Origin of the sequence: Shewanella sp. SP1S1-7, assembly GCF_031932105.1 — a bacterium.
Taxonomy (GTDB): domain Bacteria; phylum Pseudomonadota; class Gammaproteobacteria; order Enterobacterales; family Shewanellaceae; genus Shewanella; species Shewanella baltica.
The window spans coordinates 1-57,671 of sequence record NZ_JAUOEU010000010.1 but is presented as its reverse complement, the minus strand read 5'-3'; the positions used below and the strand labels follow the sequence as shown (position 1 = coordinate 57,671).

General features: G+C 46.1%; 48 protein-coding genes and 1 tRNA gene (1 of these 49 running past the window's edge). 27 read left to right on the top strand and 22 right to left on the bottom strand.

Features of this window, described 5'->3' with window-relative positions:
- The 4 genes in view from Q4Q49_RS10115 to Q4Q49_RS10100 are tightly spaced (at most 11 nt apart) and all read left to right on the top strand, a layout consistent with a single transcriptional unit that may run on beyond the window.
- Nucleotides 1-464, top strand: the final stretch of a protein-coding gene (locus Q4Q49_RS10115; protein ID WP_311999262.1) for a hypothetical protein. 2,011 nt of this gene lie to the left of the window's left edge; only the last 464 of its 2,475 coding nucleotides appear in the window; the start codon falls outside the window, past its left edge; its stop codon occupies nt 462-464.
- Nucleotides 465-475: 11 nt separating this feature from the next.
- A complete protein-coding gene (locus Q4Q49_RS10110; RefSeq protein WP_311999261.1) occupies nt 476-1,423 on the top strand; it encodes a hypothetical protein in 948 nt (315 codons plus the stop codon).
- A complete protein-coding gene (locus Q4Q49_RS10105) occupies nt 1,416-1,715 on the top strand; it encodes a hypothetical protein (protein ID WP_311999260.1) in 300 nt (99 codons plus the stop codon). Before Q4Q49_RS10110 ends, Q4Q49_RS10105 begins: the two co-directional genes overlap by 8 nt.
- Entirely contained in the window at nt 1,715-3,499 is a 1,785-nt protein-coding gene (locus tag Q4Q49_RS10100) for a hypothetical protein (protein WP_311999259.1), read from the top strand. Before Q4Q49_RS10105 ends, Q4Q49_RS10100 begins: the two co-directional genes overlap by 1 nt.
- A 242-nt stretch (nt 3,500-3,741) precedes the next feature.
- Here the strand turns inward: Q4Q49_RS10100 and Q4Q49_RS10095 are convergent, their stop codons facing one another.
- Nucleotides 3,742-4,902 (bottom strand): hypothetical protein, encoded by a 1,161-nt coding sequence (locus tag Q4Q49_RS10095; RefSeq protein WP_311999258.1) that lies wholly within the window; start codon nt 4,900-4,902, stop codon nt 3,742-3,744.
- A complete protein-coding gene (locus Q4Q49_RS10090) occupies nt 4,899-5,966 on the bottom strand; it encodes a site-specific integrase (RefSeq protein ID WP_311999257.1) in 1,068 nt (355 codons plus the stop codon). The genes Q4Q49_RS10095 and Q4Q49_RS10090 overlap by 4 nt, the downstream gene beginning before the upstream one ends.
- Before the next feature lie 121 nt (nt 5,967-6,087).
- Between Q4Q49_RS10090 and dusA the strand changes: the two genes are divergently transcribed.
- The 3 genes from dusA (at nt 6,088) to Q4Q49_RS10075 (ending at nt 7,952) form a co-directional block, all read left to right on the top strand.
- Nucleotides 6,088-7,107, top strand: a complete 1,020-nt coding sequence (gene dusA, locus Q4Q49_RS10085; RefSeq protein WP_311999256.1) for a tRNA dihydrouridine(20/20a) synthase DusA — start codon at nt 6,088-6,090, stop codon at nt 7,105-7,107.
- A 209-nt stretch (nt 7,108-7,316) separates the two neighbouring features.
- A complete protein-coding gene (locus Q4Q49_RS10080; protein ID WP_006086053.1) occupies nt 7,317-7,607 on the top strand; it encodes a hypothetical protein in 291 nt (96 codons plus the stop codon).
- A gap of 144 nt (nt 7,608-7,751) precedes the next feature.
- The gene (locus Q4Q49_RS10075) at nt 7,752-7,952 is read left to right on the top strand and encodes a PspC domain-containing protein (protein WP_261272405.1); all 201 of its coding nucleotides are present in this window, start codon (nt 7,752-7,754) and stop codon (nt 7,950-7,952) included.
- 137 nt (nt 7,953-8,089) lie between these two features.
- Here Q4Q49_RS10075 and Q4Q49_RS10070 read toward each other — a convergent pair whose 3' ends face one another.
- Nucleotides 8,090-8,827 carry an enoyl-CoA hydratase gene (locus Q4Q49_RS10070; RefSeq protein ID WP_006083031.1) on the bottom strand — a complete coding sequence of 246 codons (738 nt, stop codon included), beginning with the start codon at nt 8,825-8,827 and terminating at the stop codon, nt 8,090-8,092.
- Nucleotides 8,828-8,860: 33 nt separating this feature from the next.
- Between Q4Q49_RS10070 and Q4Q49_RS10065 the strand changes: the two genes are divergently transcribed.
- Genes Q4Q49_RS10065 through Q4Q49_RS10055 form a run of 3 tightly spaced genes read left to right on the top strand, consistent with a single transcriptional unit; the run spans nt 8,861 to nt 11,063 of the window.
- Entirely contained in the window at nt 8,861-9,343 is a 483-nt protein-coding gene (locus Q4Q49_RS10065; RefSeq protein ID WP_261272406.1) for a copper chaperone PCu(A)C, read from the top strand.
- Between the two features lie 11 nt (nt 9,344-9,354).
- A complete protein-coding gene (locus Q4Q49_RS10060) occupies nt 9,355-10,323 on the top strand; it encodes a DUF2333 family protein (protein ID WP_006083029.1) in 969 nt (322 codons plus the stop codon).
- Nucleotides 10,324-10,325: 2 nt separating this feature from the next.
- On the top strand, nt 10,326-11,063 hold the full coding sequence (locus tag Q4Q49_RS10055; protein ID WP_311999255.1) for a TIGR04219 family outer membrane beta-barrel protein: 738 nt from the start codon (nt 10,326-10,328) through the stop codon (nt 11,061-11,063).
- 89 nt (nt 11,064-11,152) lie between these two features.
- Here the strand turns inward: Q4Q49_RS10055 and tolC are convergent, their stop codons facing one another.
- Nucleotides 11,153-12,460 (bottom strand): outer membrane channel protein TolC, encoded by a 1,308-nt coding sequence (gene tolC / locus Q4Q49_RS10050; protein WP_006083027.1) that lies wholly within the window; start codon nt 12,458-12,460, stop codon nt 11,153-11,155.
- A gap of 244 nt (nt 12,461-12,704) precedes the next feature.
- Between tolC and nudF the strand changes: the two genes are divergently transcribed.
- The 7 genes from nudF to parC are packed head-to-tail and all read left to right on the top strand — an operon-like array spanning nt 12,705 to nt 20,648.
- Nucleotides 12,705-13,307 (top strand): ADP-ribose diphosphatase, encoded by a 603-nt coding sequence (gene nudF / locus Q4Q49_RS10045; RefSeq protein ID WP_311999254.1) that lies wholly within the window; start codon nt 12,705-12,707, stop codon nt 13,305-13,307.
- A 6-nt stretch (nt 13,308-13,313) separates the two neighbouring features.
- Entirely contained in the window at nt 13,314-13,754 is a 441-nt protein-coding gene (locus tag Q4Q49_RS10040) for a DUF1249 domain-containing protein (protein ID WP_268650223.1), read from the top strand.
- Nucleotides 13,755-13,769: 15 nt separating this feature from the next.
- Entirely contained in the window at nt 13,770-14,609 is an 840-nt protein-coding gene (cpdA, locus tag Q4Q49_RS10035) for a 3',5'-cyclic-AMP phosphodiesterase (protein WP_106649492.1), read from the top strand.
- Between the two features lie 26 nt (nt 14,610-14,635).
- Nucleotides 14,636-15,211: a YqiA/YcfP family alpha/beta fold hydrolase gene (locus Q4Q49_RS10030; RefSeq protein WP_311999253.1), complete on the top strand. Its 576-nt coding sequence runs from the start codon at nt 14,636-14,638 to the stop codon at nt 15,209-15,211.
- 56 nt (nt 15,212-15,267) lie between these two features.
- Nucleotides 15,268-17,154, top strand: a complete 1,887-nt coding sequence (parE, locus tag Q4Q49_RS10025) for a DNA topoisomerase IV subunit B (RefSeq protein WP_106649494.1) — start codon at nt 15,268-15,270, stop codon at nt 17,152-17,154.
- A gap of 52 nt (nt 17,155-17,206) precedes the next feature.
- A complete protein-coding gene (locus Q4Q49_RS10020; protein ID WP_311999252.1) occupies nt 17,207-18,379 on the top strand; it encodes a PQQ-dependent sugar dehydrogenase in 1,173 nt (390 codons plus the stop codon).
- The gene (gene parC / locus Q4Q49_RS10015) at nt 18,372-20,648 is read left to right on the top strand and encodes a DNA topoisomerase IV subunit A (protein ID WP_311999251.1); all 2,277 of its coding nucleotides are present in this window, start codon (nt 18,372-18,374) and stop codon (nt 20,646-20,648) included. Before Q4Q49_RS10020 ends, parC begins: the two co-directional genes overlap by 8 nt.
- Nucleotides 20,649-20,823: 175 nt before the next feature.
- On the opposite strand, the gene Q4Q49_RS10010 is transcribed toward parC, so the two are convergent.
- The gene (locus Q4Q49_RS10010) at nt 20,824-21,888 is read right to left on the bottom strand and encodes a porin (protein ID WP_220592039.1); all 1,065 of its coding nucleotides are present in this window, start codon (nt 21,886-21,888) and stop codon (nt 20,824-20,826) included.
- Nucleotides 21,889-22,323: 435 nt separating this feature from the next.
- On the bottom strand, nt 22,324-23,388 hold the full coding sequence (locus Q4Q49_RS10005; RefSeq protein WP_311999250.1) for a porin: 1,065 nt from the start codon (nt 23,386-23,388) through the stop codon (nt 22,324-22,326).
- A gap of 426 nt (nt 23,389-23,814) precedes the next feature.
- Here Q4Q49_RS10005 and tcdA point away from each other — a divergent pair, with 426 nt between their 5' ends.
- On the top strand, nt 23,815-24,624 hold the full coding sequence (gene tcdA, locus Q4Q49_RS10000; RefSeq protein WP_311999249.1) for a tRNA cyclic N6-threonylcarbamoyladenosine(37) synthase TcdA: 810 nt from the start codon (nt 23,815-23,817) through the stop codon (nt 24,622-24,624).
- A gap of 86 nt (nt 24,625-24,710) precedes the next feature.
- On the opposite strand, the gene Q4Q49_RS09995 is transcribed toward tcdA, so the two are convergent.
- On the bottom strand, nt 24,711-26,342 hold the full coding sequence (locus Q4Q49_RS09995; protein ID WP_106649499.1) for an ATP-binding protein: 1,632 nt from the start codon (nt 26,340-26,342) through the stop codon (nt 24,711-24,713).
- 168 nt (nt 26,343-26,510) lie between these two features.
- Here Q4Q49_RS09995 and Q4Q49_RS09990 point away from each other — a divergent pair, with 168 nt between their 5' ends.
- Nucleotides 26,511-27,122 carry a superinfection exclusion B family protein gene (locus Q4Q49_RS09990; RefSeq protein WP_063882249.1) on the top strand — a complete coding sequence of 204 codons (612 nt, stop codon included), beginning with the start codon at nt 26,511-26,513 and terminating at the stop codon, nt 27,120-27,122.
- 141 nt (nt 27,123-27,263) lie between these two features.
- Here Q4Q49_RS09990 and Q4Q49_RS09985 read toward each other — a convergent pair whose 3' ends face one another.
- On the bottom strand, nt 27,264-27,395 hold the full coding sequence (locus tag Q4Q49_RS09985) for a DUF3149 domain-containing protein (RefSeq protein WP_006083014.1): 132 nt from the start codon (nt 27,393-27,395) through the stop codon (nt 27,264-27,266).
- A gap of 309 nt (nt 27,396-27,704) precedes the next feature.
- On the opposite strand from Q4Q49_RS09985, the gene Q4Q49_RS09980 reads away from it, so the two are divergent.
- Both Q4Q49_RS09980 and Q4Q49_RS09975 read left to right on the top strand, forming a co-directional pair.
- A complete protein-coding gene (locus Q4Q49_RS09980) occupies nt 27,705-29,294 on the top strand; it encodes a bacteriohemerythrin (RefSeq protein ID WP_311999248.1) in 1,590 nt (529 codons plus the stop codon).
- 145 nt (nt 29,295-29,439) lie between these two features.
- Nucleotides 29,440-29,526, top strand: a tRNA-Leu gene (locus tag Q4Q49_RS09975).
- 87 nt (nt 29,527-29,613) lie between these two features.
- Here Q4Q49_RS09975 and modC read toward each other — a convergent pair.
- Genes modC through modA form a run of 3 tightly spaced genes read right to left on the bottom strand, consistent with a single transcriptional unit; the run spans nt 29,614 to nt 32,223 of the window.
- Nucleotides 29,614-30,699: a molybdenum ABC transporter ATP-binding protein ModC gene (modC, locus tag Q4Q49_RS09970; protein ID WP_311900884.1), complete on the bottom strand. Its 1,086-nt coding sequence runs from the start codon at nt 30,697-30,699 to the stop codon at nt 29,614-29,616.
- Nucleotides 30,693-31,415 carry a molybdate ABC transporter permease subunit gene (gene modB, locus Q4Q49_RS09965; protein ID WP_371830306.1) on the bottom strand — a complete coding sequence of 241 codons (723 nt, stop codon included), beginning with the start codon at nt 31,413-31,415 and terminating at the stop codon, nt 30,693-30,695. The genes modC and modB overlap by 7 nt, the downstream gene beginning before the upstream one ends.
- A gap of 16 nt (nt 31,416-31,431) precedes the next feature.
- Entirely contained in the window at nt 31,432-32,223 is a 792-nt protein-coding gene (modA, locus tag Q4Q49_RS09960) for a molybdate ABC transporter substrate-binding protein (RefSeq protein WP_311900886.1), read from the bottom strand.
- 205 nt (nt 32,224-32,428) lie between these two features.
- Here modA and Q4Q49_RS09955 point away from each other — a divergent pair, with 205 nt between their 5' ends.
- From Q4Q49_RS09955 to Q4Q49_RS09940, 4 genes are all read left to right on the top strand, one after another.
- Nucleotides 32,429-33,208: a TOBE domain-containing protein gene (locus tag Q4Q49_RS09955; protein WP_311999247.1), complete on the top strand. Its 780-nt coding sequence runs from the start codon at nt 32,429-32,431 to the stop codon at nt 33,206-33,208.
- Nucleotides 33,209-33,677: 469 nt separating this feature from the next.
- The gene (locus Q4Q49_RS09950) at nt 33,678-34,910 is read left to right on the top strand and encodes an efflux RND transporter periplasmic adaptor subunit (RefSeq protein ID WP_311999246.1); all 1,233 of its coding nucleotides are present in this window, start codon (nt 33,678-33,680) and stop codon (nt 34,908-34,910) included.
- Between the two features lie 2 nt (nt 34,911-34,912).
- Complete coding sequence (locus Q4Q49_RS09945; protein ID WP_311900890.1) at nt 34,913-36,961, top strand: MacB family efflux pump subunit; 2,049 nt, start codon at nt 34,913-34,915, stop codon at nt 36,959-36,961.
- Between the two features lie 7 nt (nt 36,962-36,968).
- Entirely contained in the window at nt 36,969-38,420 is a 1,452-nt protein-coding gene (locus tag Q4Q49_RS09940; RefSeq protein ID WP_311999245.1) for an efflux transporter outer membrane subunit, read from the top strand.
- A 141-nt stretch (nt 38,421-38,561) separates the two neighbouring features.
- Here Q4Q49_RS09940 and Q4Q49_RS09935 read toward each other — a convergent pair whose 3' ends face one another.
- From Q4Q49_RS09935 to Q4Q49_RS09890, 10 genes are all read right to left on the bottom strand, one after another.
- A complete protein-coding gene (locus Q4Q49_RS09935) occupies nt 38,562-39,704 on the bottom strand; it encodes a site-2 protease family protein (RefSeq protein WP_012586842.1) in 1,143 nt (380 codons plus the stop codon).
- Between the two features lie 224 nt (nt 39,705-39,928).
- Nucleotides 39,929-40,306 carry a DUF4144 family protein gene (locus Q4Q49_RS09930; protein WP_006083004.1) on the bottom strand — a complete coding sequence of 126 codons (378 nt, stop codon included), beginning with the start codon at nt 40,304-40,306 and terminating at the stop codon, nt 39,929-39,931.
- Nucleotides 40,307-40,535: 229 nt separating this feature from the next.
- The gene (locus Q4Q49_RS09925) at nt 40,536-42,224 is read right to left on the bottom strand and encodes a FapA family protein (RefSeq protein ID WP_311988482.1); all 1,689 of its coding nucleotides are present in this window, start codon (nt 42,222-42,224) and stop codon (nt 40,536-40,538) included.
- 479 nt (nt 42,225-42,703) lie between these two features.
- The gene (locus tag Q4Q49_RS09920; protein WP_311891541.1) at nt 42,704-43,747 is read right to left on the bottom strand and encodes a methyltransferase; all 1,044 of its coding nucleotides are present in this window, start codon (nt 43,745-43,747) and stop codon (nt 42,704-42,706) included.
- 172 nt (nt 43,748-43,919) lie between these two features.
- The gene (locus Q4Q49_RS09915) at nt 43,920-45,239 is read right to left on the bottom strand and encodes an alkaline phosphatase (protein ID WP_311999244.1); all 1,320 of its coding nucleotides are present in this window, start codon (nt 45,237-45,239) and stop codon (nt 43,920-43,922) included.
- Nucleotides 45,240-45,313: 74 nt separating this feature from the next.
- Nucleotides 45,314-46,267: a glutathione synthase gene (gshB, locus tag Q4Q49_RS09910; RefSeq protein ID WP_063884004.1), complete on the bottom strand. Its 954-nt coding sequence runs from the start codon at nt 46,265-46,267 to the stop codon at nt 45,314-45,316.
- A gap of 91 nt (nt 46,268-46,358) precedes the next feature.
- A complete protein-coding gene (gene rsmE / locus Q4Q49_RS09905) occupies nt 46,359-47,090 on the bottom strand; it encodes a 16S rRNA (uracil(1498)-N(3))-methyltransferase (protein ID WP_006082999.1) in 732 nt (243 codons plus the stop codon).
- Between the two features lie 8 nt (nt 47,091-47,098).
- Complete coding sequence (endA, locus tag Q4Q49_RS09900) at nt 47,099-47,875, bottom strand: endonuclease EndA (protein WP_006082998.1); 777 nt, start codon at nt 47,873-47,875, stop codon at nt 47,099-47,101.
- Nucleotides 47,876-48,048: 173 nt separating this feature from the next.
- A complete protein-coding gene (locus Q4Q49_RS09895) occupies nt 48,049-48,708 on the bottom strand; it encodes a SprT family zinc-dependent metalloprotease (RefSeq protein WP_311988484.1) in 660 nt (219 codons plus the stop codon).
- A 247-nt stretch (nt 48,709-48,955) separates the two neighbouring features.
- Entirely contained in the window at nt 48,956-50,125 is a 1,170-nt protein-coding gene (locus Q4Q49_RS09890) for a hypothetical protein (RefSeq protein ID WP_311988485.1), read from the bottom strand.
- Between the two features lie 333 nt (nt 50,126-50,458).
- On the opposite strand from Q4Q49_RS09890, the gene blaOXA reads away from it, so the two are divergent.
- Complete coding sequence (blaOXA, locus tag Q4Q49_RS09885; protein ID WP_311900893.1) at nt 50,459-51,346, top strand: OXA-548 family class D beta-lactamase; 888 nt, start codon at nt 50,459-50,461, stop codon at nt 51,344-51,346.
- Here blaOXA and Q4Q49_RS09880 read toward each other — a convergent pair.
- Nucleotides 51,343-52,254, bottom strand: coding sequence for a LysR family transcriptional regulator (locus Q4Q49_RS09880; RefSeq protein ID WP_006082994.1), 912 nt, complete (start codon nt 52,252-52,254; stop codon nt 51,343-51,345). The genes blaOXA and Q4Q49_RS09880 overlap by 4 nt on opposite strands.
- A 121-nt stretch (nt 52,255-52,375) precedes the next feature.
- Here Q4Q49_RS09880 and Q4Q49_RS09875 point away from each other — a divergent pair, with 121 nt between their 5' ends.
- Nucleotides 52,376-56,929: a biotin carboxylase N-terminal domain-containing protein gene (locus Q4Q49_RS09875; protein WP_012088323.1), complete on the top strand. Its 4,554-nt coding sequence runs from the start codon at nt 52,376-52,378 to the stop codon at nt 56,927-56,929.
- The last annotated feature ends 742 nt before the right edge of the window (nt 56,930-57,671 follow it).

The following is a 57,671-nucleotide window of genomic DNA, read 5'->3' as shown; positions in this document are numbered from 1 at the left end:
CATTAGCCAGTGTGCAAATCCTTGGCGACCTGCAGGCGCGTGTTGGCAGAGTGCGCGATATGACCGCTTGGGCTAACAATTGGGATCTTGATGGCGACCCAGCAACGGGCAACGTGAATGCGGTTGACTATCCGTTTGAGGTTAAAAATACCACTGCAGTGAATGAAGATTGGGTATTGATTATGACCTCAGCCACCGCCTTTCGCTGTGTTGGCCGCCGTCTTGGCCAAATTGCCGCAGGCGATACGCTGAATGATTTTGCACCGATTAACCCACTGACAAATGCCCCGTATTTCATTATTCGCTCAGGCGCATTTGGCGGCGGTTGGCAACAAGGTGAAGCGATTCGTTTTCGCACGTTCGCGGCCTCAAACCCAATAATGTTGCTGCGCAATGTGCAGGTTGGCCACAGTCAAATCACCACAGATAAAGCCGTGTTGTCATTTTTCGGCAACGAGTCATAGGAGCAATTGCAATGGGCTTACCAGTTACTGTTTATCGTTATACCGATGCGGGTGCCCCGCAGTTGGTTAATGCTAATACGTCAGAGTGGATTAACATTCTAAAAAAAGTGTTGGTTGAGGGTTATGGTACTAAGGCACCACTTGGGTGGACATTAGAATTTGAAAATGCAGCCGCTTTTAAAGTTGCGTTTCGCAACACCACAACTGACGGTGGTAGTGGCGGTTATTTTCAATTTAGTGGTCCCAACTCGAATAATGCTACTTGCCTCATGTGGGCCAGTGCAGGTATGAGTGATCTCGATGCATTCATCAAAGAAGTGCCATACCGAGCTTTGATGAATCAATCGACTCATAGAGGTTGGGAGATCATCGGTACATCAAGAGGGTTTTATTTAATTTTACATCAAACCAATAAGATGAAAATGTCAGACGGGAACAGCATTAGCAGCTATTCATATTTTCAAATGTATTTCATTGGTGACGCTGAGTCGTTTTATGCAAATGATCAAAGTACCTTCACCTTAATCAGCGGTACTGGTGGTGGCAATGCATCAAATAATTTTGGCGTAAACAATAACGTTAAATTTGCACGATTTTATGATGTCGATGGTGGAAACGGTGGAGTAAAAGAATACACCGCTAACGATCCATTTACAGGCAATAACAATACAGCAAGTTATAACCAAAATGCAGAAACCTTAGGTATTCAGCACATATTATCACCACTACTACTGACCATTACTTATAACTCAACAGATCGTAACGGGGATGTTGCGGCAAGTAGCATGATCAGCCCAATGGTAAGAGCCAAAATACCCGGCATGTATTCCTCATGCTTTATGGGGTACAGGGATGAAGATTGGCCGATTGATCTGCCGATGAATGGTGTCATGCATACGCTGTTAAGATCGAACTTTGCCCCGCATCTTTGGATTAATACGGAGCAATGGTATGACTAAAATTATCAATGTTTCTGCAGCAAAAGATAGGGTATTCGCTCAGGCAGTGGTTGAAGTTGATGCCGATGATAACGCTGAGCGAGTGTTGATAATCAATCGTTTTAGTGGTGAAACATATCAAAATTTCAAACTGCAAAATAATAAAGTGATGAAATTTATTGTTCCAATCCAACATAGTAATACTCACTCCTTACTGGTTGGGATATTGGATGATGATAACGTTTATAACGCTGAAATAGTTGATGGAGTTAAAGCAAATTTAATTAATGGCAACATTGTGAATGTACGCTAATGACAGCCATCATTTTAAGATTTACTAAGCCTTGGTCTAATAAAACTTCACCGATAAAAATCCGGTTTGGTGATGACCCTATTCCTGAGTTACCAGACCCGCCTATTCGTGTTGGCAGCATAGGTATGCTTTGCGGTTTGGTAATGGATACAGGTCCAAGTATTGAGCAGCAACTGCTAATCAGTTACAAGGCTAAGCAGCATTCCAATCTGATCAATATGATTTGGAACGTTTATTTAATAAAGCAGACTATAACAGCAGTATGGAATGCTGACCCGATATTATGCAGCCAAACACTCGTCACCAAATGGATATCACCTGCTTTATTCAATATCAACATTGGTATGAATTGGTTGGTACCTCAGTCCCATGGCCATCACGCTGAGAGTCATTGGATAGTGCCAGAGCTGCAGCAGACAATGCTTGAAATGCAGTGGTCACAAGCAGCCGCCAAGAGCCAGCAAATTACCGTTAAACTGCATGTCGGCGAGCAACTAGCGACTGAGATAGCGCTTAGCTATACCGACATTCAAAGCCAAGGTGATAACAAGGTTGTGGCATGGGCTCCCCATGCGGCGAGATGGGTATGTTCCAGTAAATACGTACCGCCAGTGGGTAAGGTCACGCTGCGCTTTAGCGAACCTTGGATCAACTCAACTAGCCCAACACGGCTTAGATTTACGGCCTCACCGAACGTGTGCTACTGGGACGATGGCGGCGGCCTTATTGATGCCAATCCACCATTACCCAATATCGATTTTAAAATCCCGATTGAACCACAAATCCGCAGGTACTACTTAATGCAGCCAACGATCACATGCGTGCGAGTATCAGACAGTTTACCGATTGTGATCACCAGTGTGAGCATTAACCAAAGCCGTGGACAGTGGGCGAGGTCGGTTACCCTTGAGTTCTCAAGCCGTATCGATGCGCAGCGCGCCCACAATGAGCTGTTGTTGATCACCATCAACGGTTATGAGTTTTATGCCATTGCCGAGCAGCCAAGCGCCAGTAAAGCCTTTGGGATTGAAACCCACAGTAGCACTGGCCGTTCGCGTACCGCAGAGCTGTCATCGCCTTATCGTTTGCCTATCAGCTACACCAACACTGTCTTGCGCAGCCTTGGCGGTATTATCGGTGATCTGTTGCAAAACACAGGCTGGACTGCAGAGCTAAGCGGGATATCAGATTTTAGCGTCCCTGCAGGCGCGTTCAGCGTGGGTAACAAGTCACCGATCGACGCGATTAATGAAGCAGCAAGCCAATTGGGCTGCATGATCTTAGCGGATGATGCCACCCGTAAATTGACGATCATTCCGCGCTGGCCAACCGTGCCGTGGGAAATGGCAACAGCGGTACCGGACCTAACAGTGCATGATGCCGTGATCACCAATTACAGCGAATCAGTCTCCCGCAATCCTTTGTGTGATGTAGTGTGGCTGCGTGGTGAACAACAGGGGATTAGCGCCAAGGTGAAACGCACCGGCAGCGCTGGCAATATTCCTGCTGCTGATATTAGCGCCCAGTTGATCGTAGATAACCAAGCTGCGCGTATCGCTGGTACCAATGCATTGGCAGATACAGGCGACAAGCTCAACGTCACGCTATCCTTGCCCGTTATGGTTAATTTGCCACCCGCAACGCCTGGCATGTTGATTGGTATTCGTGAAGGTACCGAAGTCTTTAAAGGAACGTGTGACAGTTGGAGCATCCGCGCCAGCGTCAGTGATCGCGGTGATATCGATATCGAACAATCCATTACAGTGATCCGCTCAATCGCGTAACCCTGCTAACAGCCAGCGAGGCACCATGCTTAAACAACTTCAAACAGCGTTAGTACTGCCACGGATGATCATGACTGTAGCTGCAGTAAACGCCGATGGAACGGTCACCGCCAGCAGTGCCAGCGGCCACACTATCCGCGCCATTGGCTCGGGAACGGTTGGTGATCACATCTACGTACAAGACGGCAGGGTGCTAGGAACAGCACCCGACTTGCCATTTGTGCAGATAGAGGTTTAGCGGGTTATAATCTGTTAGATCTTTTTCTATACATCTCTCTTGCAACAGAGTTATGAAAACGTGCAGAATTAAATTCTGACAATTTATATTGCAGTTCATTAGGTATTTGTTCATCTTCATTTATAAATGAAATTATACGCTCCCAATGACTTGCCATTTTTTTCATGTACTCATGATTAGAAAATTCAATTGGTTCAAATGGTAAGCCTATATTTGAAAATTTCTTTACTTCCATTTGGAGTGCAATTAACTCTTTTACTCCGTTACAGGTTGTAAATATTTTTGCTTCAAACCCTAAGTCAGTTAGGTTTTCAATTGCAAATCTCTCTAAGTTATATAAACATTTTTTCTCAGGTAGCTTATATCTTATTTTTAAGTTTGAATTGCTAAACATAGCCATGCTTTCAAATATTTTCTTTAAGTCTTCGAAAAAACAATCAAGTCTAAAAATATTTATACCACTGTTCTCATATTTTATGTTAAATATGTCGCCACTTATTGGTGGGGCAGGGTATTTTAAGTTGAATATTTCTAGAGATTTAATTAATAAACCGAATAGTACATGAGTATCGATTTCATAAGAGTGTGCGTAGAAATATAATTCTTCAATTTCATTCTTTGCGGTCTCTAATAGGTGTGAACCATTTTCATTAAATGATGAAATAAGGTAAATGTTTTCATGATTATTATGTGGAAAAAGCTTTTTATAGAGTCCAAGTTTGTTGTTAACTTTGAATTTACTATATGATTCGAAATTATTTATGTATGTAATGAATTGATTTTGATGCTCTATAAATCTCTGCTGTTTAATCATTTCATCTTCTGTTTCCCATTTTTCTTGTTGTAGTTTTTCGAATTTATTTTGACGTTCATTTTGTGCTTCTATCTGCTTTTGTTGAATTTTGAATTGCTTAATGGCAAGCACCATTACTCCTACAGTACCAACTGCACCCATAAATGAAGATGCACCTGATAAAAGTGAACCAAATGCTGACCAATCATCTGGAAGGTTTGAGAATCGATCCCAAAAATCAGTGAAACTACCAAATTTTACTGCATAGGCAATAAGAATACCTGAAAAGATAATAAAACTAATATAAGCTGCTAACTTTAGTCTATTTAATAATTTGTTAAATTCTAATGCTGAATTGTCTGTAACTTTCATAAAACATCCTTATCATGCAACCGCTTCGGGAATAGCTCTGTATACACTTGCCACAGAGTATTGATATTTCTATGGCCTGTCACCTGCGCCACCTCATCAATGCTATAGCCCTTCTCAAATAGCCGGCTGGCACCTTCACGCCTTAGGTCGTGATAGCGTAAATCTTCAATTCCCAATTCGTTGCGCACCCGCTGAAACCCTGCAGTAACGCTGCGCTCGTTGTAGGGGAAAACCCGCGCATCATTCCTCGGCTGCTTTTGCAGTATCTCCCATGCCCCACCCAACATAGGCACCAACATGTGGTTGCCTGCTTTTTTACGTGGGTCTTTGCGGTCGCGAACGATTACGGCCTTTTGTGCCTCATCTACATCGTCCCATGTTATCCGGCATACTTCACCAATACGCATGCAACTCAGTATCGAGAAATCGAGCAAATCAATATAAGGAATATGCGCAGCTCGTTGATCTGCTCTTGCAGCTAATCCAACTTTTAACCTCTCAATCTCATCCGTAGTCGGTCTGCGCGAACGCTTCCCCGATTTAGCGATCAAGTCTTGGCTATAAAGTGCATCGTAAGCTTCGATAACCGAAATTTGTGAAACCTCATGCCCAAAGTTTGATTTAGCGATTCGTAGCAGCCATCGGATTACACTAACATCAACTGCAATGGTAGATGGCCCTGTGCCTGTACTGCGCCGTAATTTACAGTGATCGATGATGTGGTGCGGCTTAATATCTGTCAGATTCAATTTAGCAATATCGCAATCCGATAAAAGCCTCAAACAAAAACGCTTCGAACGACCAATGCTGCTGTCGATGTTTTCATCTGTCAGGGCTTTGCTGATGATGCTGCCCAATGTAATAGGAGCCGTATCCTCAGTAGCAAACCCGTTTGACTCAATATCAATCACCCGATCTTTACCCCATGCCTCGGCAGCGGCATATTTGGTAAAGGTACGTTGCTCCGTGTATAATATTTTGCCGTTTTTCTTTACACGAACTAGGCAGCGATGCCGCACAGTACCGTCGGCTTTTTCACGTTTTTGAATGCTATAAGATGCCATGTTTTTTGGTTCCCCGAACCCCTCAGTCCAATCCATTGTGGATCACTATAGGTTCCCCGAGCAATGCAAAACATGCAAAAACGTACAAAAATTAGCAAAAATATTAACTTTTCGGATTGTAATGAATTTAGATAAAACCCAGCAACACCAAGGTTTAGCGCCTAAAACCCTCGATAGAACCTTTTCCATTGCGCCCATGCTGGATTGGACTGATCGCCATTACCGTTATTTTGCGCGTTTGATGTCGGCTAATGCATTGTTGTATACGGAAATGGTGACGACTGGGGCGATATTGCATGGTCGTGGTGACTACTTGGCATATAACCAAGAAGAACATCCTTTGGCGTTGCAGTTAGGTGGCTCTAATCCTGTCGATTTAGCGCGTTGCGCTAAACTCGCGGCTGAGCGTGGCTACGATGAAGTGAACCTCAATGTGGGTTGTCCTTCCGATCGAGTGCAGAATGGTCGCTTTGGCGCGTGTTTGATGGCTGAACCTGAATTAGTGGCTGAGTGCGTTGATGCCATGAAGCAAGTGGTTGATATTCCTGTGACTGTTAAGACACGTATCGGGATTGATGAACAAGACAGTTATGCGTTTTTAACCCAGTTTATCGATGTGGTCAGTGCAAAAGGGTGTACGGATTTTACTATTCATGCCCGTAAGGCTTGGCTTCAAGGCTTGAGTCCGAAAGAGAATCGCGAGATCCCGCCGCTCGATTATGAGCGTGTATATCAACTCAAGCGTGATTATCCCGCGCTCAATATTGGTATTAATGGCGGGATCACCACACTTGAGCAAGCGCAACTCCATTTAGCGCAGCTCGATGGCGTGATGATGGGGCGTGAGGCCTATCAGAATCCTTATATTCTGGCGCAGGTAGATCAAATTCTATGTGGCAGCCAAAAGGCGGTGATCAGCCGTGAGGATGTGATTGAGGCTATGTTGCCTTATATCGAAGCACATTTGCTGTCGGGTGGGCGACTCAATCATATTACTCGCCATATGATAGGGTTATTCCAAGGCTTACCGGGTGCCCGTGCGTGGCGTCGTTATTTGAGCGAAAATGCCCATAAAAACGGCTCTGGGATAGAAGTGGTAAAGCAGGCCTTTCAGAATATTCAGGCTGAAGTTACAGAGTAATTCCACTCGACTTAAAAGATGGTGAAATTTACTAATTTGAGTAGTATTTTTCACCACTTGTTATTTTCCAATCCATCCCTATATCTCATCTTGTCCACATAAAATTTTTTAAAATGATTAAAATCATAATCTTAAAAATATTTTTATAAGTTGGCACGCAGTTTGTAATACTCCTTTCGTCAAGTTAATTAATCGAAAGGGATGCCATCATGTTTACGTTAACCATTAAAAAATCAGTACAAATGAGTGTGTTATTAGGTGCGTTAGTCGGTAGCGTTGCAGTACACGCAGAAGCCGCGCCAATATCGGATGTTGTCGGAACCATTGAGCAAACGCTAACTACCCAAACACAAGAAATGTTAGTCAGTGCTAAGCGTGAGTTTGTGATGTCATTGCAAACACAGCTCGCTGAAAGTATTTATGACTTCAACAGTCAACTTGGCTTAAGCGCTGAGAATGAAGGTGAGTCGGCAAGTGCCGATGAATATAGCGCTAAGTAGGGGATCTGCTTATGTGGTTTGTAGCACCTTTAATGACTTTGCTACTGTTACCTGTAATTAGTCTTGCGTTGTTTTCAGGCATTATTTGCTGGTTTCAGTGGCATAGTGATAAATAAATTACAATCAATTGAGTCGAGGTTTGAGATGAAACGAGTAAAAGCACGTATGGAGAGCCCAGAGCGATTAGTGTGTGGTGTTGCCGCTGGTATGGCATGGAAATTTGGTTGGACTTGCTTTTGGACTCGATTGGTGTGGGCTGGCGCGACGGTATTTATGCCTGGCGTGAGTTTGTTGATTTACTTTGTTTTAGCACTGTTAGTTGATCAATGGAAAAGACCCGTTTAAGCCTGCAGTGATGCTTATATTTGAGGCTTGTCTTGATTGAGAAATTGAAAGAATATTTTAAAAAATAGGGTGTTAAACCTATCAACAAGAGGGCACTTTGACCCTCATGCGACATGTATGTGCATACTGCTTGCAGACTACTTCTTCAAAAAAGCCTGAAATCTGCTCTTGGCTTCATCACTTTTTAGCCTAGCGCTAAATTGTTCTAATTCTTGATGCATTTGGTGTTGTACACGATTTTTATGCGGACGCATTAATTGACGTGTGATTTGTAGTGCTTGTGGCGGTTGATTTGCCAACTTTTTAGCCTGAGACAATGCATAACTGAGTAGATCTTCATGGGCCACAATTTCGTTGATCATATTGAGTCTGTGGGCCGTCTCGGCATTAAAACTTTCGCCGAGTAGCAATAGCTCTGCCGCTTTTTGATAACCCACTAGTTCTGGTAACAGTAGGCTAGCGCCCGCTTCTGGCACCAGTGCCAAGTTGACGAAGGGCAGTTGAAACTTCGCCGTGTTATCGGCGTATACCAGATCGCAGTGCAGTAGTACGGTAGTGCCAATGCCGACGGCGGCGCCAGAAACGGCGGCAACCAGCGGTTTTTTGAGTTCCAGCAGGCAAAATAAGAAACGAACAGCGGGGTGATTTGGCCCTAAGTCACTATTTTTCAAAAAGTCTGCAACATCATTGCCTGAGGTGAAGCAATTATCTTGGCCATGGAGCATAAAGGCACGAATGTCGTTGTCTGCTTCACCTTCGATCAGGTATTCTGTCAGTTGTTTATACATATTAAGATCAAGTGCATTGCGTTTATCGGGGCGATTAAAGCTGATAATACGTACGCCCTGATCATCCTGAACCTGTATATGACTCATGGGTTGTTTCCTTTACGACGACATTGGGTAGACATGGAGTTTAAGACATTGAAACCAATATTCAAACAGCTGTTTAATTGTCTAGTTTTATCTTGTGCATCATTTTCAGCGTTGGCGAGCGTGATAGTGACCGAAGGTCATGTACGCGCCATGCCTGAGACAGTACCAAATACTGCCGCCTACTTTACGCTTGAAAACCACACAGATAAAGCGGTTCGTCTTATCGGCGTCAGTACTACTGTGGCAAAGGATGCCCAATTACACACGATTATCGAAGATCAAGGCATGGTGAAGATGCGCCATGTTGAAGGTTTTGATATCCCATCCCATGGCACATTAACGTTAACGCCGTCAGGGGATCACGTCATGTTGCTAGGCTTAAAAGCGCCATTGATGTTAGAGCAGCAAGTTGAACTGCAATTAGAGTTTGACGATGGCGAGAAAATGGCGATTACACTGCCTGTTAGTAAAGAAGCAGAAAACGCCGCAGAGCAAGAGCATCATCACCATCATTAAGGAGTCGCTTGATGCAAATTACATGGAAAAAAGTTACCGGTGTCGGTTTATTTTTAGTATTAATCGGTTATGGCCTGAGTGTGTGGTGGAGTATCGAGCCCGATCCTATCAATCCTCAACAATTGACGGCTACCGATAAAAATGTGGTCGGATACGCAACCACCACTTCGCTGATCCTCACGGTCGAAACATTACTGGATAAACAAGGCGGTTGGTTATCAAACGATGTGATGCCACCTTCTATCTTTATGGATAACATGCCCGCATTTGAATACGGCGCATTAGAACAAGCCCGCGATTTAGCCTTGATTATGCGTAAAGAGTTTAGTCGCTCGCAGTCACAATCGGCAGCGGATAAAGATTTAGGCGAAGCCCAATCTAAGCTCAATATCGATCACACTAGCTGGTTAGTGCCAAGTGCCGAAAGCGAATACCGCGATGCCATTAAATTGCTGAAGCTGTACCGTGCTCGCATGATGGACCCTAATAATCAAGATGCACAGTTTTATGCCCGCGCCGACAACCTCAATGAATGGTTGAAAGAAGTGCAAAAGCGCCTGGGCAGCATGTCACAACGTTTATCGGCCAGTGTTGGCCAAGAGCGTTTAAATACCGATTTAGCCGGCGATAATGCGGCGCGTCAATCCACACCTAACTTGGCAAGCCATCAGGTGAAAACCAGCTGGTGGAAAATTGATGATGTTTTCTATGAGAGTCGTGGTGCTTCATGGGCCTTGCTGAACTTTATGCGCGCCGTTGAAGTTGATTTTGCCGACGTCTTAAAGAAGAAAAATGCTGAAGTGAGTCTAAGACAGATCATTCGTGAACTGGAGGCGACTCAGCAAACTGTCTGGAGCCCTGTTGTGCTTAATGGCAGCGGTTTTGGCTTAGTCGCTAATCATTCATTGGTTATGGCTAACTATGTATCCCGTGCGAATGCCGCGGTGATTGATTTAACGAACTTGCTATCTCAAGGTTAATTATGAAAAAAACTCTCCTCGCCAGTGCGGTATTAGGATTATGCATGGCCACATCAGCCCAAGCGGCAACTGTGGTCGGTTTCACAATTGGCGGTGACTACTGGCGCGCCGATACTAGCGGTACTTTTGCCGATAAAGGTCAACCACAGCAAACATTTGATTACAGTTCATCGGCTCAAGGTAGCTACTGGATTGCGGTTGAGCATCCATTGCCATTTGTCCCAAATATTAAAATCCGTGAAAATAGCTTAGATCAAAAAGGCAGCATGTCTGATGCTGATTTCAACTTCAATGGTCATGATTTTAAAGGTAATGTGACTACTTATACTGATTTGAGCAACACAGATTTCGTGCTTTATTACGAAATATTGGATAATGACATAGTGTCATTGGATCTTGGTGCTGCTTACAAGTTAATGAATGGCTCACTGCGCGTGCAAGATCCTGGTCACCCTGAAGAGAAAGATGTCGATAGCGGCATTGTAATGGGTTATGCCAGTACGCATGTGGGCATGCCTGGCTTAGGTTTATACGGTTTTGCTGATTTGATGCAGGGCGTAAATGAATCAAGCGTTCACGACTATGCGATTGGTTTAGGCTGGCAGTTCGATGGTTTGGCCGTCGATACCCGTGTACGTGTAGGCTACCGTGAGTTTTTATTCGACGTGAGTAACTTCTCGGGTGTGAGTGCCGATACTAAATTTAAAGGTTACTTCGCAGGTGTTGAAATCAACTTCTAATCTGTTGATTTAGCGTTTGAGTATAAAAAAACCGCCTATCGGCGGTTTTTTTATCTGACAACTTTTATAGCTGAGAACCGAGAGTGAGATTACTCTGCAATTAAGCCATTGTTGATGGCAATTACGTCATCTTCATTCAATGTACCCGCTGCTTGCTTCAAGGCAATGACCGAGTTGATGTAGCTATAACGTGCATCGGATAATTTACGTTTTGAATCGTACAAGTCACGAGTACGGTTCAGTACGTCAACGATAGTACGAGTTCCCACTTCGAAACCCGCTTGAGTGGCTTTCAATGCACTTTCTGATGAAATAACTGACTGTTCATAGGCCTTGATTGAGCTGATAGAAGCGCCTACGTTGTTGTAGTTATTACGGACGTTTTTCACAACACCACGGTAAGTTTGCTCAAGTTTTTCACTTGCTTCAACATATTGAAATTGTGCTTCATTAACTTGTGAGCTCACTTTAAAGCCTTCGAAAATCGGAATGCTTAAGTTGACACCCACACTGACGTTATCGAAGTCAGGCTCATTGATATTACCGGTTTTTTGCTCAAGACCTTTGTTGTAACCTGCATTCAAGCTTAAAGAAGGCATGTGGCCTGCTTGATATAGCTTAATGGTTTCTTGAGCGATATCTTTACCGATACGTTGAGTCATCAAATCGACACTATTGGTTTCAGCAATCTTTAACCATTCGTTTGACGACGTTGGCGCTGGCGTTACGGCCGAGAAACGGTTGGTATCTAACACGTTAATTGTCTTGTGATCGATACCAGTGATTTCACGTAAAGCTTCATAGCTATTAGCGAGTGTGTTTTCAGCTAAAATTTCAGTGGCTGAGGCTAAGTCATATTGAGCTTGGGCTTCATGCACATCGGTAATGGCGGTTAAACCCACAGCGAAACGTTGTTTAGTTTGTTCAAGTTGGCGTTCGATCGCACGTTTTTCTGCACCTTGGAACTCGTAGTTATCTTTCGCCGTTAATACGTTGAAATAGGCTGTAGTGATACGAGTAATCAGGTTTTGTAATGCTGAAGCATAGGCAGAATCAGCTTGAGAAGCGGCTTTCTCAGCAAGGCTTAAACCGACCCAAGCACTGTGATCATAGATAACTTGATTTAATTTCAGGCTACCTACTAGACCGCTTGAATCATCCTTCGGATCATTCCAAGCTTTGTCGTAACCGACGTTTGCACTAATGGTTGGCAACAGCGGAGCACGGTTTTGTTCGATTTTCTCAAATAAACCATTACGCTGGGCTTGGGCTTGTAATACGAGCGGGTCGCTGGTCAGTGCTTGTTGATAAATTTGCAACAAATCATCTGCTTGTACCGCTGAAGCGGAAGCCGCAAGTGTTAATGCTGCGCATAAATTATGGATCTTAAATTTCATTTGCTGTCCTTATTAGACAAAATCCCCCCACGGAGGAATATTTTAACTTCGTTTAGACTAAGTAATGCCTTTACCAAGGCGGTTTGCGCTTCCCGACGCTTCCCGATACAGCTAAAACTTAATGACCTAGAGTCTAAGAACTCTGACACTTTCAAGTCAAATTCGAAGTGTAACAGATTTTATTTTAAAAATGTGCTCAAATTACCTTGATTATAGGCGCAAATTCAACTTTTAAGGATTGAGTATGAAACCCCCTGTTTTTTCGCAAACGGATATTGAGATCTTAGAAAAAAAATCCCTGTATCAAGGGTTTTTCTCAATGGACGAATACACTTTTAAACATAAATTGTTTGCAGGCGGCTGGAGCAAACCTGTCACCCGCGAAGTGTTTGAGCGGGGTCATGCCGTCGTCGTTCTGCCCTATGATGCCAGACAAGATAAAGTGGTGCTTATCGAACAGGTACGTTTTCCTGCATTAGCAACCACTAAATCTCCTTGGCTTCTCGAGTTGGTCGCGGGTATGATTGCGCCCGAAGAAACGCCTCTGGACGTTGCGCACCGCGAATTAATGGAAGAAACAGGCTTAGTTGCTAAGCAAATGCACAGCGTGAATAGTTATCTTGCCAGCCCTGGTGGCAGCACAGAACGTTTCTATTTCTATTGGGCCGATGTTGATTCGAACGACGCCCGTGGATTGCATGGATTAGCTGAAGAGCACGAAGATATTCGATTGCATGTCATGAGCCGCGAGCAAGCTTATAATAATGTGGTTGCGGGCGAGATCGATAATGCGTCGACCGTCATTGGATTACAATGGTTACAATTAAACTATCAACAACTGGTTTAAGTTGGGATGAATTTGGCTACTTCGAGTCTAAAACAGCGCTATAAACCTAACGTCAGTGATTTTCTAGCACTGTGCGGGCGAAATTATGGTTACATGTTGAAATGGTTACCGTTAGAGATAGCTATCGGTGAGTCATGGCGACTCGAAGGTGAGTTTGGTATATTAGTAGTGCGAATTTTAGAAAATACCAAATATACTCAATTAGTTGAGATATCTCGTCCCATCGCAATCAAGGAGTTTGTCAATACTCCCAAGGTGTTAGTGAGAATTTATCACGATGCTAAATTAGCAGAAGTGTTAACTGGTCAACAGATTTACCAATTACGCCCAGTGTATGATTATCCCAATGTACGTATGTATCAAAGTGATGAAAAGCACCAGGTGAATGCATTCCTGGAAGAGTTATTAAAGATTGGTTACCACCATAGTGTCGTGTGCCAGTCTTAGAATTGGGTATTCAATGTGCTGAAAGAGGCTGTCTCTTACTCCATAGCTGAAGGGGAAAGCGTGCGTATCGTGCAAGTCACTGATCCGCATCTTTTTGCCGATCCTGAAGCTCAGCTATTAGGGGTCAATACTAGCAAGAGTTTTGCTGCCGTATTAAATACAATTAGAGCTGTGGACTATCCCGCTCATTTGATGCTTGCCACGGGTGACTTAAGTCAAGATTACTCGGCTGAGTCCTATCAGCAATTTGTGAAAGCCGTCACTCCTATTGGTTTACCTTGCCATTATCTTCCCGGAAACCATGATGATCCGCGGATTATGTATCTGCACATGCAGGGTGAACAGATTTTTGGACAGCAGCGTATTCTGGCCGGAAACTGGCAAATTCTCATGTTGGATTCAACCGTGCGGGGAAAGCCCGGTGGCAATATGGCCGAGACTCAGTTCGAATTAATTGATAAAGCCATTGCCGCACATCCCGAATGTCACACTTTATTGGTGATGCACCACAATCCCATTGTCGTGAATTGCACTTGGCTAGATCAGCACTGCATGGACAATGGCGCCGAATTTATTGCGCGAGTAGCAAAGTATCCGCAGGTCAAAGGATTACTCTGGGGTCATGTACACCAATGTATCGATACCCATCATAATGGCCCTCATGGCAGCATGCAGCTAATGGCGACACCTTCCACTTGTATTCAATTTAAGCCGTTATCGCCTTATTTTGCTTTGGATAGCGTCCAACCGGGTTATCGTTTGCTGGAGTTGAGAGCCGATGGTAGCATCAACACTAAAGTGTATCGCGTACCGGGTAACCATTTTTCCCCCGACAACAACTCTAGCGGTTATTAACGCGAATAACCGCAGCCTGAGGAAATATGCTGCTTTATATTCACGGATTTAATAGCTCACCCTTTTCAGATAAAGCTGTGATGACGGCTGAGTACATGGCGCAGTATCACCCGAGTGTGACCTTTTATCAGCCGCAATTACCCAATACGCCCAAGGCTGCCATGGCACTGTTAACCACTTATGTTGAGGCGGCTGTCGATGCCAATGAGCCATTAACTTACATAGGCTCATCCTTAGGCGGATATTTTGCCAGCTATTTAGCCGAAACCTATGGCGGCAAGGCTGTGTTAGTCAATCCAGCGGTAAAACCCTTTGAATTGTTTGATGAGTTTATGGGGCCGCAATTTAATCCCTATACCGAACAGCATTATCTTGTCGTGCCCAAGCATAAGCGGGAAGTTGCTGAATTTAATACGGCTGTTATCCGCAATCCGGATCGTTTTTTGGTATTATTGCAGACGGGTGATGAAGTGCTGGATTATCGCGAAGCGCTCAATAAGTACCATCACTGCCAATTGCGAATTGAAGCGGGAGGCGATCACAGTTTTGTTGGCTACGAATCGCATCTGCAAACTGTAAGCCAATTTTTACACTTACCTTGACAAACTGACATGCCGAGCCGCAACATGGCCGGATACAATAACTTATAGCGTGCCCTATGACGAATCAATACACCTCTGACGCCATTGAAGTTCTCAACGGACTCGATCCTGTTAAACGCCGTCCAGGTATGTATACCGACACCTCCAGACCAAATCATTTGGGCCAAGAGGTCATAGATAACAGTGTCGATGAAGCATTGGCGGGTCACGCGACTAAAATTGAAGTTGTTCTACATACAGATAACTCCCTCGAAGTCACCGATGATGGCCGTGGTATGCCGGTGGATATCCACCCAGAAGAAGGCATTCCTGGGGTCGAGTTAATCCTAACCAAATTGCATGCTGGCGGTAAATTTTCGAATAAAAACTACCAGTTCTCTGGCGGTTTGCATGGTGTGGGGATTTCGGTCGTTAACGCGCTGTCACGCCGTGTCGAAGTGACAGTTCGCCGTGATGGTCAAGTGTATGATATCGCATTTGAAAATGGCTTTAAGGTTGAAGAGTTACGCCCAACGGGGACCTGTGGTCGTCGCAATACTGGGACTCGAGTGCATTTTTGGCCCGACGCCAGCTATTTTGATTCGGCTAACTTTTCTAATTCAAAACTGATTTATCTGCTGCGGGCTAAAGCGGTATTGTGCCCAGGTTTACGGATCAAATTCACCAACAAACAAACAAATGAAGTCCATGAATGGTTCTATGAAAGCGGCCTAACTGATTATTTGAAGGCGGCGATTGGCGACAATTTAAGGTTGCCAGATGAGCCGTTTGTCGGTTGTTTTAAGGGCCAGCTAGAAGCCGCTGATTGGGCCATTACTTGGCTGCCAGAAGGCGGTGAATCCATTGGCGAGAGTTATGTTAACTTAATTCCGACTCCGCTCGGTGGTACTCATGTAAATGGTTTCCGCCAAGGCTTATTGGAGTCAATGCGCGAATTTTGTGAGTTCAGAAACTTAATTCCCCGCGGTATTAAACTTTCACCCGAAGACATTTGGGATCGCGCCGCATTTATTTTGTCGGTAAAGATGCAAGAACCGCAATTTGCTGGCCAAACCAAAGAAAAGCTTTCGAGCCGCCAATGCGCTGCATTTGTGTCTGGCGTAGTGCGTGATGCCTTTTCACTTTGGTTGAACTCCAATACTGAACTCGCTGAATCGTTAGCCGAAATGTGCATTAATAACGCCCAGAGTCGGTTAAAGGCCGCTAAAAAAGTCGCCCGTAAAAAGGTGACTTCAGGGCCTGCATTACCGGGTAAGCTAACGGACTGTAGTGGCCAAGATCCGATGCGCGGAGAGTTATTCCTCGTGGAAGGGGATTCTGCGGGTGGCAGTGCGAAACAGGCCCGCGATCGCGAGTTTCAAGCCATTATGCCGCTGCGTGGCAAGATCTTAAACACCTGGGAAGTCGATGCTTCACAAGTGTTAGCCTCACAGGAAGTCCATGATATTTCGGTCGCAATTGGTTGCGATCCCGATAGCAGTGATATCTCTGAACTGCGTTATGGCAAGATTTGTATCCTTGCGGATGCTGACTCAGACGGATTGCACATTGCTACCTTGTTATGCGCGCTATTTTTGAAGCATTACCGTATCTTGGTTGAACAGGGGCATGTGTATATTGCCATGCCGCCACTGTTCCGTATCGATATCGGCAAAGAGGTGTATTACGCCTTAGATGAAGCCGAAAGAGTGGGAATTTTAGATCGCATTGCCGCTGAGAATAAAAAGGGCAAGGTACAAGTCACCCGCTTTAAAGGCTTGGGTGAGATGAATCCTTTACAACTTCGTGAAACAACGATGGATCCTAACACCCGTCGTTTAGTACAGTTGACCATAGATGATATCGAAGAGACAGATGCTTTGATGGATATGTTGCTCGCTAAGAAGCGTTCGCCGGACCGTAAAAACTGGCTTGAAGATAAGGGTGACATGGCTTTACTTTAATGTTGTGCACTATTGCCGATAACAATAAAACATAGGCATAAAGAAAATTACAATGTTGTGTATTAAAACTAATAATTATAATTGCTTAAAGGTGTTGTCTGCCGGTTTTACACTCCTAGCGAGTGTAACGTTATTGCTCTGCAATAGCGCCTTTGCGGGTTCCCAATCGATCATGATTACCGTTGCTAAGGGGTTTGGTTTATCGCTTTATGCCTCGGATATTGGTGATGCAAAGCAAATGGCGATGGGGGCGAATGGCACTTTATTTGTCGGTTCCAATAAGAGCGGCACTATTCATGCGTTAGTCGATAGCAATCAAGATGGTCGTGTCGATAAGCGCTACGTGATTGCTAAAGGGCTTGAATCACCCGATGCGATTGCATTCCACAATGGCGACTTGTTTGTTGCCACTGAAAATCAAATCGTACGCTTTGTTGATATCGAGCAAAGATTACGCCGCCCGAGTCGACCCAAAGAAGTTTACAGTGATTTGCCTTACTCAGAGAAGAAAAGTTCTCGGGCAATTAATTTTGGCCCAGATGGCCGTTTATATGTGTCTATTGGTGCGCCCTGTAACGTTTGTGAAGCGCCAGTACCTTACAGCAGTATCATAGCGATCAATGTTGATACAGGTGCGAGTGAACAGATTGCGACCGGTGTGCGTGATGCTAGTGGATTTGATTGGTCACCAATAGACGGAAAATTATGGTTTGCCGATCAAGGCCGAGATTGGATGGGGGATAACCTGCCACCCGATGAGATTAACCGCGTCGATGTGATAGGGAGTCATTATGGCTTCCCTTACTTACATGCCAGTACTGTGGTTGAGCCTGCCTATGAAAAGCCAAAAAATCTAAAAATTTCGCTACCAGTATATGAACTGCCTGCCCATGTTGCACCCACAGGGCTTGCGTTTTATCGCGGCAGTCAATTTCCAAATATGTACCATAATCAGTTGTTTGTAGCCGAAAATGGCTCGTGGAATCGTTCGAGCAAAGTCGGTTACCAAGTGGTTATGCTCAAGATTGAAAACCAAAAAGTGGTGAGTCGTGAAACGGTTGTTAGTTTCCTTGACGGTGAATTTCCCGTCGCTCGTCCCTTTGCGCTGTTATCGGCAGCCGACGGTGCTATGTACATCTCAGATGATTTAAAAGGTAACGTGTATCGCTTGTTCTACAAGGGCGATAGTACTGAAGAACCACAGGAACTAGAAGAAAATGAGTGACGCTATCAAGTTAAGTCTCGATGGGGTAGAGCAAATGCCATTACGGCGCTTTACCGAAGAGGCTTATCTGAACTATTCCATGTACGTCATTATGGACCGAGCCCTGCCACACATTGGTGATGGGCTTAAACCGGTACAGCGTCGAATTATCTATGCGATGAGTGAGTTAGGTTTATCGGCTCAATCTAAGCATAAAAAGTCGGCACGTACGGTTGGTGACGTATTAGGTAAATACCATCCCCACGGCGATAGCGCCTGTTATGAGGCTATGGTATTGATGGCGCAGCCATTCTCCTATCGTTATCCGTTAGTCGATGGTCAAGGTAACTGGGGGGCACCCGATGATCCTAAGTCATTTGCGGCTATGCGTTACACCGAAGCGCGTTTATCTAAATTCTCCGAAGTGCTGCTCAGCGAGCTGGGGCAAGGCACGGTTGAGTGGGGCGCTAACTTTGATGGCACGTTAAAAGAGCCAAAAGTACTGCCGGCACGTTTACCGCATATTTTACTTAATGGTATTACCGGTATTGCCGTGGGCATGGCGACGGATATTCCGCCGCATAACGTCAGGGAATTAGTCTCAGCCTGCGTAGCATTGCTTGATGATCCTAAGCTTGAGCTCGAGCAATTGATGGCCTTTGTACCTGGGCCTGATTATCCGACCGAAGCCGAGATCATTACCCCGTCTGCCGATATTGCAAAGATTTATGAGTCGGGCCGTGGGTCATTAAGAGCGCGCGCGGTTTACACAGTCGATGGCGGTGAAATCATCATTACTGCGCTGCCGCACCAAGCCAGTAGTGGTAAAATTTTAGAGCAAATCGCCAGTCAAATGCAGGCGAAGAAATTACCTATGGTGGCCGATTTGCGCGATGAGTCGGATCATGAGAGCCCTGTGCGGCTGGTGGTGGTTCCGCGCTCAAACCGTGTCGATTGCGATCAGTTAATGGCACATTTATTTGCCACCACGGATTTAGAAAAGAGCTTTAGAGTTAACTTAAACGTGTTGGGTCTTGATGGTCGTCCACGGGTTAAAGGGCTAAAAACCTTATTAACTGAGTGGTTAGAGTTCCGAGTCGACACGGTTAAACGTCGTTTGGAATACCGTTTAGATAAAGTCGTGTCGCGGTTACACATACTCGAAGCGTTAATGATCGCTTTTCTCAACATTGATGAAGTGATTGAGATTATTCGTTTTCACGATGAGCCTAAAGCCGAGTTAATGGCCCGTTTCTCACTCAGTGATAAACAAGCTGAATCGATCCTAGAGTTAAAGTTACGTCATTTAGCGAAGTTAGAAGAATTTAAGATCACGGCCGAGCAGAATGAGCTTGAAGCCGAGCGCGAGAAACTCGAGCAGTTATTGGGCTCAGAGCGTCGCTTGAAGACCTTGATCAAGAAAGAATTAATTCAAGATGCCGAAACCTACGGTGATGATCGCCGCTCTCCAATAGTGCTGCGCAACGAGTCTCGCGCCTTAACTGAACAAGAGTTAACGCCGACTGAGGCTGTGACAGTGGTCTTGTCTGAGAAAGGTTGGGTGCGTTGTGCTAAGGGCCACGATATCGATCCGTTATCGCTCTCCTATAAGTCTGGCGACCAATATCTGTGTAGCGCCATCGGGCGTAGTAATCAGGCGGCGGTGTTTATTGATTCGTCTGGGCGGGCATTTGCGACCGACAGTCATACTTTACCATCGGCACGCAGCCAAGGTGAGCCTATTACGACTCGCTTCAATATGGCGCCTGGCGAAACCATGCAGCATGTATTGATGGGTGAGGAAGACCAGTGTTACCTGCTGGCAACTGACGCGGGTTACGGTTTTATTTGCTCGTACAATGATATGGTGTCGCGTAATAAGGCGGGTAAGGCCTTGCTGAGTTTGCCGACAAACGCTAAGTCATTAACGCCTAAGTTGATTGATCGCACGAAAGAAATGTCGCTCTTGGCGATCACGAACGAAGGTCGAATGTTGTTGTTTTCCCTTGAAGCCTTACCGCAATTATCTAAGGGGAAAGGTAACAAGATTATCGGCATTCCTACGGAAAGAGCCAAGAATCGTGAAGAGCTGATGACGCACTTACAATTAGTGCCGAGTGACACGCCAGTCACCTTGTGGGCGGGTAAACGCAAACTCACACTTAAGCCTAGCGATCTTGAGCATTATCGTGGTGAACGTGGTCGTCGTGGGGCTAAATTGCCAAGGGGCTTACAACGTGTCGATAGCGTTGAATTAGGTGACGGCGGCGAGCCATTACCGAGCATTTAATCCTTGATGGACTAAAGGTTTTGAAGCATTAAAGACATAAATGAAAGCCATCTAAGTTGACTTGGGTGGCTTTTTTGTTTTTATCGCCTGAGTCTTGACCGTTTGTTCTATTCGAGACATAAAAAAACCTACTGTATCGCTACAGTAGGTTTTTAATTATCTCTGGGTTAAGAGATTAGAAGTCGTAACGTACGCCTACAGAGAATACGTTGTCATCTTGTAGATCAACTTTGTTACCGGCAACAACATGGTCACCGCGGTACATAGCGTATTGGCCGTATACCATAGTTGATTTAGCTAGACGGTAGTCAGCACCTACGTTGAAGTTTTGTACGTTGATATCAGTGCCAGTTGCGCCACCTTTATTAACGTTTTTGTAGAAGTTACCGAAGCCAGCATCATCAGCACCGTATTCAGCTTTCAGGTTTACGCCATTCAGATCGTAAGAAACGTTCACGAAGTAAGTATTGCCATCGATATCGCTATTCACAACGTTTTCTGATTGTTGGAATAAACCACCGACTTTGAATTGCCCTAATTTAACTTGAGCCACACCACGGTACGCATCAATACCTGAAATACCTTTGTTATAGGCTACAGCAACATAGTAGTTCTGTTCTTTAAACTTGCTATCGCCTAAAGTCGCGCTTAATGCATATAAGCTTTCAGAAGTTTTTGCAGTCGTGTCGTTATCATCAAATAAATAAGTTGCGTTCAGTGTTACTAAGCCAGCGATTTTTGGCGAGTAGTACCACATACCATCAGCGCTACGAGTTTGGCCACTGATTAAACGGTCGATATCGGCGTTAGTGTTACCGAAAATATCCACACCGCCTTCGGCTTGTTTGAATACTGTGTCGTTACGACCGACTAACACAGTACCTGCGTTAGTTTTTAAACCTAAATAAGTATTACGCGCTTTAAATACATCACCCGTTGTTGATGTATTTTCAACTTGGAATTCCATTTGATAGATAGCTTCAAAGCCATCAGCAATCTTTTCTGAACCCTTTACACCTAACAGAGAAAAGTTGTTTTCTAAATATGTGCCAGCGTTATTTTCATCGGCATAGTTAGTGGTATCGATACCGTTAGTGCCGCCTTGTAGGGTAGCAGCAGTGTCAGTATGGGTTAAAGCAAGCTCTAAACGACCATAGAAGCTTGGGCCTTCGGCTAGCGCACCGAATGAAGCCAATGCCAATACTGATGCAACTGATGCAGAGATGAATGTCTTTTTCATGTTTTGTGCTCCCTCGAACCTAAGTTCTTTTCCATTTTTCATGGTTTTTGTGTGGTTTAACGCATTTGTCACCTGAGTCGGTAACAAAGTTGCCGCCGATTTTTACAGTTTTACGACTCGCAGGCTGTGGTGCAGATCATGTTTTTGGCTCTCCTTGTCCATATTCGGGCTATTTCTAGGATATTTCCTTATACCTTGACTGCAAATTTGCCTGAAAGCTGCAAAACTGTATTTTTCACTTACTACTTAAGTGGTAGATAAGGCGGATTGCCTTAGACAGTGGGTCGGCGAGGGTAACTGTAGCATATACTAATACTGTAGCAAGTCTGTCATATCGGCTGTGGATATGTGTTTGGGGACGATATCTAAGCAGAAAAAGCGGCCGAAGCCGCTTTTTTATCAAGAAATAACCTTGTGGTTAGTTGATTAATCTATTTAAAAATCAACGCGTAAACCAACAGTAAAGATGTTGTCATTCAGGTCTTGCTTCACATCAGCCAACATAAGATCGCCATCGAAGCGCGTGTAGTGACCATAGACCATAGTCTTAGTGCTCAGACGGTAATCGGCACCCACACTGAACTGTTGCAGGTCAACATCACGGACTTGTTCTAAGCCGCTGTTGTCTTGGTCACCGACATAACGGCTCACGTATTTACCTAAACCTGAGTCATCTTTGCCGTACATCATCTTCAATTTCAAGTCGCCAATTAAGTAAGCCGCGTTGACGAAGTAAGTATCACCTGAGAGATTGGCAAACTTATCATCCACATGTTCACTGTGTTGATATAAGGCACCTAAGATTACGTCACCGAATTTAGCTTGGGCCACACCACGGTAGGCTTCAACGTTATCAATACCATCACTATAGGCGGCAGCGACATAGTAGTTCTGTGCTTTAAAGGCTTTATCCCCTAAGGTGGCGCTCAGAGCATACATGTGATCTTTGCTATACACCTCGTTGCCATTGCTATCCACTTGGTCATAGTTATCACTCATCAGATAAGTGGCATTAAGCGTCACGAGATCGGCAATTTTAGGTGAATAGTAAGAAATGCCATCGGCTGAGCGTGTTTGGCCTGCAACCAGTAAGTCGATATCAGCATTGGTATTACCGAAAAGATCGAAGCTACCTTCAGCTGATTTAAATACGGTATCGTTACGGCCTACTAAGGCCGTACCTGCGGCACTTCTGATCCCAAGGAATGTATTACGGGCATTGAAGGTTTTATTTGAGTTGTCAAAGTTTTCGACACCAAATTCCATTTGATAAATGATGTCAAAGTAAGGGCTTACAGCTTCAGAACCTTTTACGCCTAACCAAGAGAAGTTGTTTTCAAGAACAGTGCCCTCCTTTTGGTTTTGAGTTGCATAACCTGTGTCTGAATTGGTAATGGCAAGATCAGCATGACCATAGAATTCAGGGCCATCGGCGAGTGCTGTGAATGAATAGAGTGTGAGGCTAGAAATAATAGCCGTCGTCAGCAGATTCTTTTTCATCTTCATTTTCCTGTGCTTATCGCTGTTATATGCATGGATTACTTAAGTATCTATGCATGCTGTTGAGCTTTTGTGTGGCAAAGTCTGCACAGACTGTCAGCAATAAAGTGTGATCTGGATCAAGTTTCATATAAAGGGTGATTTATTTAACGTATTGTTTTACAAGTTAAATACAGGTTTTTACTATGTTGATTACGGAGTTGTTCGGCCATGCATTATGAGTCTTTGCATTTATTACGCTTGCTTGGCAATCGTATCTCTTTGCATCTGGCGTTATGTGTCTGCGGATCTGATTTCGATTTATGTCCAGATCGTTTAGAATCCACCGCACATTTCTGGTGTTGCTATTAAGCTGCCCCTGTTGGCATCCATTCGATGCTAGGGCAAGCGCTCCTGCTGTTATTGGGTAATATAAGGTAAGTATTTATGACTGAGGCCTATCTAAATCGATTTGGCGGAATTGGCCGTTTGTATGGACAAAAGGCTCTGGCTAAATTTGCCACATCCCACGTGGTGGTGATTGGTATTGGTGGCGTAGGTACTTGGGCGGCAGAGGCCTTAGCGCGAAGCGGCATTGGGCAGATAAGCTTGATGGATTTAGACGATATCTGTGTCACTAACACTAACCGTCAAATTCACGCGCTCAGTTCCACTATTGGCAGTTCTAAAGTCGCTGTGATGGCGCAGCGGATCCGTGAAATTAATCCTGATTGCCAAGTGAATGAAATTGAAGATTTTATTACATTGGATAATCTAGGCGAGTATTTGCTCGGGGCTAAAGAGGGCGGCAATATTGATTATGTTATTGACTGTATTGATGCCGTTAAGCAAAAGGCCGCGTTAATTGCCTGGTGTAAACGTCAAAAAATCAAGATTGTTACGGTAGGCGGTGCGGGTGGCCAGACAGATCCGACTCAAATTCAGTTAACAGATCTCGCTAAAACTTACCAAGATCCTTTGTTAGCCAAAGTGCGCAATATTTTGCGCCGTGAATATAACTTCTCTAAAAACGTGCAACGCCGCTTTGCTATCGATGCGGTTTTTTCCAGTGAGCAGTTAGTGTATCCGCAAGCCGATGGCTCAGTTTGTGGTACTAAAGCCGCGGCCGATGGCAGCATGAGAATGGATTGTGCGTCGGGTTTTGGCGCTGTCACTATGGTCACTGGGACATTTGGTTTTGTGGCGGTAAGTCGAGTATTAGCGCGTTTGGCACTACAGGCTCAAGAAACGCTTTAAAGGGTTAAGGTTTTTCTACCCATGATTTCACCGCTCGTATGAGCGGTGAGTATCACTTCAATATTGGTCATTCCACTGCGTTATATCTAGATATAAAAATCGTGTTGGACACTGGGGACCGTAGGCTCACATTGAGTGTACGGAAATTTGATATCAAATTGCGGGCCACCAAGTGTTGAGTCTGCGCGATAACTCATAGTGCCTTTCAACAGCGTCGCGGCATTAAAGGCTGCTGATAATCCTAAGCCCGTGCCGCCTTTATTACGATTGGTGGTGAAAAATGGCTCGAACATGTGTTCAGCGACATCGGCTGGAATTTCTAAACCATTATTTTGGATGCTAATTAGAATCGACTCTTCATCCACTGTGGCGCTGATGTGGATAAGATTATCTTCGCGTCCATGGAAAGCATGGGTAAAGGCGTTTGACAGAATATTGCTAACAATCTGATTCAATAAGCTGATATTGGTTTGAATATTGAGTGTGGGTTCTACGCTGATTTCAGTAACGGCGTTGACATGCGGATGCATAATCAATGTTGACTCCAAAATCTCGTGGAGTTGCTGACTTAAGTTACAAGGTTGGTGTTCTTCATGACTGCGATCGATGGCGATCGTCTTAAATTTTTGGATCAAACTACTGGCTTTGGTGATATTGCGGACTATGAGTTCACAGCTTTCTTGATACTCATTAAGGATCTCATTGATTTCGTCTAAGGTGGCTTGATCGCTGTGGATCAGATCGATCAGTTCTTCAATATGGCTCAGCTGTGCACTCGCCGCCGTCAAACAAATGCCAATCGGTGTGTTGATCTCGTGGGCAACCCCTGACACGAGTCCTCCCAAGGCCGCCATTTTTTCTTGCTCAACTAACACTTGTTGCGCCCGTTTTAGTGCGCTAAGGGATTGTTCTAGTTCTATGGTCCTTTCTTTGACTTGTCTGGCGAGTTCTTCTTTATAGCTACGTTCGAGCTTGAGTAGCCGCTCTCTGTCTTCTAGGGCCGTTTGCAGTTCAGCCTTAGATTTCTTTAAGGCGCCAAAGGAGCTTCTCAGTTGTACTTGCATGCTGTTGATGGAGTCGGCGACTTGTTTAAACTCATCAATTTTTTCTTGGCGGGCAAATTGCAGCGGCTCGTATTCTTGATCTAGGTCGATATCTTTGCAGTATTGACTGAGTTTATCTAAGTGCTTGGTGATATTGAACCATACTAAAAACAGAATAAATCCAGCAACTAAGAAGGTCTTTATTCCATTAGAGAGCAGAATGATAATGGCTTTATCATACAAGCGCTGATAGATGGCATCGACATCGACTTGTATTTCAAGTGTGCCGACATTAATGCTCTCGGTCGGGGATTTATAAACTAGCGGGAAGGTTTTATCTAAGGAGTGTTCTTGCTTTTGCTCGCCTGCATTCCATGCTTGGCCGCTGTCATCTTTAATCGAAATGTAGTTAATATCGGGCAGCTGAATTAAGCCATTGAGCTGAGTGTTAATCAGCCGCTCGTCAATCACCCAAATACTGGCGGCGAGCACATCTAAATTCACTTTTTCCATATTGGAAAACACTCTGTCGATACGCACAACGTCATTGCGATAATCACTGATCAATTGATATGCAGTGGTGATTAAGGTGATAACAGAGCTAAAAAGTACAATAGACAAGGTCAGGTGCCTGCCTATGGGACTTTTGATAAGTTGGCTAAAGAATGTCAGCATCTTAAATTTTCTTTATGCAATAGCGGCTTGAGATGCTTATAAGCATAGACCTACAGATCCAGAAAGTGCATTTTCTCGCAGATAAAATCAATGAAATATGTCTTCATTTGTGGCATTAAATTTGCTTTGTAGCCAATAAGTTCAATTTTTTGTCACTGGGATAGCACTATGTTTAAACTCAAGCTGGATTCAGTTAAGTTTTTTAGCCCGAAGAAAATGATGTTTAGAGTCATGCTGTGGCTAATGGTGAGTTGTACTGTCTTACTCCTTATTCCTCCTAATGCGTTGGCAGTGCTGGCGCTCGATAAATTTGTGCCCGAACATGCTCATTTTGTTGGATTAGGTCTAATCATCTCTATCGCCTATTTTTTGAGTCAGCTGATTAACTTAGGCTTAGATGAATCAATTCGTCATTTAAGTGATAAGCGCGTTATTGAGACGATTGAAGCTAAAGTGAACTTGCTTGATCCCGCTGAGCGGGCGTTAGTCAGAGAGTTTTTTCTTCAGGGCGCCACGATTTTGACTCTGCCGCAAAATGAGCCTGCCGTAAAAAGTCTATTGAATGCCTGTATCTTAGAAAAGCTAGGTAACGAGCGCCATTATGCGATTCAGGGACCGACAGCCGATTATAAGATTGCCATGAAGGCCCGCATGTACCTCAACCGCGATGTGCTGCGTTTACCTGCGGGTGAGCCGAGCCAAGAGGAAATGCAGTCGTTGATTAAGGCACGTCCGCAGTTTTTAAATGGTCTAGTACAAAACAGAAAACACGCCGCATAGGCGTGTTTTGCCTCGCTCCCATGAGTGCTGGCTTAGGTAAGTTGCAGTAATCTGAAACGTGAGATAACAAAAAATGGGGGTGATAAAAACCCCCTAGATTTTGCATTTATACAAGAACATGAAGAACAACTGGAGCAAAAACTATTGTTTCGGTGCCGACTTCACAATGAACATCCAAGTGATATAGGACACTATCCCTATTGTGCTAAAGATAACGATCATTGAAAGTAAGCCTATGGGGTTACCAAACATTAGATCTAACCAAAATGCCATGACTGAAATCCTCTTTCCTGTGAAGTCCTCTCTAAATTAGCGATATTCGATAGCCAAAATACTGATCTCGATCAATAAAAAATCGACATAGGAATACAAAGCGATAACTCTTAGTTAACTCTGTGATCTTGGTCAAGTTTAAGGCTATGCTTAACAGTGATGAGTTCAAATAATTTGGCTTTGTTTCATCTTCTGTTAGCGTCTAGGATTAACCTACTCAATGAGTTCGTTATTTATTTAACGCGCATTCCATCTATTCGCCCTTGTTTAATATGAATGCGGTAATATCAGTTTTTAAAGGAGTAAAAAATGGATTCTAATAAAAGCGGTAAGGATTCAATGGGATATAATTCTATCTTTGCGCCACTGCTGTTGCTGATTTATCCACTCTATTGTTTAGTTGCCACAGGGCACTTTGTCGCCATCCTGTGTTTAAGCGCGCTCGCCGGCATTTTAATTTTCAACATCAATAAATTAATTCGCAATTTAAGGCAGCTTGAGCGCGCCGCCCATCATTTAGGCGAAGGGGATTTAAGTTATCAATTAGAAGAGAAAGATGCGGGCATCTTTATTAAGGTTGTGCATAGCATTAATCGCATGGGCGAGGATGTTAGCCGCACCATTTTATCTTTGTCTGATACCTGCGAAGGCATGAAAAAAGTCGCCTCAGATATTAAGGTCATCAGTGAGCAGGCCAAACAAGGTGTGTTAGAGCAAGAGCATCAAACTGAACTGGCCGCCAGTGCGATGACGCAAATGGTTTCAAGCGTGCAAGCGGTGTCGCAAAATGCCGTGAGTGCGGCCAAGGCTGCCGATATTGCCCAAAGTTCTGCCAAGCATGGCGACCAAATCATGAATGGCATAGTGACTAAAATTGGCGCTATGTCAGCACAGATCCATGACACTCGAACTGTAATTGAACACTTGGCCGCCGACAGCAACAATATCAGTAGTATTATCGAAACGATTTCGCAGGTGGCTGAGCAAACCAACTTACTCGCCTTAAACGCCGCCATTGAAAGTGCGAGAGCCGGTGAGCATGGTCGCGGCTTTGCCGTTGTCGCCGATGAAGTGCGTAATCTTGCGAAACGGACATCTGAAGCCACGGTTGAGATCCAACAACAAATCGCCGCATTACAAAAAGGTGCACAACATGGCGTTGAAGTCATGTTGAAAAACGTGGTCATTGCCGACGAAACCGCTGAGATGGTGAATCAAGCCCACAGCGCGCTCGGACAAATCGTCACGCAGGTGGAGACCATTACCGATATGTCCCATCAAATCGCCACGGCATCGGGGCAACAACACACAGTTGCTGAAGAAATTAATAAAAATATCAATGTGATGGCAGAGCTCGCCCTGAGTAATGCGTCACACACCAACAACACTAACTTATCGAGTTTGAAAGTGTATAACATGTCGCAGGAAATCGGCTCCTTGCTGCACCGATTCCATGTGAATGCGGCTTTCTTTAATTCGACTCAGGCACAAAATAAATTGTTTGTGAAATGGGGGCCTGAATTAGACATAGGGATGCCAGAGATCAATCGTCAACATCAGCGCTTAGTCTCATTGATCAATGAATTACACCGTACATTAAATGAAGACTATGGGCTCGAAGCCATCAAACGTATCGTGCAAGGGCTGGTGGATTACACCGCCAACCACTTTGCCTATGAAGAAGAACTCTTTGCCCGCTTTGGCTACCCACAAACCGACAGTCATAAGGAAAAACACGGCAAGTTAGTCGGGCAAGTACTTGATTTTCAAAAGCGGGTTGTAAAAGGGGAAGATGTTGCCGACGAATTAATGACTTTCTTGAAGGCTTGGTTGGTTAATCATATTCAAAAAAGTGATAAAGAATATACCGCCTTTTTGTTATCCCATGGCGCAGAATAACCCCAAGAGCATGATTTTTGAGCGGTTAAATGCAATTTGTATTAAAGTCGCGGCAAAAGACTTGCCATTGTCATGGGCAAAGGTATAATTCCCAGCACTTAGAGACAGCCAGTTGTTTGATTGCTTCTAAGTGCATATTTGATATGCCAGTGTGGTGAAATCGGTAGACACAGGGGATTCAAAATCCCCCGCCCTTAAAAGCGTGCCAGTTCGAGTCTGGCCACTGGTACCAAATCCTTCTGATGAAGGAACTAAAACCGACCTAGAGTCGGTTTTTTTGTGCCTGAAATTTGGTTTTTGCTCGGTGCTTTAGGGTGAGCTAGTGGGATTCGGCGATATCCATTTGCGTCATAGTCACGCCTTTGATTTGTGCATAAATCGCTTTTCCATGGGTGAGTTGCAGTTCATCGCAGGCCCATGGGGTGATGTTGGCCCAAAGTTCATCGCGGCCTAGGGCGATTTTTAATTGGATTTGCCCGCCGTTATCGCTGGGATATAAGTCTTTAATTTTTCCCTTTAGTAGGTTGCGGATACTTGAGCCTTTGGGAACCTCAGTGCAAACCGAGACATGATTTGCCTGAATACGCACTTTGAGTTTCTTTGTCGTTTCAGTCAGATAGCCGCTTACCCACAAATAGTTTCCATCATCCATCACGAGTCGCGTCATGGGGTAGTCGGGATGTCTGTCGGCAACCTTAGCACTGAGGAGTGAGCTGAGTTCCTGCAATGGCACCCAAGGCCGCATTTGCTCGCTATTCCACACTTCACTTAAGGCGCCTTGGGCGATCAATTTTCCCTGATGCAACACCAGCATATAATCCGCCAGTTGTAAGATCTCATCTAGGCTGTGGCTCACATACACTATCGGCAGTTTTAGTTCCTGCGTTAAGGTTTGCAGGTAGGGCAACAACTCGCGTTTACGGGGTAAATCGAGTGACGCTAGCGGTTCATCCATCAACAGCATATCGGGCGATGTCAGCAGGGCACGGCCAATGGCAACCCGTTGTTTTTCACCGCCCGATAGCGTACTGGGATAGCGATTGAGGAGTTTTTCAATCCCTAGTAGTTGCACAATTCTATCGAACAATACTGGGTTGGCTTTACGCACACCATAGTTGAGATTGCCCTTCACGCTATAGTGTGGAAACAGCCGTGCCTCTTGAAATACATAGCCAATATGGCGCTTTTCTGGTGGAAGGTTCACTTTGCCTTGTTGATAAAGCAGTTTGTCACCGAGGCGGATTTCACCGCAATCTGGGGTTGAAAGCCCACCGAGTAGGTTCACTAGCGAGGTTTTACCCGCACCCGAGCGGCCAAAAACGGCTGTCACGCCTTGCAATGGTAGTTGGGTATCGACTTTCAGTTGCAGCTGTCCGAGCCGTTTTTCAATATTGATTGTTAACATACGCTTGCCGTCCTCTGCAGGGCTTTTTTACTCATCCATTGGGAGGCGAGTAAAGACGCGAGCGCGATAACGATCGAGATAATGCATAGACGCATGGCCTGATATTCGGCCCCTGGGGTTTCAATAAAAGAGTACATGGCGAGCGGAATCGTACGGGTTTCACCTGGGATATTAGAAACGAAGGTAATGGTCGAGCCAAATTCCCCTAGGCTGCGGGCAAAGGCGATAATCATTCCTGACACTATCCCTGGAGAGGTGAGCGGCAGTGTGATGGTGAGAAATACCCGCCATCGACTGCTACCTAAAGTGCGTGCGGCCTGCTCGAGTCGAATATCAACGGTTTCAAAGGATTGGCGTATGGCTCTGACCATCAGCGGGAATGACACTATCGCCGCCGCGAGAGCCGCACCGCGCCAACTAAAGCTAAAACTGATGCCAAACCAATTAAATAACCACTGGCCGATAAAACCTTGGCGGCCCATGCTGATCAGCAAGAGGTAACCCACTACCACGGGCGGTAACACCAGTGGTAGATGGAGCACACTGTCAAATAGAGCCTTGCCAGGAAACTCGACCCTTGCCAGTAACCAAGCGCACAAAATACCCAAGGGTAAACTGGCGATAACGGCAACGGATGACACCTTTAAACTGAGCAGCAGTGCGGCAATTTCATAGTCGCTTAAAAGGGAGCCACTTAGCAGAGAGCCGCTTAACAAAGAACCAATCAGCACCCTAATTCACTCCAAAGCCATATTTCTCAAACACATTTTTTGCGCTTGGGCCTTGCAGATACTCATTGAACGCTTTGGCGCTTGCCGTCGATTCTTGTTTGACTAAGGCGATAGGGTATTCAATTGGGCTGTAGCTCGTCTCTGGGAAGGTGGCCACGATTTTGATCTTCTGGGCGACTTTCGCATCGGTTGAATACACTATGCCTAGCGGCGCTTCACCCTGTTCAACTAAGGCGAGTGCGGCGCGGACATTGTTAGCGCGGGCGAGTAAGGGCTCAGCAGCTTGCCACAGCTTGAGATTTTCGAGGGCTTGCTTGGAATATTGTCCTGCGGGCACATGATCAGGATCGCCAACGGCCATACGGCTGCCTTTTAATGCGGTTTTGATATCCCAATCGCCATTGAGCACCACCTCTGTGATGGGGCTATTTTTTTCGGCAATCAAGACTAAGGTGTTTTTTAGCAAGGTTTTACGGCTGTTAACATCGACCGCTTTGGCATCGACCAGATAATCCATCCACTTTTGATTGGCCGAGACAAACAGATCGGCGGGCGCACCATTGGCCACTTGTTTTGCCAGTGTTGAAGAAGAGGCGAAGGAGAATATCACCTTAGTATTGTGTTCTTTTTCATATTGCTGGCCGATTTCGTTAAGGGCATTGGTGAGTGATGCCGCAGCAAAAACTGTCACTTGCTCATTGTCTGCCGCAAAAACTGGGCTAGATGTCAGTACCATTGTGAATAATGAAGCCGTGGTAAAACGCAGTAATTGCTTAAGGTGAATGGATTTCATTGTGTTCCTCCGTGATAAAAAGTGATCGTTATATACCAATCTACATATCGATCATTCAAGCCCTAAACAATCAATTAGTGATCTGTGTGTGGTTTCTTGTGGATTAATGGTATTAATCCGCTGAAATATCTCGGCAATCTTATTGGTATCCTCAAGGTGATGAAGGACAATAGGACTCAAGTCAGACTTGGGTGCGGGATAAACGATGGATTTACATGCATTACTTACGCTTTCCCTCGGGGATAAGCCCTTCGCCAATCCTAGGCGGATAAGCCTGCTTGAGCAGGTCGCCAACACAGGCTCGATAAGCCAAGGCGCTAAGCTTGCGGGGATCAGTTATAAAGCGGCGTGGGACGCGATTAATGAGATGAACACCGCCATGCCCGAACCCGTAGTGTGCAGCGAAAAGGGCGGCAAAGGCGGTGGCGGCGCGAAACTCACCGAATTTGGCGAGCGTTTGCTCAAGGTGTATTCCATCACCTCCCAAGTACAAGCAATGGCCTTGGCCGCCTTGCTTGATGAGTCCGTCGACATGCACAGTTTATTGGATGTGATGGCGCATTTCTCACTCAATACTAGCGCCCGTAATCAGTTAACGGGTCGTATCAATGGCATTGATTCATTTGGATTAAATGACAAAATTAGCGTGACCTTAGCGGGCGGGCAACAGATTCAGATTTCAGTGACCCATTCGAGCCGCGAGCGCTTGCAGTTAGCCTCGGATAAATCTGTGTTGTTACTGTTTAAAGCCCCCGCGGTACGGGCGACGACACATGCCTGCGAAGTGGATGGGCAAAATTGCCTCAGCGGCCGTTTGCTGAGTGTGACTGAACTTGGCGATAAGGCCGAATTAGCCATAGATATTAATGGTAAAGACATCATCTATTCAGTGATGCCACTCACCCAAATGCAGAGTTTGGCTGTCGGCGAGCCATGTTTTGCCTGTTTTGATGCCACGCAGGTGATCCTCGCCAGCATGAATTAGTCGAGTTGAGTGATTGATTCGATTAATCATTGGGTTATTCACTGAGAATGGCCAGTACTTGGCGTTATTGTTGTCGAATGGGATCGTTCGTTTTTGTATTTAAATCGACATCAAAGTCATAAGGCTTCACCCCACGACCTTGATCTTTCTTGAAAAAGAATTAAATGAAGTTTGTATATCTAGATTCGTTTGCATGGCAGAACTACCATAAGTGGCACAATCATAGAACGTCGAACCCCTACAATTTACCGCCTAACGATTTGGTATCGCACTAAATCGGCATTGCTACCTAATACTCAGCCGTGCTTCCCTTGCAAATTTTTACACAGATATTTGCAAATCTTTACCTGTTAACGACACTTCCTTCGTCTACTGTCTTTGGCTAACTCTATATACTGTTGGAACAATTTCTGTTCCTTAGCAAGATGAATGCTTGCTGTCTTTAGCATTGATGGACACGACAATACCGATGAAAAAATCCTCAAAGCGTAAATTGCTGCTCGCGTTAAGCGGCTTAATCCTCCTAGGTGGCGGTGCTTATTTTATGTGGCATAAGCCTGAAACGGCACCTGCCTATGTGACTGAAGCGGTGCGCCGTGGCGATATCGAAAACTCAGTGTTGGCCAATGGCATGTTGCAGGCCTCTAAACTGGTGAGTGTGGGCGCGCAGGTATCGGGGCAAATTTTAAGTTTGCCGCTGGCACTGGGTGATGAAGTAAAGAAAGGCGATTTGATTGCTCAAATTGACAGTCTAGCGCAGCAGAATAATTTGAAGAATGCCCTCGCATCACTCAAGAGTATCAATGCTCAGTTCCGTGCCAAACAGGCGCAGATCCGTCAAGCAAAGTTGGAATTTAGCCGCCAGCAGCAAATGCTTGCCGATAAGGCCAGTTCCCGTGCCGATTATGAAGTGGCCGATGCTAATCTAACGGTTTATCAAGCCGAGCTTGAGCAATTAGAAGCGCAAAAACAACAGGCTGAGATTAACGTCGACAGTGCCAGAATCGATTTAGGTTATACCAAAATTATTGCGCCTATGGATGGCACTGTGGTGTATTCCGCTGTGGAAGTGGGGCAAACCGTTAACGCTAATCAAACGACGCCGACAATCGTGGAAATGGCGCAGCTCGATACCATGACAGTTAAAGCGCAGATTTCCGAAGCCGATGTTGTCAATGTTCATCCAGGTCAAGCCGTGTATTTCACTGTCCTTGGAAAACCGAATCATCCCTACCGCGGCGTTTTGAGGGCGATTGAACCTGGGCCGATTTCGATGGATGGCGACGATAGCAATATGAGCTCTAGCGACTCAGATGCCATTTATTACCATGGTCTGTTTGATGTAGAAAACCCTGACCGCACCTTGCGTATCGGCATGACGGCGCAGGTGTCTATAGTGTTAGCCAAGGCCAATGATGCGCTATTAGTGCCTGCGCAGATATTGCGTATAAAGCCGAGGGAGAAATCCGCGGTGCCAGAGGCTAAGTCTGTCGAGCGTAAAGCCCGCAGCGGCCCGCAATATCAAGTGCCTGTATTAGTTGATAACCAAGTGCAATATGTGGATGTCACAGTGGGGATTAATAATAAAATCAATGCTGAAATCACCGCGGGTTTGAAGGAAGGCGATCAGGTCGTGCTTGGTATGCCGTCTTCCGATGATGGCAGCAGCAAGTTCCGTCGTAAACCTAGCGTGAGGTTTTAACAGTGACAACGGCATTACTTGAAATTTCAGGTTGTTATCGCACTTTTCAGGCGGGTGAGCAGCAACTCACTGTGCTGAAAGATGTGAACCTGTCGATTGGCCGTGGCGAGATGGTGGCGATAGTGGGTGCCTCTGGCTCGGGTAAATCGACCCTAATGAATATTCTTGGTTGTTTAGATAAACCGTCAAAGGGCGGGTATTTTATCAACGGCCAAGATACCTCGACTATGGACGTTGATGAGTTGGCGCAGCTACGCCGCGAGCACTTTGGCTTTATCTTTCAGCGTTATCATTTACTGGGTGATTTGACCGCCATAGGCAACGTCGAAGTGCCCGCCGTGTATGCGGGTAAAGAGCGCTCGGTTCGTAAGGACAGGGCCGAGCATTTGTTAACGCGTTTAGGCCTTGGCGACAGGCTCGACCATAAACCCAATCAGCTCAGTGGTGGTCAACAGCAGCGGGTCAGTGTGGCGCGCGCCTTGATGAATGGCGGCGATGTGATCCTTGCCGATGAGCCGACTGGTGCGCTGGATAGTCACAGTGGTGAAGAAATGATGCAGCTGTTGCAGGAGCTGCACAGCGACGGTCATACCATCATTATCGTGACCCATGATATGCACGTGGCCCAATATGCCGACCGCATTATCGAAATCAAAGACGGCGTAATCATCAGCGATGAGCGCAGTCAGGATAAACAGACTGCTAAGCCGCAAAGCTTGACGTCACTACATTCGTCATCACAAAACACGACCTCACAAAATACGGCGTCACAAAAGCCTAACGGCACTGTGGTCGCAAAAACAGTGGCAGCAAAAGACAGCTCGCGTGCGCGGGTGGCTTCGTGGGACAGATATGTCGAAGCGCTTAAAATGGCGCTGGTGGCGATGTCGACCCACAGGTTACGTACCTTCTTGACTATGCTCGGGATTATTATCGGTATTGCCTCTGTGGTTTCTGTAGTGGCCTTAGGTGAAGGCTCGCAGCAGGCCATTCTCAAAAGTATCAGTTCGATGGGAACCAACACGATTGATATTCGCCCGGGTTCAGGTTTTGGCGATCGACGCTCGGCGCGGGTGCGAACCTTAACGGCGACCGATGCTAATGCCCTTAAAAATCTGCCCTATGTCGATAGCGTGACCCCAAGTATTGGCTCTAGCGCAACGGTACGTTTTGGTAATAAAGCGGTATCGGCCTCGGTGAATGGGGTGGGGCCGGAGTTCTTTCGCGTGAGAGGTTATGAGTTAGCGCAGGGGCAGTTTTGGGATGATGCCAGCGTTGCAACACTCGCCCAAGATGCGGTGATTGATGACAACACCCGTAAGGAGCTCTTTCCTAACAGTGCTGGCGCGAATAACTCGGCCATCGGCCAAGTGATTTTCCTCGGGGATTTACCCGTGCGCATCATAGGTGTGACGCAGCCAAAAGAAAGTGCCTTTGGTAACAGCGATGCGCTCAATGTATGGGTGCCTTACACCACAGTTTCTGGCCGTATGATAGGTAAAAACTATTTGGATGGCATCACAGTACGACTCGATGAAACTGTGCCGAGTAATGCGGCGGAGCAGGGCATTATCGCGCTACTTAAAATGCGCCACGGCACTCAAGATTTCTTCACCATCAATACCGATACCATTAGGCAGAACATCGAAAAAACCACAGCAACCATGACCTTATTGATCTCGGCGATCGCGGTGATTTCCCTTGTCGTTGGCGGAATTGGGGTGATGAACATTATGTTAGTGTCTGTGACTGAGCGAACCCGTGAGATCGGTGTGCGTATGGCAGTGGGCGCGCGCCAGAGTGATATTTTACGCCAGTTCCTTATCGAAGCCATTTTAGTGTGTTTGTGCGGTGGCACCTTAGGCATAGCCTTGTCCTACTTAATTGGCGTGGTGTTTGCTCAAACGGGGGGCAGTTTCCAAATGATTTATTCCACCACCTCCATCGTTGCCGCCTTTGCCTGTTCGACCTTAATTGGTGTGCTATTTGGTTTCTTACCCGCCCGCAATGCGGCGCAGTTAGATCCCGTTGACGCATTAGCCAGAGAGTAATAACACCATGAATAATAAAGTTTTTAATCAGCCATTTTCGCTTCGTAGCAGTACTATTGCTGTGGGCATGGCTTTGGGAATCGTTTTGCTAAGTGGCTGCGGCAGTTTGATGCGCTCAGACTTTGAACCGCCAGCATTGGCAATTCCAGAACAGTGGCAACACACCACAGTGAACGAGCAAGTAAAGGTCGACCCGTGGTGGCAGCAGTTTCATCAGCCCGAGCTTGATAAGCTGGTTAGCCAAGTATTGAGCACTAACAATGACTTAACGCTGGCGACCTTAACCCTGCGTAAAGCGCGCTTGCAGGCAGGGCTAACGCGGGACGATCTGTATCCGCAATTATCGGCCAATCTTGGTGCTTCCCGTAATCAGCCACTTGAGGGCGGCGATGCGACTAAGAGCTATCAAGCTAACTTGTCCGTGAGTTATGAGGTGGATTTGTGGGGCAAAGTGTCGGCCAATATCGACCAAGCCCAATGGACTGCGCTGGCGAGTGCCGAAGATAGGGAAAGTACCACCCAAAGCTTAGTGGCGACCACCGCATCCTTGTATTGGCAGATAGGTTATTTAAATCAACGGATTGATTTAAGCCAAAAGAGTATCGAGTACAGTAAGCAAACGCTGGCATTAACCCAAAGGCAGTATGATTCTGGCGCCGTGACGCAAGTGAATGTGCTTGAAGCTCAGCGCAGTATGGCGGGACAAGAGGCTGCGCATAGCCAGCTTATTCAACAATTAACTGTGGCTAAAAACGCCCTCGCGATATTACTCAATCAGGCACCAGCTGCTGATCCGGCGCAGAGTTTAGCCTCAGGGGACACTTGGGTTGAGATTAAGCAACTCCCCGATGTGGCAGTGCCGGACGTTAGCGTGGGTGTACCCGCAGATTTGTTAGTCAGACGCCCAGATGTGAAGGCTTCCTTGTATCAACTGCGCTCCGCCTTGGCGAGTAAAGATGCCACCTATGCGAGTTATTTCCCCAGCCTGAGTTTAACCGGCGGTGTTGGAGAGTCGACCTCAGAGTTAAAAGAGTTGTTACGTAATCCCGTTGGCAGCTTAGGCGCAGGGCTAGTCTTGCCTTTTTTGCAGTGGAATCAAATGCAAATCAATAACGATATTGCCGATATCGATTATCAAACTGCAGTGGTGAATTATCGCAAGACGCTTTATTCCGCCTTTGAAGATGTCGATAACGCGATTTCGGCTAAGCAGCAATATCGCTATCAAGGGGAGAAGTTGGCGCAGCAATTTAGCGCGGCGGCGGCCGTTGAAGCCATTTATGAGAGCCAGTACCGCAATGGCGCTATCGGTATTCAGAATTGGATTGATGCCCAAGAGAATCGTCGTAGCGCCGAGGCTGCTTTGCTCGAGAATCGTTACAACCAACTCACCGCCCAAGCGACGCTTTATCAAGCCCTTGGCGGCAGCGATATCGCCCCGCCTTTGGCAAAGGAATAATGCATTGTTGTAAAGCATCACAGCACTATAGAAAAACGAAAAACCGCTATTAATAGCGGTTTTTCGTTTTTATATAACTCAGGCAAGCGCAAGCCTCTGAGTTGCTAGTGCCTTTGCGCTGTGTTTAGCCGTTAAGCCACATTAGCTGCGCAATATTTGCAGCGGCAGGCTGAGCATATCATCGCCCGTTCCAGCTAAGTGCCAGATGATGCCGACTAAGGCGCCAACTGTGAGCAAATACCAAATAACCGAGAAGATTTGCCCGTATCTGTCTAATGGCAGCAGATGGCTTTGATGGCGAGTACGCCACTCGAAAATAATTTCTAGGCTGCCAATTAACAATAAGAAGCCCAATAGCGCTAAGCCTAAGGTGTAGCTGATATACACTCCGAAAGCGGCACCGGCGGCGCAGGCGACCAAGCCCATGATGCTGTTCATTGAAAAACTAATGCTCTTTAAAATATGCCCGCCATCGAGTGGCAAAATAGGCAATAAATTGAATAGGTTAAGTAGCGCATTAAAGGCGGCAAGGCCTGCAAAAAACACATTGCCCGTGGCGTGGTAAGCAATCAAGGATGCGATGGACATCAAGAGTCCAAAGGTTGGCCCCATGATAGAAATCACCACATCTTGCCAACGCGTATTAATTTTCTCATCGGAGAGGGCAAGTCCGCCCATAAAGGGAATAAGGTAAATTCCTTTGGTTTTCATCCCAAAATATTTCATCGCGCGGATATGGCCGTATTCGTGGAACACTAAGCAGGCGATGAGCGCGAGGGCAAATTGGAAGGAGAATAGCCAAGAATAAGCGGCAACGCTGGCGCCCGCTAACACTACTTTTATGACTTTGGCGCTCTTTAACAGTTTAAAACCAAGGGAGGCAAGTCCTACCATGCTCAGTTTTTGCTGCTTCACAATGGGCGTTTCTGGAGTTTGGCGTTCAATATCTTTTTCGGTGCGTCGGCCTTGGTCGATGATTTTGTCATCCAGCAGCAAGCAGTAATCAAGGCGGAAAGGCTGCCAAACGAGATCGGTTTCGAGGCGAACTTGGATTTTATTTTCTGTCATGGCGATGGCTTGCTCGCCACTTTCGGTCGCCAATGGGCTGCTGTGGTGGGTGAGCTCAAAGACATGAACCTTGAGGCCGCCATTGTCGACGGAAGCTTCTTTTTGTGAGACTAAGGTATTGTCCCAGAAGAGTTGTTGCCAGCCCGCGAGTGAGCCTTCTAAGCGCAGTTGTTTGCCTAAGCAGTCAATCTTAAGTAGTTCCAATTTCGGTTCCATCTGTTTGTATATTTAGTGCCAACTTAAACGTCATCCCTTGAGTCGACGAAGAAGATGGTCATTTTGAAGTGTATTTTAGCCGCGCTTTGCCAGTGGACTCGGCGCTGCTACACAGCGGCAAATTATGCCTGTGAATTCACTATGAGGATATTAGCTTTTAAGGTCATAGTGTTTTTTATTGAGCAACTGAGTTGTTGGTAGATAGTATCTCAGCTGCTTGCCGTTTATTCATCGAGGGTGCGTACAATTTCAATCCCTTGGGAAATCGTTGTGAAAGCCAGCTTAGCAACGCAGCATTGCCCCAGTGCTTGGGCATGGTTTTGAACCCACTTGATAAATTCATTGAGCGGTAAATCTTGTTTTTGGCGCAGTAATTGCGGCAGTTCGCCGACGGGATCTTCATGGATTTTCTGCGGACAGGCACTGATTAGATAACGCTGGCCTTTAGAGTCGAGTAATTGATCGGTATCGATAAAATGATGCTGATAGAGACAGGCGAGTTCGAGCCAATCCCTTTGGTGTTCTAGGTAAAGTAATTCGTCACTTTGAGTCAGTTTTACAATGGCTGGCCATTCAATACTCGACATCTTAACGCTAGTCATTTCAGATCCTTAGGAAGTTTAAAATGGGCTCTGAGACAGTCTCTGAGAACAATCATTGGCAGTAGACAAGGATTAGGATTATACAAGAAGATACTTGGCATGCTGCTGCGTGAGTTTATCTGACAGCAGTATGCCACGCTGAGGGAAGATTGATAGAGGCCAGAACAAGTTCACTGAGTCTGGCTGAATGAGGAAGGCGTGACGACTGAGTCATCACACCTAGCCAAGATCATGCGGTCGGTGCGGCTTTGGCTTTGGCGTTATAGTCAAAGTTAATCTCTTGACTGACATTGGCAATGCAGCAAGTGCCGTGTTCACGGGCGGTGCGATGATTCGCTGGACCTATATGTAACTCAACATTGAGGAATACGTGTTTAAGCACTTCGATACGGTATTTCTCGTAATAGCCTTCGACTTCTTGTTTTAAGGTATCGAACTCGAGTTCTTCACGGGTGCGCTCATCCAAAATGCGATTCTTCTGGTCGAGCATCATCTTGATTTGCTCGATCATCGCCGCGTCGCCTTGCCATTCTGACTTTGGGGGTAATTTATTGAGGCGAGCCTCAATATCTAAACTGGCGACAACCATAGCTTTAACGCTTTCATCGAGTAGCTTGAGATCTTGTTTGAGTTCGGCATGTTCCATCGCGCAATAAACGTCGGTTTTGGTTCCCGCCGTTGCCCCTATGACAACCGCCGTGATGCCTTTCTCTGCACGTGCGACACCGCCCACCAGATCGCCACGACGACCACTCGGATCGCTGACCGTTAAACTGCCGGCGGTTTTGGTATGGCTGTGCAGTAACTGTTTAGTGACTAAGATATTGCCCTTGGCCACTAAGTTTGAATATTGCACAAACTGGGCGCTGATCTGCCCTTGAGAATGGATATTGGTAGAGTATTCATTGGCTTTGATTTGTCTGCCAATGATGCCTTTACTTACTGTGACGTCACCTTCCGCCTCTAGGGTAGCGGAGTCCACAAAGCCCATTACGGTTATATCCCCTGAACTTTTAACGACCATGCCCTCGTGGACATCGCCGGTGATTAAAATACTGCCCTTAAAGCTGATATGACCTGTGCCGATGTCGACATCTTTAAGCTGTAAAATATCATCGACATTCATACCTGTACGGGTTTCGACGGGTTGCCCTGCTACTGTGGCGATGAGTTTATTGGGATCCTGCGGATGCAAAGCTGTGCCTGTACCCGCTTGAAGCACGGCATCTTTACCCGGTTTTTGTTTAAGCACTTCGCCCTTAATGTTGTAACCCGGAGTGCCTTCGGTGGCGGGGTGCTTAACCATCAAGAGATCATTGGCTTTGACGACGATAAGCGAGCCGAGATTGCGCATATCGACACTGCCATCTTCCCGCTCTTGTGGCTGGAGTAAGCGTTCGCGCGCGAGGAACACTTTGCGTTCTAATACCGCATTGAGTCCATTGACTGGCGCTTTACCTTGGGCGATGTCACTTTGGCAAACTTCGCCGGCCTTGAGCGTACCGAGTTGTTTCAGTAGCGCTTGAATTTTGAGCTTGCTCAACCCCATGCAGACGTTGTTCTTTTTGAGATGGGTAAGGATCTCTGGTAAATCTATCTGTTTACCGCCCCATGCTGCGGTCAGTTTGAGGCTGGCTTGCATTTTATCTGGGCTGATTTCGATTGCTATGGCGCCATCGCGGCGTTCGGCTAAAACAGTGAAGAGCTCAAACTTCCCCTCATCTTGGCTGCACAGAGCGTTAATTTTAGCGACGGTTTTAGTAATAGCTGGCTCTAAAGGAAACAGGGAACCGAATTCAGGTAAAGACAGCAGGCGCATTATGTCTTCATGGGTGACTGGGCCATGGACATTAGGGATCAGGCGCAATTCAGCTTTGGTCTTATCGCTGTTTAGCTCTATGAGTTCAGGGTCCAGCATAGGGGCATTCCTAGTAATTGCGTTTTATTATTGTTTAAGAAGCTGATTTGAGTATAACAGTAGAAACTTAGGGTAAAGAAGCCTTTTTGGCTGCAAAAACAGCAAATGTTGTAATTTTGTTGATTGTGGTCTATGGGGTGATTTGTAAATAGTTTTTTATAATAAATTTAATGGGATAGGCAGTGTTATCTCTGGTTTATTCCTACTAATCGCAGTGTAAGTCGCAACTTAATGCTAACTTTCGCTTTAGCGATTATTTTGGTGTTTTAAATCAAATTCCTATGCTAGGAACGGCAATTTGAGGTAAATGGAAGTGTGTTTACGGGAATCGCTGACATGCGGCAGATCACAATATTGAGTTTTGTAACACGAGGAAAGATAAGCTTTATCTGAAAAAATGGGATAGTGACATGAGTGAGTATGAGGCGTAGTCAATAACGCGCCTATAACCAAAGCATAAGCGCGTTATCTGTAGAGTTTTACTTGTGTTGGAAGTAATACAGCTTGTACTTGTTGTTATCGGCAACCACTTTTAATTGGCCAAATTCGGCGGCAATGATATCGGAATAGGGCAAGTGGCGGTTGGCGACAATTTGCCAAATACCGTTATGTTGTAATTGCTTGGCACTATCAGTGACAAAGTTCTGCGCTATGCTGGTGGTGCTTGCAAGGCCATCGTGGAACGGCGGATTAGAGATAATGCCGTTAAATTTCCCCGTGGTTTGCGCCAGTCCATCGGAAGGATAGACTTTGGCCGTCATGCCATTGGCGGCTAAGGTGAGTTCGCAGGAAGCCAAGGCCATCGCATTAATATCGACACACTCTAAGGATAAGCTCGGCTGTGCCTTGAGTAGGGCAGCGGTAATCACGCCGGCGCCGCAACCAAAATCGAGCACTCGGCCCGAGAGTGTCGGCAGGTGCGACAGTAACAATTCAGTACCCAGATCTAAGCGTTTTTCGCTAAACACCCCAACTAAATTGCAGATACTGATTTCGCCCTGTGGTGTAGTCAGTTGATACTGACTGACCCAGTCGCTGAGCTTCATCGCTGGTGCGCTACTTTCCAAACTGCTGCCAAATAACAGGCAGTGGCGAGCGTTATCGAGCTTCATTCCAGTCGCAAAATACTCAGGCAACAGCTTCACTAAAGACTTAATCCCGCCTTTGTTTTCTCCAACGACTAACAGTTGGCCGTTAGGCACAAGATGATTGGCGGCGAGGTTAAACAAATAAGGTGCTAAGGGTTTGGCTTTGGGGAAATAAACAATAACCGTATCGTACTTTTCTCGTTCAAGCGGGTCTTGGTGCGGCAGGTCATGGCCGAAATAGCAACGCAGCTTTGAGTTGGCGTGCGGCGCTAAGTGCAAGTAATGGTGGTAATCCAAGGCGAGTGCATCGACCGATGCCGCGACATCGAGCAGGGCTTTTGGCAGTAGATCGGCTTCATGATTGAGCACTAATACTTTATGTTGGCTTAGGCTGTCTTGATTACGAATAATGACTTGCGATGGATTGGTTAACACGGTTACTGGCACCTATAAACTTAAGTGTGGGCATTATACCCGTTATTCACGCCTGAGCCAGTTTGCATCGAATCCCTGCGCTAAGACCTAATAAAAAGACCCAATAAAAAAGGCAACTGCATTATGCGGTTGCCTTATGTGATTACCTTTAATGAACGGTATCGATTAACGCTTAGCTTTTAGGTTTCTTCGGTTTAGGTAATAAGCTAAAAATCTTATTGGCGATATCGGTATTATCTTGATGGCCGTTAAACAGCTCAGACGCCGGACCTGCGGCAAAGACTTGTACGTCTGTGCCTGTGTGACCGTCGGTTGTCCAACCTGTATCAGTACGTTTATCAATAACATGGCGAATCGCCACCGCCATGGTTTCTAATCCCTGCATTCTGGCGACGTTCAATTTGGCGACTTCTTCTTCGCTAAGCTCAAAGCCTAAACCACGGGCGAGATCGGCTTGCCATTGCTCACCAGTGATGGCGGCTAAGGCCAAAGTGTCTGTGCTTGCCGAGATATTACGCAGGATTTCAGGGTTCCAGTTGTAGTTACCATCGACGCCAATCGATAGGCCACCGGTATTGTGATCGGCGGTGATCACCATCAGGGTATCGGGATGTTCACGCACAAATTGCTCAACTACTTCAATGGCATTGGAGAATTCATCCATCTCACCCATAGCAGTGGCGATGTCGTTATTGTGGCCCGCCCAGTCGATGAGACTCCCTTCGACTAATAGCACAAACCCTTGCTCATTCTGCGACAGCAAGCTGAGTGCTTTTTGGGTTAAGGTACTGAGTTTTTTCGCATCTTTTTCATCAATTGCCCAAGGCAATTGGACTTCAGCAAACAGGCCCAACACTTTAGGTTGGGTGATGCTGGCGAGATCCTCAAAACGGCTGATGTGCTGATAGCCCTTGGCTTTGATCTGCTCTAACAGCGCTGGGGGGAAATACTTTTGACCACCGCCTAAAAATACATCGGCGTTGGTTTCTAAATAGCTGAGTGCCAGAGCGTCGTAGTTTTTACGGCTCTCGTTGTGTGCCAAAAAGGCGGCTGGCGTGGCGTGGTTGATTTGCGACGTTACCGCGACACCTGTGCTGAGGCCAAGGGATTTGGCTTTTTCGAGTATGGTCGGCAGTGGTTGCTTTTGGGTATCGACCGAAATCGCCCCATTATACGATTTAACCCCTGTGGCTAGGGCTGTCGCGGCCGCGGCTGAGTCAGTCACATAACCACTGACGCTCGCGGGATAGGTACTCGCCATGCCCACCAGTAAACGGTCAAATACGGTTTGCTCGACTTCTTCGGTGTCAGGATTATCTTTGTAATAGCGGTAGGCGCTAGTGTAAGACGGCCCCATACCATCACCTATCATGATGACGATGTTTTTCGGTCGCGATGGCGCTTTCGTTGGACCCGTTTCATCTGCCCAAACTGGCGTAGATAACAGCAAACTGATGCCGAGTAACAAGAGTGGCGCTTTGGTGAAACTCATATCACATCCCTAGAAGTGGTTCGGCGCTCGCGATTTGCTCGCGCCTTACAATCAACAAACTCGTTGGTAAATTCTTATGCTTTGGCGTTAATGCGTGCTTCGATAGCATCCATTAACATGCCCGTGATGTCGACATCAAATGCCGCTTGGATTTCACGGATACAGGTTGGGCTCGTCACATTGATCTCAGTCAGCTTGTCACCAATCACGTCTAACCCGACAAAAATCAGTCCACGTTTTTTAAGCTCAGGGCCAATAGCGCGGGCAATCGCCCAATCGCTGTCGGATAAAGGCTGCGCCACACCGCTACCGCCGGCGGCTAAGTTGCCACGGGTTTCACCTTTCATTGGGATACGTGCCAGCGCGTAAGGTACAGGCTCGCCATCGACCACTAAAATGCGTTTATCGCCTTTGGTAATTTCAGGGATAAAGGCTTGCGCCATCGCATATTGTTGGCCATAGCTGGTCAAGGTCTCGATGATCACCCCAAGGTTAGGGTCATCCTGCTTCACGCGGAAAATCGAGGTGCCGCCCATGCCATCTAAAGGCTTGAGAATGATATCGCCCTTAGCTTGGTGGAAAGCGCGGATACGTTTGGCATCACGGGTCACGATCGTTTCTGGGGTGAATTCGCTAAACCATGCGGTGAACAGCTTTTCGTTAGCATCGCGTAGGCTTTGTGGCTTGTTGACGATTAACACGCCTTGTTCTTCGGCGCGCTCAAGCATGTAAGTGGCGTAGATGAACTCAGTATCGAATGGCGGGTCTTTACGCATTAAGATCACGTCGAGTTCGCTCATTGGCGTGTCTTGAGATTCGCCTAGCTCATACCATTTGCTCGCATCATTGATAACAGTTAACGGACGCATATTGGCCATCGCCACGCCGTTGACCATGGCAAGATCGGCCATTTCCATATAAAACAGTTGATAACCTCTGTCCTGCGCGGCCATTAACATGGCAAAACTGGAGTCTTTCTTAATGTTGATCTCACTGATGGGGTCCATCACTATGCCGAGTTTTATCATTAATCTGTTCCTTATTTGTCGCCGTTTGCAGGCAAAAAAGCATTTATTGGATAATGGGGTCTGTCATGCCAGCGCAGCTTGCGGCTGCGGTTTAGCCTAAATCACCAAATCTGAGTTGCAGCGCCGTAATGGCCGTGAGCGAGGCGGTTTCAGTGCGAAGCACTCTAGGGCCAAGCAACACATCGGTAAATTGATAGGTTTCTGTCATGGCGATTTCTTCCGCCGACAAACCACCTTCTGGGCCAATTAACAGGCGCACGCGGGTGTGCGCTAAATCTAAGCCATTGATGCCGTGTGCGGCACGTGGATGTAAATTGAGTTTCAGTGCCGAGGTTGGCTCACTGCACCAATCGTGTAAGTCCATCGCTGGGCGAACCACAGGCACTTGGCTGCGGCCCGATTGTTCACAGGCGCTTACAACGATTTTCTGCCATTGCTGAATTTTTTTCTCTAGGCGTTCGCCATTAAGCTTTACACCGCAGCGATCGGAAAACAGCGGCGTAATGGTATTCACACCCAGCTCGACCGATTTTTGAATGGTGAATTCCATTCTATCGCCACGGGAAATCACTTGGCCTAAGTGCAAGTTGAGTGGCGACTCAGATAAATTGGCCTCACAGGAAAGCAGTTTTACTGTGACATGCTTCTTACCTGCATCGACAATTTCAGCAAGATAATCATGGCCATCGCCATTGAATAGGCTAATATGTTCGCCGTTACCCATGCGCAGCACTTTGCCGATATGGGCTGCGCCATCTTCGTCTAAGTTCAACTGTTGATTGATGGCTAATGGTTGAGGTTGATAAATTCTTGGGACTCTCATTGTCGACCTTACTCGGCTAATTGTTGACGCAGTGGTGGCGCATTACAGGCATTCTGCACAAAGGGATTATGGTTGCCTTGAGTTTGCGCTATAGCGTTATCGCGTTTGCACTCAATAGTATCAACTGGATAGGTTTTATCCCATGCCTTAAACAATTTTAATTGGCTCGACGCGATTTTAAGCCCATAGGTCTGCTGCATATAGAGGTAGGTTCTGGCTATCTTACCGCGAGCGTTTACGGGCGGCTGCGCCTGACGATTCTTAAAATCGACCACCATAGCGCATTGGCCATATTGGTCGGCTTTACCGTTCCATTGGCTAAAACGGAAGTTACTGCGATCGCCGTTCACTTCACCGATGGCGGGCACTAAGTTGTGCATGTCCGCTTCCATCTTATTAAATTCGTTACTGTTATCGGCGCAGTTTTTACGCCCGCCCTTTTGCCAGCATTGGAGCTGATGGCCAAATTCCCAGGCGGGCACTATGTGTTCCCACTCGATACGATTGGCGCGGGTTTCCTGTTTACGGACTTGATAACCGCAGCTGGCGAGATCGGGTTTCCACGATTTGCCTTTGATCTGAATATCGCAGCCACAGTAAAAACTGGTGGCGGGTAGAGTACCTTGGCGACTTCCGGCGTAGAGCGCCTGCGACTTAGTTTTCGCTTGGCTGAAACTGCTGGGGTGTGACACTGAGGCGCTAGCGGGCACAGATGAGGTCGCGGCCCAAGTGATTAGGCACAACAAAAGTCGCCGCGAATTAACGGTTAAAGAAGTTTTGTTCAAAATTTATCCCAAAATAACAAACACTACGCGAGCCTTTGGCTCGTCTTTTATGGCGTGATGGTAAGGGAAATGCCGCTGCTTATGCAAATTGCGTCGTACTTTTTACTCACGCAATTCCCAAATGCTGAAATTCGAATTGTGGAGTGGATGTGAGGATTGTGCGCGAAGAGTGCTTAGATCGCCGTTACATGGGTCTTACAGCGTTTACAGATATAACGGCTTTCACCGCGTAGCACCTTGTTATGGCGGCGAATACTTAACCGAATCGGTCCACAGGCGCAGCGATACTCCACGTCGCGACCTGCCACAGAAGTGGTATTGAAGCTGTGGGTGGTACTCGGGTTAACCTTAAATACCGTTAACATCAAAGATTGCCATTCTTTACCGTGGGGCTTGGTTTTACCAAAAAGCTGAAAACACAGTAAATGACAAATTTCGTGCGGTACAACTTCAGTTAGAAAAGCTTCGCTGTTTTCGCGTAGCAACACCGGATTGAATCGCAAACGATTCTGCTGCAGATGAGCCGTACCCGCGCTCTTTCCCCTGAGACTAAATTGTGTAACTGGGCGCGGGAAAGCGCGCTTAAGCGATATCTCCGCTTCTTGATAACAAGCTTCAATTCGCTCTAGTACTTGTATTTGCAGTGATGAGAGTGGGCGTGATGAACCGGTGAAAATATGCGCCTGAGCCGGATCTTGTACTGGTGGACTCGTTATCAGCTGCGACTTATCTTGGCTTTGGCCTAAGGCTGCGTATGTCGATTTTGTCAGTGGGGCGAGTGCTTCACTGCTGCGACGACGTAAAGCATTGAGTAAGTCTGCAGGTTTCAACATAGGGTTAGCGTTGGATCTCGTCGGTTAAAGGTAAACATTGAGTGCTTAACACTCATTTAGTTATGAAGCATCAGCTATTGAAGCCAATCCTAAGTATGGCGCTTGGCTTCTGCGTTCGAACGCTTGTTCTTGTTATCCGCTCTTATACTCAGCCTTCCAAATCAACGCTTGAAATAAGAGTCAGGCCAAGCGTTCGCATCATAGCGAACGCTATCTGACAATGCCAGTTTCAGCCAGTGTGGCTTGGTTATAAACTCGCCGCCGCTTGCATCACCATAGTGCGCACTTGTTCGACTATGGCTTGCTCTGTATCGGCGTCATAGCCTTTGACTCTTGGGGTGTGAATGTGGCCGACTTTCGCATGGCTATTGAACTTTTGCTGCAACACTATGGCGCGATAGGAAATTTCATTAGAAAGATAACCGCCGCCAGAGCCTTCGACCGACGTTTCGTTTTGCAGCTCATTCAATGATGTTGCACTAAACTCACCGCGAGCAAGGGTAGTGACAGTGTGGTTATCGTTGACTTTCCATTGGCCATCTTTTACTTGCATGGCGGCAACAGGCAGCGAGAATTCGACAAATTGCGGGCCGATAAAATCTTTGCCATTGAGCTTGGGGGCAACCGGTGCGGTTTTAGTGCCGCCAGTGAGGACGTTTTGGTTATCGGGCGCCGCGGCACTGCGATTTCGGGCAGGGAAGCGTTCAATATCAAAGTCAGTTCGGCCCATGCTGACGGTAAATACAAATTTGGTTTTAGGATCGCGGTATATCGGGCTCAGTAGCGATTCGATAAGTCCTTGGTCAAAATCCTCAAAACGCACTGGCACCATAGCAGTTTCGATTTGCGCCGTTTTGCCATTTACATCAAAGCGGAAACCATCCAAGGCGAGGGCGACTAAGCCGGAAGGATTACTCTGGGTGATATCTTTATCGAGGAAGAAGGGATCGAAACCCGTGAGGAATATTTTGATTTGAACATCATCAGCATATTGAATATCGCTAAATCCCCGTGAGGCCTTTTCAACTGCACTCATTAATATGTCATTTTGCCAATCGGCCATTTTAAAGTTGGCGCTGGTGCTCTTAAGACTATTAAGCATGGCAAGGCGCGCCCAATATAAAGGTCGGTCGTCAACATGACCGGACTGCACATCGCGTACTGCCTGTTGCCATAATCTGTGACCTTGGCGCGCGGCTAATTGGGTGGCATCGACTTCGTTTTTCTTGGAACTTAACTGCTGGGTCAGGCCATCATCGAGTGCTTGATAACGAGTCACGACTTCGCCCATGGTTGTTTCGGCTGTTGGAAGGCGGGAAACTTCAACATCACCCAATAGCTGCACAGCACTGGCCGTATTGAGCAAGCTACTGGCGAGGATTAGCGTTAACACTGGCTTCAATACTGGCTTCAACATTTTTGATTTCCCTGTAGTGACTAGACCTTATTGATTGGAAATGATGTTCATCTCGTCCACTGGAAGGCTCTTATGCCAAAAAGTATGCACTACAAGCTGAGGGTAATAAAGTTATGCTCAGTGATCTTCGTCATCTTATGCCAATATCTTCTATCTCAACATCTTCTATTTCAAAGGCGGCGGAGCTGGCATCAGTCCTTCTATGGCAGAACTTACTTGCCTCTTTTTTGCCACAATTGGTCAGCAGTTTGCTAGGGCATGCAAACACGCTAAGTGATAGCCTTAATCACTTTTTTAGTTCATTGGATTTTTTGTTTTCTACAAGGAGACTTTATGCGTTCGTTCGCCATATCGACTGTGTTGGTGATGTCCTCACTGTTAGCGTCGTCAATCTTTGCTGCCCCAGCTTTTGCCTCAACAGCGGCGAAGACGGAGTGGCAAGAAACCCGCAGTTGGGATGCCATTTTTACTCAGCACCAAGTTGAACCGCAACTAGCTAAGCAACAACAAGCTAAACCGCAAAAAACTAAGTCCCAACAAGCCTCGGGCGTGGTGGTGCTGTGGAACGAAAACAAGCAACAGGGATATACCAACAATCTTAAACGTGCCAATCAAGGTTTTTTACCGGCATCGACCTTTAAAATCCCCAATAGCTTGATTGCGCTCGAGTTGGGTGTGGTGAAGGATGAGCACCAAGTGTTTAAATGGGATGGTAAAAGTCGTGATATCGCCACTTGGAATCGTGATCATAACTTGATTACTGGGATGAAGTATTCGGTTGTGCCCGTCTATCAAGAGTTTGCCCGCCAAATTGGTGAGGCGCGGATGTCGAAGATGATCGCCTCCTTCGATTATGGCAATGAGGATATCTCGGGTAACTTAGATAGCTTTTGGCTCGATGGCGGTATTCGGATTTCGGCCACTGAGCAAATTGATTTCCTGCGTCGGCTTTATCACAACAAGATCCATGCCTCAGAGCGCAGTCAACGAATCGTTAAGCAGGCCATGCTCACCGAGGCGAATTCTGACTATATTATTCGCGCAAAAACCGGCTATGCGGTCAGAGCTGAGCCAAGTATTGGCTGGTGGGTGGGTTGGGTAGAACTCGATGATAATGTGTGGTTTTTTGCAATGAATATGGATATACCCGACGCCGCAGGTTTGCCATTGCGTCAAGCCATTACTAAAGAAGTGTTAAAACTGGAACACGTAATTCCTTAGCCCATGAGGGATTGCAGACTTTCTTGGCTGCTAAAGCGTTTTACGAAGAAGTCTAAGAAGACGCTGATGTTGGTGGCCAGTTGGCGTCGACTCGAATAAACCCCGTAAACCTTAAAGGGTTCAATTGGCCATTCCTGTAAAATCGGTACTAGCTGTCCATTGGCTAGTTCGGTCTTACAGGCCGAATTGGATAGCATGGCGATGCCAAAATCATCCATGGCTAATTGCTTCACCATGATAGGGCTGTTGACCCGCACTTTACGCTGGAAGTTCGCCATAGTTTTACGTGAACCTTTACCCAGTGGCCAAATCGGCGCCGAGCGAGAAGTCCCCAATAAAATACCACTGTGCAGGCTGAGTTCTTTTGGCGTTGCGGGCGTGCCTTTGAGTTTTAAGTAACCTGGGCTTGCGACTAAAATCGGTTGGCGTTCAAACAGTAATCGTGCGACTAAGTCCGATGATTGAAGTGGGCCATATTTGATGGCTATGTCATATCCTTCGCCGACCAAACCAATATCGTTGTCGGTAAACTGGACATCTAATTCAACATTGGGATATAAACGCATAAATCCGCTACAGAGATTAGCGATTAATTCTTGGCTAAATGACACAGGGATCGCAATCCGTAATGATCCTGACACATCATCGTGAGTATTCTCGATAACAGCCTTGGCCGCTTCCACCTCATTGCGAATGGAATCACAGTGTTGGTAAAAGAGTGCCCCGACTTGGGTCAGACTCAAGTTACGGGTGTCGCGCTGTAGCAATCGCACGCCAAGTTGTTCTTCAAGCTGCGCGATTTTGCGACTTATGGTGGATTTTGGGTGGCCGGTTTCACGTGCAGCTTGGGAGAATCCCTTAGCTCTAACTACGGCTGCAAATAGCATCATACCGTTTAAATCTGGCATGTTTTTCCCACTGTCTCATATTTGGAACATAGCGTCTTATGCAGTTTAATGGCATTTGACGGGATAACAAAGTTATATTTATTGGCTAAAAATTTTCAGAGGCTAAGCAGAGGATCTTTTGATGACCAGCAATAATCAGCCCACACACATGACTCAAGCCCAAACGCCCGATCCGCTTTTTTTACAAGCCGAGCATTTGGCAAAGGATTTTTCTCTGTTTCCTAAGCACAGTAAGCAGAGTTTATCGGAAGAAATTAAAGGTCTTTTAAATGAGGATGCCATTCAGGCAAACTTGAAAGACTTGGCATCGTTAGATGTCGACGGTTACGTTACTAAAGTAATCCAGCCGACCCAAGATAAAGGTCGTCCTGGTGCAAAACGTATCATTGCCGATCTTAAAGGTCGCTTGATTACTGAAACTCACTTGGGCTCTTTTTACAGTGCTGAGGTCGAGCTGAACTTTGGTTCACGCACTCGTCGTATTGGCTTTATCGCCCAAGAACGCACTACCGCAAACGGTGCTTGGATGCCTGAGCATCATTACGCCGCCTGTAAAGCAATTCGTCATTTTGCCGAATTGTCTATGCCAATTATCTATTTAATTGATACTCCTGGAGCGGATGCTGGCGAAATCGCTAACAGCCAAAACCAAGCGCATTCAATTTCTAAAGCTATCGCAGAAAGCGCCAACGTTGACGTACCGACAGTCGGTATTGTGATCGGTGCCGGTTATTCTGGCGGTGCGATTCCATTAGCGGCGGCGAACATTCTGTTGTCGTTGCGTGACGGTATTTTCAACACGATCCAGCCACAAGGTCTGCAAAGTATTGCCCGTAAGTACAACTTATCTTGGCAAGAATGTGCGAAATCTGTGGGTGTATCACCAGAAGAGCTTTATACCTCAGGTTGTATCGACGGTATTATCGACTTTTCACCGGGCGACCGTGATGAGCGTCAGCACAATCTGCGCCGCGCCATTATTAGCAGCGTTGAAGCGGTTGAGCGTGCAGCGATGAATTTTGTGCGTGAATCTAAAGATTTACGTGAACATTATGATCGCAGCTTAACCCGTTTCCTAAATCCATCTAAAAACTTGATGGCTTTGGAACTGAACGCAGAATTGGCTGTGGCAACGAGCCCAACCAGTCACCACAATCTGTTTGGTAGTGCTTATCGTTATTTGCGTTATTTAACGCTGCGTAGCCGTATCCATTCGATTTCTCAAGAGCAATACGGTCGTCTGTCACGTGCTAGCGTGCCAGAAGGTGATCTGTTGGCGCGTATCCAACAGGAACAAGACCGTGTGTTCCAAGCTTGGTTATCTAACCCAGATAAACTGGTTTATGACGAAGAATTGAATAAATTGTGGACTACTTTTGTCGCTAAGCGTGATGAAGTGTCTACCGAGCGTAACATGTTGACTCGTTTGATTTTGGGTGAACCAAAAGAGAACTATAAGAAAGCACGTAAGGCGCTGTTATTTAACATCAGCTGGTCTTTGTATCACCGCTGGAAGAGTAATGCGGCCAACAACTTCAAAGGGCTGATTCAGCACTTAGAAAGTTTGCCAAAGTCTGTAACTCAAGCTAAATGGCCTGAGCTGAATCAGCTGACCGTACTCGATGTGGTTGTGAATGAAGAGCTGCGTGAAGACTTTATTTGGCAATGCCATAACATTCTGATCTTCAATGCCTTGTACGACAACGTTGTCGGTAGCTTAGCGTCAATCGCGAAAGAAGCCATGATGTCGAAGAGTTTGTCACGTAATTCAGTGAACAACCTGCTGCACAAGTCAATTGACCATGCAATGTCGACACAAGATACCTCGAACGACAAAGCTAAGTTCTACAAGTGGCTTAAATACTTCATGGGTCAATCGAACCGTGCAGATTTATTAGTCCGCGTAGAACAGTGGAAGAGTGTGGGTTTTCCACAACTTAACGACAGTCTATTCGTGGTACTGACTTACTTCTTCGAACGTCTACTGCCTGAGTATTTCGATAGCGAAAGCGATACCAGCAAGTACACTGGCGCGATCAACCCTGTGCGTATCGGTCGTCGTAAGGACTTCTGGAACCGCTTGACCATGGGTTATCAGGATCTATTGATCCAAAAAGTGCTGCGTGACGAAAAACGTAAAGGCAACATGACTTGGGAAAATGTGGTTAAGCAGTTCTTTACCCATTTCGAAGAGATCAATGGCGACAAAATGTCGGCTAACTTGCTCAACTTCCCTGGCTTCCGTTTATCGATTGAAGACGCGTTAGATAAAGGCATTCGCCCATGTGGTTTGATCACAGGTATTGCTGACTTTAAAGAAAAAGGTCAAAAAGTACGTGTGGGTGTGGCTGTGTCTAACACCGCATTCCAAGCCGGTGCATTTGATATGGCTAGTGCCGAGAAATTCTCAGCGCTGTTGATCGAGTGTGCTAAGCGTAAATTACCCGTTGTGTGCTTTATCAGTTCAGGTGGTATGCAGACTAAAGAAGGTGCCGCGGCGCTATTCTCTATGGCTGTGGTGAACGACCGTATCACGCGCTTTATTCGTGATAACGAATTGCCTGTACTGATGTTTGGTTTTGGTGACTGTACTGGTGGTGCGCAGGCGAGTTTTGTGACTCACCCATTAGTGCAAACTTACTATCTGTCTGGCACTAACATGCCATTCGCAGGCCAAATGGTAGTGCCAGCTTACTTACCATCAACGGCAACCTTGTCTAACTACTTGTCAAAAGTACCTGGCGCAATGGCGGGCTTAGTCCATAACCCTTTCAGCGACAATTTAGACTCTCAGTTAGCGGGTATCGATCCTCTGATGCCAATGCCTTCGGCAAAAATTAACGACGTGATCATCAATGCACTGTCGACCTTAGTGGTTGAAGCAACTGTTGAAGAAGAAGTGATCGTGCAGAACGATCCACGCCAGTTAATGAAGCCAATTAACAAAGTATTGGTTCACGCCCGTGGTTGTACTGCGGTGAAATTGATCCGTAAGGCGCATGACAATAATATCAATGTGGTATTAGTGGCGTCGGATCCTGATATGACATCAGTGCCAGCGGACATGCTCAAAGATTCTGACAAGTTAGTTTGTCTCGGTGGTAACACCTCGGATGAAAGTTACTTGAATGCTTACTCAGTGCTGAAAGTGGCCGAGTATGAGCAAGTGGATGCATTACACCCTGGTATCGGTTTCCTATCAGAAAGCCCGCAGTTTGCTGCACTGTGTGTGAATAACGGTGTTAACTTCGTCGGTCCTAGCGTGCATTCAATGACGACTATGGGTAACAAGTCGAACGCAATTAAGACATCGCAAGCGCAAAATGTACCTGTAGTGCCAGGTTCTCACGGTATTCTGACCAATGCAGAGCAAGCCGTTAACGTGGCGAGCGAGATTGGCTATCCAGTACTGCTTAAAGCGGTACAAGGTGGTGGCGGTAAAGGTATTCAGGTTGTGAAACGTCCTGAAGACATGATTGGTCTATTCCAAAAAACCGCAACCGAAGCGGCAGCTGCCTTTGGTAACGGTGACTTGTACTTAGAGAAATATGTGACATCACTGCGTCACATCGAAGTGCAGTTACTGCGTGATAAGTTCGGTAACGCGAAAGTATTAGGTTTGCGTGACTGTTCGGTTCAACGTAATAACCAAAAAGTAGTCGAAGAATCTGGTTCAACTATGTTGCCAGATGAGCTGAAGCGACAAGTGCTGGCTTATACTCGTGCCTTAGGGGACGCGACCGATTACATGGGCGCAGGTACCGTTGAGTTTATCTATAACTTAGATGCCAACGAAGTGTACTTCATGGAGATGAACACGCGTCTGCAGGTTGAGCATCCAGTCACGGAAGCGACTTCAGGTATTGATATCGTTAGTGCGCAGTTTGATATTGCCGCTGGCCGTTCAATTGAAGCATTAGAGCCTAAAGAAATTGGTTATGCGATGGAAGTACGTGTAACCGCTGAGAAAGCGGCGCTCGATAGCCATGGCATACTGCAGTTGATCCCAAATCCGGGCAAGATCACTGAATGTGTCTTCCCTGAGCATCCAGATGTGGAAATCATTTCGATTGCAGCGCCAGGTAAAGAAGTATCGCCATACTACGATAGCTTGATTGCGCAAATCATCATGCGCGGTGAAAACCGTGAGGATGTGATTGCCAAACTGTACGAATACTTAGACAGCGTAGTGCTGAAAGGCATCGCGACTAACATTCCGTTACTCAAGCTTATTCTGAAAGACGGTACCTTCAACGAAGGTGTTTACGATACTAACTATCTGCCACGTTTAATGGCTGAGCTGGACATTCCTGCGTTGATCGCTGAAATGGAAGCCGCCGCTGAAACTGTGGAAGTGGACACTGAGTCACTGCGCGTTGGTGAAAGTAACGAACTGAAAGTGTTAGCCCAAGGCGCAGGTATCTTCTATACCTCTTCTGCACCGGGTGAAGCGGATTTTGTGAAAGAAGGTGACATAGTTACCGTCGATCAAACGCTAGCACTCACAGAAGCGATGAAGATGTTCTCGCAAGTGACCTTAGCCGGCTTTAACCGTCAGAGTGCGATTTTGTACCCTGAGGATAAGAAGTATCGCATCGAGCGCATCCTGAACAGCAATGGTCAGCAAGTGTCTCAAGGTGACTTACTGTTCGTGGTCTCGCCAGTAGAAGAATAAGCTCAGCGTTTAACGCCATAGCTGAATAAGAAAATACCCGCCATTGGCGGGTATTTTTTTGCTTCAAAATTATTGCCACTAAATTTTATGTCACTAAATATAGGCAAGCGAGCATGCCGCTCATAATGTGCATGACGTCTTTGATGAATCAGCTTAGCTTTAATAGATAAGCTCATAACTAACAAGTGGCCAATATCAGCTTTGTGCAATACGACCTGTATTTCTGATTAAGTCGGCAAAGAGTTTCTTTAATCTGTCGTTCGCCCATTTATTAGAACAAGCTGCATCAAGAATCCACTTCTAGCCTCGAGAATCAACGGAATCTCCATGCTTTATTCGTAGTATATAGAGGCTCATCAAACCTCATTTTAAGTTGAAACTGAGTCTAAAATGAGCGGCGTGTGGATAACTTTGGGGGTAAGTGGTGGGTATGATGTGGTTAGCTTGGAAGATATGAATTAACTGCAAATTTCCTTAAAATAGGGGTTGCACAAAATCTCCTGCTCCCTATAATGCGCATCCACTGACACGGCAGACAGCGAAAGCCAGCTGACGAGTTAGGTTGAATTGAGTCACTTTTAAGCATTTAATTCAAGCGCAGCAAGAAGTTGAAAATACTCCTTGACGCGAAACGGGAAATGCGTAGAATACGCAGCCCTAGCCAACTGGAAGCGTTCGGCGCTCAGTGTGGTACTCACGTTCTCTTACGAATATTGAGTTGCTCTTTAACAAGATAAAACAA

Coding starts and splice junctions, on each gene's coding strand:
- Q4Q49_RS10110 (WP_311999261.1), top strand. CDS start 476: ATGGGCTTACCAGTTACTGTTTATCGTTATACCGATGCGGGTGCCCCG.
- Q4Q49_RS10105 (WP_311999260.1), top strand. CDS start 1,416: ATGACTAAAATTATCAATGTTTCTGCAGCAAAAGATAGGGTATTCGCT.
- Q4Q49_RS10100 (WP_311999259.1), top strand. CDS start 1,715: ATGACAGCCATCATTTTAAGATTTACTAAGCCTTGGTCTAATAAAACT.
- Q4Q49_RS10095 (WP_311999258.1), bottom strand. CDS start 4,902: ATGAAAGTTACAGACAATTCAGCATTAGAATTTAACAAATTATTAAAT.
- Q4Q49_RS10090 (WP_311999257.1), bottom strand. CDS start 5,966: ATGGCATCTTATAGCATTCAAAAACGTGAAAAAGCCGACGGTACTGTG.
- dusA (WP_311999256.1), top strand. CDS start 6,088: ATGAATTTAGATAAAACCCAGCAACACCAAGGTTTAGCGCCTAAAACC.
- Q4Q49_RS10080 (WP_006086053.1), top strand. CDS start 7,317: ATGTTTACGTTAACCATTAAAAAATCAGTACAAATGAGTGTGTTATTA.
- Q4Q49_RS10075 (WP_261272405.1), top strand. CDS start 7,752: ATGAAACGAGTAAAAGCACGTATGGAGAGCCCAGAGCGATTAGTGTGT.
- Q4Q49_RS10070 (WP_006083031.1), bottom strand. CDS start 8,827: ATGAGTCATATACAGGTTCAGGATGATCAGGGCGTACGTATTATCAGC.
- Q4Q49_RS10065 (WP_261272406.1), top strand. CDS start 8,861: ATGGAGTTTAAGACATTGAAACCAATATTCAAACAGCTGTTTAATTGT.
- Q4Q49_RS10060 (WP_006083029.1), top strand. CDS start 9,355: ATGCAAATTACATGGAAAAAAGTTACCGGTGTCGGTTTATTTTTAGTA.
- Q4Q49_RS10055 (WP_311999255.1), top strand. CDS start 10,326: ATGAAAAAAACTCTCCTCGCCAGTGCGGTATTAGGATTATGCATGGCC.
- tolC (WP_006083027.1), bottom strand. CDS start 12,460: ATGAAATTTAAGATCCATAATTTATGCGCAGCATTAACACTTGCGGCT.
- nudF (WP_311999254.1), top strand. CDS start 12,705: ATGAAACCCCCTGTTTTTTCGCAAACGGATATTGAGATCTTAGAAAAA.
- Q4Q49_RS10040 (WP_268650223.1), top strand. CDS start 13,314: ATGAATTTGGCTACTTCGAGTCTAAAACAGCGCTATAAACCTAACGTC.
- Q4Q49_RS10030 (WP_311999253.1), top strand. CDS start 14,636: ATGCTGCTTTATATTCACGGATTTAATAGCTCACCCTTTTCAGATAAA.
- parE (WP_106649494.1), top strand. CDS start 15,268: ATGACGAATCAATACACCTCTGACGCCATTGAAGTTCTCAACGGACTC.
- Q4Q49_RS10020 (WP_311999252.1), top strand. CDS start 17,207: ATGTTGTGTATTAAAACTAATAATTATAATTGCTTAAAGGTGTTGTCT.
- parC (WP_311999251.1), top strand. CDS start 18,372: ATGAGTGACGCTATCAAGTTAAGTCTCGATGGGGTAGAGCAAATGCCA.
- Q4Q49_RS10010 (WP_220592039.1), bottom strand. CDS start 21,888: ATGAAAAAGACATTCATCTCTGCATCAGTTGCATCAGTATTGGCATTG.
- Q4Q49_RS10005 (WP_311999250.1), bottom strand. CDS start 23,388: ATGAAAAAGAATCTGCTGACGACGGCTATTATTTCTAGCCTCACACTC.
- tcdA (WP_311999249.1), top strand. CDS start 23,815: ATGACTGAGGCCTATCTAAATCGATTTGGCGGAATTGGCCGTTTGTAT.
- Q4Q49_RS09995 (WP_106649499.1), bottom strand. CDS start 26,342: ATGCTGACATTCTTTAGCCAACTTATCAAAAGTCCCATAGGCAGGCAC.
- Q4Q49_RS09990 (WP_063882249.1), top strand. CDS start 26,511: ATGTTTAAACTCAAGCTGGATTCAGTTAAGTTTTTTAGCCCGAAGAAA.
- Q4Q49_RS09985 (WP_006083014.1), bottom strand. CDS start 27,395: ATGGCATTTTGGTTAGATCTAATGTTTGGTAACCCCATAGGCTTACTT.
- Q4Q49_RS09980 (WP_311999248.1), top strand. CDS start 27,705: ATGGATTCTAATAAAAGCGGTAAGGATTCAATGGGATATAATTCTATC.
- modC (WP_311900884.1), bottom strand. CDS start 30,699: ATGTTAACAATCAATATTGAAAAACGGCTCGGACAGCTGCAACTGAAA.
- modA (WP_311900886.1), bottom strand. CDS start 32,223: ATGAAATCCATTCACCTTAAGCAATTACTGCGTTTTACCACGGCTTCA.
- Q4Q49_RS09955 (WP_311999247.1), top strand. CDS start 32,429: ATGGATTTACATGCATTACTTACGCTTTCCCTCGGGGATAAGCCCTTC.
- Q4Q49_RS09950 (WP_311999246.1), top strand. CDS start 33,678: ATGAAAAAATCCTCAAAGCGTAAATTGCTGCTCGCGTTAAGCGGCTTA.
- Q4Q49_RS09940 (WP_311999245.1), top strand. CDS start 36,969: ATGAATAATAAAGTTTTTAATCAGCCATTTTCGCTTCGTAGCAGTACT.
- Q4Q49_RS09935 (WP_012586842.1), bottom strand. CDS start 39,704: ATGGAACCGAAATTGGAACTACTTAAGATTGACTGCTTAGGCAAACAA.
- Q4Q49_RS09930 (WP_006083004.1), bottom strand. CDS start 40,306: ATGACTAGCGTTAAGATGTCGAGTATTGAATGGCCAGCCATTGTAAAA.
- Q4Q49_RS09925 (WP_311988482.1), bottom strand. CDS start 42,224: ATGCTGGACCCTGAACTCATAGAGCTAAACAGCGATAAGACCAAAGCT.
- Q4Q49_RS09915 (WP_311999244.1), bottom strand. CDS start 45,239: ATGAGTTTCACCAAAGCGCCACTCTTGTTACTCGGCATCAGTTTGCTG.
- gshB (WP_063884004.1), bottom strand. CDS start 46,267: ATGATAAAACTCGGCATAGTGATGGACCCCATCAGTGAGATCAACATT.
- rsmE (WP_006082999.1), bottom strand. CDS start 47,090: ATGAGAGTCCCAAGAATTTATCAACCTCAACCATTAGCCATCAATCAA.
- Q4Q49_RS09895 (WP_311988484.1), bottom strand. CDS start 48,708: ATGTTGAAACCTGCAGACTTACTCAATGCTTTACGTCGTCGCAGCAGT.
- Q4Q49_RS09890 (WP_311988485.1), bottom strand. CDS start 50,125: ATGTTGAAGCCAGTATTGAAGCCAGTGTTAACGCTAATCCTCGCCAGT.
- blaOXA (WP_311900893.1), top strand. CDS start 50,459: ATGCGTTCGTTCGCCATATCGACTGTGTTGGTGATGTCCTCACTGTTA.
- Q4Q49_RS09880 (WP_006082994.1), bottom strand. CDS start 52,254: ATGCCAGATTTAAACGGTATGATGCTATTTGCAGCCGTAGTTAGAGCT.
- Q4Q49_RS09875 (WP_012088323.1), top strand. CDS start 52,376: ATGACCAGCAATAATCAGCCCACACACATGACTCAAGCCCAAACGCCC.